The 56,295-nt window shown below is 61.6% G+C and carries 54 protein-coding genes and 1 pseudogene (1 of these 55 cut by a window edge); 35 read left to right on the forward strand and 20 right to left on the reverse strand.

Annotation, left to right across the window (positions count from 1 at the left end; genetic code table 11):
- The first annotated feature begins 477 nt into the window (after positions 1-477).
- Complete coding sequence (gene rarD, locus F759_RS0117920) at positions 478-1,368, forward strand: EamA family transporter RarD (protein WP_027801097.1); 891 nt, start codon at positions 478-480, stop codon at positions 1,366-1,368.
- A 39-nt stretch (positions 1,369-1,407) separates the two neighbouring features.
- Here rarD and F759_RS0117925 read toward each other — a convergent pair whose 3' ends face one another.
- Complete coding sequence (locus F759_RS0117925) at positions 1,408-1,947, reverse strand: Mpo1 family 2-hydroxy fatty acid dioxygenase (protein ID WP_027801098.1); 540 nt, start codon at positions 1,945-1,947, stop codon at positions 1,408-1,410.
- A gap of 90 nt (positions 1,948-2,037) precedes the next feature.
- On the opposite strand from F759_RS0117925, the gene F759_RS0117930 reads away from it, so the two are divergent.
- Positions 2,038-2,751, forward strand: a complete 714-nt coding sequence (locus F759_RS0117930; RefSeq protein ID WP_027801099.1) for a Crp/Fnr family transcriptional regulator — start codon at positions 2,038-2,040, stop codon at positions 2,749-2,751.
- A gap of 177 nt (positions 2,752-2,928) precedes the next feature.
- Here the strand turns inward: F759_RS0117930 and F759_RS0117935 are convergent, their stop codons facing one another.
- The 4 genes from F759_RS0117935 to F759_RS0117950 all read right to left on the reverse strand — a co-directional run bounded on the left by F759_RS0117935 (position 2,929) and on the right by F759_RS0117950 (position 5,230).
- The gene (locus tag F759_RS0117935) at positions 2,929-3,312 is read right to left on the reverse strand and encodes a hypothetical protein (RefSeq protein ID WP_027801100.1); all 384 of its coding nucleotides are present in this window, start codon (positions 3,310-3,312) and stop codon (positions 2,929-2,931) included.
- 189 nt (positions 3,313-3,501) lie between these two features.
- Positions 3,502-3,762 (reverse strand): hypothetical protein, encoded by a 261-nt coding sequence (locus F759_RS0117940; RefSeq protein WP_027801101.1) that lies wholly within the window; start codon positions 3,760-3,762, stop codon positions 3,502-3,504.
- The gene (locus F759_RS0117945; protein WP_027801102.1) at positions 3,755-4,504 is read right to left on the reverse strand and encodes a DNA/RNA non-specific endonuclease; all 750 of its coding nucleotides are present in this window, start codon (positions 4,502-4,504) and stop codon (positions 3,755-3,757) included. Before F759_RS0117945 ends, F759_RS0117940 begins: the two co-directional genes overlap by 8 nt.
- Positions 4,505-4,870: 366 nt before the next feature.
- Entirely contained in the window at positions 4,871-5,230 is a 360-nt protein-coding gene (locus F759_RS0117950; protein WP_027801103.1) for a DUF3564 domain-containing protein, read from the reverse strand.
- Positions 5,231-5,436: 206 nt separating this feature from the next.
- Here F759_RS0117950 and F759_RS0117955 point away from each other — a divergent pair, with 206 nt between their 5' ends.
- The gene (locus F759_RS0117955) at positions 5,437-6,111 is read left to right on the forward strand and encodes a DUF4410 domain-containing protein (protein WP_027801104.1); all 675 of its coding nucleotides are present in this window, start codon (positions 5,437-5,439) and stop codon (positions 6,109-6,111) included.
- 3 nt (positions 6,112-6,114) lie between these two features.
- Here the strand turns inward: F759_RS0117955 and F759_RS0117960 are convergent, their stop codons facing one another.
- Both F759_RS0117960 and F759_RS0117965 read right to left on the reverse strand, forming a co-directional pair.
- Entirely contained in the window at positions 6,115-7,824 is a 1,710-nt protein-coding gene (locus F759_RS0117960; RefSeq protein ID WP_027801105.1) for an acid phosphatase, read from the reverse strand.
- 155 nt (positions 7,825-7,979) lie between these two features.
- On the reverse strand, positions 7,980-8,276 hold the full coding sequence (locus F759_RS0117965) for a hypothetical protein (RefSeq protein ID WP_027801106.1): 297 nt from the start codon (positions 8,274-8,276) through the stop codon (positions 7,980-7,982).
- Positions 8,277-8,415: 139 nt separating this feature from the next.
- Here F759_RS0117965 and F759_RS0117970 point away from each other — a divergent pair, with 139 nt between their 5' ends.
- Positions 8,416-9,426: an IclR family transcriptional regulator gene (locus F759_RS0117970; RefSeq protein WP_027801107.1), complete on the forward strand. Its 1,011-nt coding sequence runs from the start codon at positions 8,416-8,418 to the stop codon at positions 9,424-9,426.
- Positions 9,427-9,440: 14 nt separating this feature from the next.
- Here F759_RS0117970 and F759_RS0117975 read toward each other — a convergent pair whose 3' ends face one another.
- Entirely contained in the window at positions 9,441-10,514 is a 1,074-nt protein-coding gene (locus F759_RS0117975; protein ID WP_027801108.1) for a porin, read from the reverse strand.
- Positions 10,515-10,954: 440 nt separating this feature from the next.
- On the opposite strand from F759_RS0117975, the gene F759_RS0117980 reads away from it, so the two are divergent.
- From F759_RS0117980 to F759_RS0118050, 15 genes are all read left to right on the forward strand, one after another.
- On the forward strand, positions 10,955-11,269 hold the full coding sequence (locus F759_RS0117980; protein ID WP_020068683.1) for a non-heme iron oxygenase ferredoxin subunit: 315 nt from the start codon (positions 10,955-10,957) through the stop codon (positions 11,267-11,269).
- 1 nt (position 11,270) lies between these two features.
- A complete protein-coding gene (locus tag F759_RS0117985; protein WP_020068684.1) occupies positions 11,271-11,582 on the forward strand; it encodes a recombinase-like helix-turn-helix domain-containing protein in 312 nt (103 codons plus the stop codon).
- A 49-nt stretch (positions 11,583-11,631) separates the two neighbouring features.
- A complete protein-coding gene (locus F759_RS0117990) occupies positions 11,632-12,735 on the forward strand; it encodes an aromatic ring-hydroxylating dioxygenase subunit alpha (RefSeq protein WP_027801109.1) in 1,104 nt (367 codons plus the stop codon).
- Complete coding sequence (locus tag F759_RS0117995) at positions 12,728-13,495, forward strand: SDR family oxidoreductase (protein WP_027801110.1); 768 nt, start codon at positions 12,728-12,730, stop codon at positions 13,493-13,495. The genes F759_RS0117990 and F759_RS0117995 overlap by 8 nt, the downstream gene beginning before the upstream one ends.
- A 26-nt stretch (positions 13,496-13,521) precedes the next feature.
- Entirely contained in the window at positions 13,522-14,049 is a 528-nt protein-coding gene (locus tag F759_RS0118000) for a cupin domain-containing protein (protein WP_027801111.1), read from the forward strand.
- A 33-nt stretch (positions 14,050-14,082) separates the two neighbouring features.
- On the forward strand, positions 14,083-14,976 hold the full coding sequence (locus F759_RS0118005; RefSeq protein WP_027801112.1) for an alpha/beta fold hydrolase: 894 nt from the start codon (positions 14,083-14,085) through the stop codon (positions 14,974-14,976).
- Complete coding sequence (locus F759_RS0118010) at positions 14,977-15,861, forward strand: IclR family transcriptional regulator (protein WP_027801113.1); 885 nt, start codon at positions 14,977-14,979, stop codon at positions 15,859-15,861.
- Complete coding sequence (locus F759_RS0118015; protein WP_027801114.1) at positions 15,858-16,667, forward strand: SDR family oxidoreductase; 810 nt, start codon at positions 15,858-15,860, stop codon at positions 16,665-16,667. The genes F759_RS0118010 and F759_RS0118015 overlap by 4 nt, the downstream gene beginning before the upstream one ends.
- On the forward strand, positions 16,660-18,318 hold the full coding sequence (locus F759_RS0118020; protein WP_027801115.1) for a thiamine pyrophosphate-binding protein: 1,659 nt from the start codon (positions 16,660-16,662) through the stop codon (positions 18,316-18,318). Before F759_RS0118015 ends, F759_RS0118020 begins: the two co-directional genes overlap by 8 nt.
- Complete coding sequence (locus F759_RS0118025) at positions 18,311-19,141, forward strand: aspartate dehydrogenase (protein ID WP_027801116.1); 831 nt, start codon at positions 18,311-18,313, stop codon at positions 19,139-19,141. Before F759_RS0118020 ends, F759_RS0118025 begins: the two co-directional genes overlap by 8 nt.
- Before the next feature lie 50 nt (positions 19,142-19,191).
- Positions 19,192-20,682 carry an aldehyde dehydrogenase gene (locus F759_RS0118030; RefSeq protein WP_027801117.1) on the forward strand — a complete coding sequence of 497 codons (1,491 nt, stop codon included), beginning with the start codon at positions 19,192-19,194 and terminating at the stop codon, positions 20,680-20,682.
- Between the two features lie 39 nt (positions 20,683-20,721).
- The gene (locus F759_RS0118035; protein WP_027801118.1) at positions 20,722-21,687 is read left to right on the forward strand and encodes a VOC family protein; all 966 of its coding nucleotides are present in this window, start codon (positions 20,722-20,724) and stop codon (positions 21,685-21,687) included.
- Positions 21,680-22,945, forward strand: a complete 1,266-nt coding sequence (locus F759_RS0118040) for an NAD(P)/FAD-dependent oxidoreductase (RefSeq protein WP_027801119.1) — start codon at positions 21,680-21,682, stop codon at positions 22,943-22,945. Before F759_RS0118035 ends, F759_RS0118040 begins: the two co-directional genes overlap by 8 nt.
- A 25-nt stretch (positions 22,946-22,970) precedes the next feature.
- On the forward strand, positions 22,971-24,374 hold the full coding sequence (locus F759_RS0118045) for an MFS transporter (protein ID WP_027801120.1): 1,404 nt from the start codon (positions 22,971-22,973) through the stop codon (positions 24,372-24,374).
- Between the two features lie 354 nt (positions 24,375-24,728).
- On the forward strand, positions 24,729-24,977 hold the full coding sequence (locus F759_RS0118050; RefSeq protein WP_244438856.1) for an RHS repeat domain-containing protein: 249 nt from the start codon (positions 24,729-24,731) through the stop codon (positions 24,975-24,977).
- 1,327 nt (positions 24,978-26,304) lie between these two features.
- Here the strand turns inward: F759_RS0118050 and F759_RS0118060 are convergent.
- The 4 genes from F759_RS0118060 to F759_RS0118080 all read right to left on the reverse strand — a co-directional run bounded on the left by F759_RS0118060 (position 26,305) and on the right by F759_RS0118080 (position 28,817).
- The gene (locus F759_RS0118060) at positions 26,305-26,766 is read right to left on the reverse strand and encodes a GNAT family N-acetyltransferase (protein WP_027801123.1); all 462 of its coding nucleotides are present in this window, start codon (positions 26,764-26,766) and stop codon (positions 26,305-26,307) included.
- 321 nt (positions 26,767-27,087) lie between these two features.
- On the reverse strand, positions 27,088-27,369 hold the full coding sequence (locus F759_RS0118070; protein WP_027801124.1) for a hypothetical protein: 282 nt from the start codon (positions 27,367-27,369) through the stop codon (positions 27,088-27,090).
- A 7-nt stretch (positions 27,370-27,376) separates the two neighbouring features.
- Entirely contained in the window at positions 27,377-28,480 is a 1,104-nt protein-coding gene (locus F759_RS0118075) for an NAD(P)/FAD-dependent oxidoreductase (protein ID WP_027801125.1), read from the reverse strand.
- A gap of 133 nt (positions 28,481-28,613) precedes the next feature.
- Positions 28,614-28,817 (reverse strand): DUF3562 domain-containing protein, encoded by a 204-nt coding sequence (locus F759_RS0118080; protein ID WP_027801126.1) that lies wholly within the window; start codon positions 28,815-28,817, stop codon positions 28,614-28,616.
- A gap of 322 nt (positions 28,818-29,139) precedes the next feature.
- Here F759_RS0118080 and F759_RS0118085 point away from each other — a divergent pair, with 322 nt between their 5' ends.
- The 4 genes from F759_RS0118085 (at position 29,140) to F759_RS44125 (ending at position 33,335) form a co-directional block, all read left to right on the forward strand.
- The gene (locus F759_RS0118085) at positions 29,140-29,748 is read left to right on the forward strand and encodes a cytochrome b (RefSeq protein ID WP_027801127.1); all 609 of its coding nucleotides are present in this window, start codon (positions 29,140-29,142) and stop codon (positions 29,746-29,748) included.
- A gap of 59 nt (positions 29,749-29,807) precedes the next feature.
- Positions 29,808-31,259 carry a glycosyltransferase family 2 protein gene (locus tag F759_RS0118090; RefSeq protein WP_027801128.1) on the forward strand — a complete coding sequence of 484 codons (1,452 nt, stop codon included), beginning with the start codon at positions 29,808-29,810 and terminating at the stop codon, positions 31,257-31,259.
- A gap of 120 nt (positions 31,260-31,379) precedes the next feature.
- Positions 31,380-32,588 carry an aromatic ring-hydroxylating oxygenase subunit alpha gene (locus F759_RS0118095; protein WP_027801129.1) on the forward strand — a complete coding sequence of 403 codons (1,209 nt, stop codon included), beginning with the start codon at positions 31,380-31,382 and terminating at the stop codon, positions 32,586-32,588.
- Positions 32,589-32,918: 330 nt separating this feature from the next.
- Positions 32,919-33,335 (forward strand): rubredoxin, encoded by a 417-nt coding sequence (locus F759_RS44125; RefSeq protein WP_084534283.1) that lies wholly within the window; start codon positions 32,919-32,921, stop codon positions 33,333-33,335.
- On the opposite strand, the gene F759_RS0118110 is transcribed toward F759_RS44125, so the two are convergent.
- A complete protein-coding gene (locus F759_RS0118110) occupies positions 33,332-34,180 on the reverse strand; it encodes an oxidoreductase (protein ID WP_027801132.1) in 849 nt (282 codons plus the stop codon). The two genes, F759_RS44125 and F759_RS0118110, sit on opposite strands and share 4 nt — an antisense overlap.
- Before the next feature lie 142 nt (positions 34,181-34,322).
- Positions 34,323-35,243, reverse strand: coding sequence for a LysR family transcriptional regulator (locus tag F759_RS0118115; protein ID WP_027801133.1), 921 nt, complete (start codon positions 35,241-35,243; stop codon positions 34,323-34,325).
- A 160-nt stretch (positions 35,244-35,403) separates the two neighbouring features.
- Between F759_RS0118115 and F759_RS0118120 the strand changes: the two genes are divergently transcribed.
- Entirely contained in the window at positions 35,404-36,171 is a 768-nt protein-coding gene (locus F759_RS0118120) for a transporter substrate-binding domain-containing protein (protein WP_027801134.1), read from the forward strand.
- Between the two features lie 40 nt (positions 36,172-36,211).
- Positions 36,212-37,327, forward strand: coding sequence for a succinylglutamate desuccinylase/aspartoacylase family protein (locus F759_RS0118125; protein WP_027801135.1), 1,116 nt, complete (start codon positions 36,212-36,214; stop codon positions 37,325-37,327).
- A gap of 105 nt (positions 37,328-37,432) precedes the next feature.
- Here F759_RS0118125 and F759_RS0118130 read toward each other — a convergent pair whose 3' ends face one another.
- Both F759_RS0118130 and F759_RS0118135 read right to left on the reverse strand, forming a co-directional pair.
- On the reverse strand, positions 37,433-39,592 hold the full coding sequence (locus F759_RS0118130; protein WP_027801136.1) for a phosphocholine-specific phospholipase C: 2,160 nt from the start codon (positions 39,590-39,592) through the stop codon (positions 37,433-37,435).
- A 58-nt stretch (positions 39,593-39,650) separates the two neighbouring features.
- On the reverse strand, positions 39,651-39,986 hold the full coding sequence (locus F759_RS0118135) for a hypothetical protein (RefSeq protein WP_027801137.1): 336 nt from the start codon (positions 39,984-39,986) through the stop codon (positions 39,651-39,653).
- Positions 39,987-40,198: 212 nt separating this feature from the next.
- Here F759_RS0118135 and F759_RS0118140 point away from each other — a divergent pair, with 212 nt between their 5' ends.
- From F759_RS0118140 to F759_RS0118160, 5 genes are all read left to right on the forward strand, one after another.
- On the forward strand, positions 40,199-42,166 hold the full coding sequence (locus tag F759_RS0118140) for an amylo-alpha-1,6-glucosidase (protein ID WP_027801138.1): 1,968 nt from the start codon (positions 40,199-40,201) through the stop codon (positions 42,164-42,166).
- 51 nt (positions 42,167-42,217) lie between these two features.
- Positions 42,218-45,013 carry an MGH1-like glycoside hydrolase domain-containing protein gene (locus tag F759_RS0118145; RefSeq protein WP_027801139.1) on the forward strand — a complete coding sequence of 932 codons (2,796 nt, stop codon included), beginning with the start codon at positions 42,218-42,220 and terminating at the stop codon, positions 45,011-45,013.
- 88 nt (positions 45,014-45,101) lie between these two features.
- Positions 45,102-46,721: a glucose-6-phosphate dehydrogenase gene (zwf, locus tag F759_RS0118150; RefSeq protein WP_027801140.1), complete on the forward strand. Its 1,620-nt coding sequence runs from the start codon at positions 45,102-45,104 to the stop codon at positions 46,719-46,721.
- 4 nt (positions 46,722-46,725) lie between these two features.
- Positions 46,726-47,610 carry an ROK family protein gene (locus tag F759_RS0118155; RefSeq protein ID WP_027801141.1) on the forward strand — a complete coding sequence of 295 codons (885 nt, stop codon included), beginning with the start codon at positions 46,726-46,728 and terminating at the stop codon, positions 47,608-47,610.
- A 42-nt stretch (positions 47,611-47,652) separates the two neighbouring features.
- Positions 47,653-48,222, forward strand: a complete 570-nt coding sequence (locus tag F759_RS0118160; protein ID WP_027801142.1) for a YbhB/YbcL family Raf kinase inhibitor-like protein — start codon at positions 47,653-47,655, stop codon at positions 48,220-48,222.
- 36 nt (positions 48,223-48,258) lie between these two features.
- Here the strand turns inward: F759_RS0118160 and F759_RS0118165 are convergent, their stop codons facing one another.
- The gene (locus F759_RS0118165; RefSeq protein ID WP_027801143.1) at positions 48,259-49,251 is read right to left on the reverse strand and encodes an aldo/keto reductase; all 993 of its coding nucleotides are present in this window, start codon (positions 49,249-49,251) and stop codon (positions 48,259-48,261) included.
- A 208-nt stretch (positions 49,252-49,459) separates the two neighbouring features.
- Here F759_RS0118165 and F759_RS37930 point away from each other — a divergent pair.
- Positions 49,460-50,184 (forward strand): annotated as a pseudogene (locus F759_RS37930) (nitroreductase).
- A 65-nt stretch (positions 50,185-50,249) separates the two neighbouring features.
- Positions 50,250-50,561 carry a high-potential iron-sulfur protein gene (locus tag F759_RS0118175; protein WP_027801144.1) on the forward strand — a complete coding sequence of 104 codons (312 nt, stop codon included), beginning with the start codon at positions 50,250-50,252 and terminating at the stop codon, positions 50,559-50,561.
- A gap of 22 nt (positions 50,562-50,583) precedes the next feature.
- On the opposite strand, the gene F759_RS0118180 is transcribed toward F759_RS0118175, so the two are convergent.
- Positions 50,584-50,934 carry a DOPA 4,5-dioxygenase family protein gene (locus F759_RS0118180; protein WP_027801145.1) on the reverse strand — a complete coding sequence of 117 codons (351 nt, stop codon included), beginning with the start codon at positions 50,932-50,934 and terminating at the stop codon, positions 50,584-50,586.
- Between the two features lie 1,113 nt (positions 50,935-52,047).
- Between F759_RS0118180 and F759_RS0118195 the strand changes: the two genes are divergently transcribed.
- Positions 52,048-52,317, forward strand: coding sequence for a DUF1488 family protein (locus F759_RS0118195; RefSeq protein WP_013342254.1), 270 nt, complete (start codon positions 52,048-52,050; stop codon positions 52,315-52,317).
- A gap of 864 nt (positions 52,318-53,181) precedes the next feature.
- Positions 53,182-53,655, forward strand: a complete 474-nt coding sequence (locus tag F759_RS0118200) for a hypothetical protein (RefSeq protein WP_027801147.1) — start codon at positions 53,182-53,184, stop codon at positions 53,653-53,655.
- Positions 53,656-54,039: 384 nt separating this feature from the next.
- Here the strand turns inward: F759_RS0118200 and F759_RS0118205 are convergent, their stop codons facing one another.
- Complete coding sequence (locus F759_RS0118205) at positions 54,040-54,441, reverse strand: hypothetical protein (protein ID WP_322787094.1); 402 nt, start codon at positions 54,439-54,441, stop codon at positions 54,040-54,042.
- Between the two features lie 309 nt (positions 54,442-54,750).
- Between F759_RS0118205 and F759_RS0118210 the strand changes: the two genes are divergently transcribed.
- On the forward strand, positions 54,751-54,999 hold the full coding sequence (locus F759_RS0118210; protein WP_027801149.1) for a hypothetical protein: 249 nt from the start codon (positions 54,751-54,753) through the stop codon (positions 54,997-54,999).
- Between the two features lie 229 nt (positions 55,000-55,228).
- On the opposite strand, the gene F759_RS0118215 is transcribed toward F759_RS0118210, so the two are convergent.
- Positions 55,229-56,295 carry the 3' portion of a hypothetical protein gene (locus tag F759_RS0118215; protein WP_244438857.1) on the reverse strand. Its footprint extends 886 nt past the window's final position, so the window shows 1,067 of its 1,953 coding nt (coding positions 887-1,953); its start codon lies beyond the right edge, outside the window — the gene reads right to left on this strand; it ends in the stop codon at positions 55,229-55,231.

The raw sequence follows: 56,295 nt of genomic DNA on the forward strand, positions 1-56,295 counted from the left end.
GTGGCCGGAGGCCGGCACGCTGATCAAGTGATCGATGCGTGCCGCGAAGGAAGCGGGTCCGTTGATGCGGGCTCGGCTAGTTGATATTGCAAAGGCTTGTCGCAAAGGCTATTTGCAAACGCTGCGGCAATACTCCGAAGCAAGATTCGCGCTTGAGCGACGGAGATGCCTCGCCAAACGCGCGCTGGCTTGCCTCGCGCGCGTGAAGTTATGTTCTAGTTCATCGACGCGCGATCTGCACGGATTAATTGTTGCCGTGCGAACAACGGCGGATGCATGGCGTGCGGATGCTGCGCCGATATCCGGCTAGAATGCCCGGCTTGCATCGCCGGATACAACTACTAAAAAGCGGCGCGCGGATACGCGCTGCGGCTCAGGACCTTCACTTCCAATGACAATTAGAATCGCGGTGCGCCACCATGTCGTGCCGCATGCGCCCACGCCGCACGACGAAGCTCTCGCGCAGCGGGGCGCACGATGAACCCCTATTCGCCGAAACGCGGCATTGCCTTATCCGTTAGCGCCTGCGCGATGTTTGCGCTGCTATCGGCCTACGCGACGCTGCTCGCGCCGCTCAGCGGCCTGGACATTTTCGCGTGGCGTATCGTCTGGACGGTGCCGGGCGCACTGTTACTCGTTGCGTCGCGCAAACGCATGCCGATTCTGCGGCAGCTTCTTTACCGGATGGTGACGCAGCCCTCACTCGGCGTCGCGATGCTCGCTGCCGCCGCGTTGCTCGGCGCGCAATTGTGGGTGTTCCTATGGGCGCCGCTGCATGGACGCATGCTTGAGGTATCGCTTGGCTATTTCCTGCTGCCGCTGGTAATGGTGCTGGTTGGGCGCTTCTACTACCATGAGCGCCTCGACGGTTTGCAGTGGGCAGCGGTGACAAGCGCGGCCCTCGGTGTGGGCCATGAACTCTGGGTGACGGGCGCTTTCTCGTGGCCGACGCTGCTCGTCGCGCTCGGCTACCCGCCGTACTTCGTGTTGCGGCGCAAAATCAAACACGATTCGCTCGCGTTGTTCACGGTCGAAATGATCCTGCTGTTGCCTGTCGCAGTGGCGATGATCGTTAGCGGCGGCTCGCTGGCACTCATCTCCGGACGCCTCGACATGTGGCTCCTGCTGCTGCCGGGGCTTGGCGCGTTAAGCACGCTTGCGCTGGCTTCGTACCTGAGCGCAAGCCGCTTGTTGCCCGTCGCGTTGTTCGGCATCCTCGGCTATGTTGAGCCGGTATTACTCGTGCTCGTGTCGGTCACGTTGCTCGGCGAAACGTTAAGCGCCGCGCAATTGGGCACCTATATCCCGATCTGGATCGCGGTCGTGTTGACGGCGTTGCACAGCATGCGGCTCGTGCGCTTCGGGTAGCACTGGGACCGAATCGGCGACGACGGCTCACTACGGGCTCTACTTGTGTGCCGCCGCGCGCTCTTCGTGAATGCGCGTCGGCCCCACCTCGCGCTCTATCGCTTCACGCAGCGCGGGCCGCCAGCCGATGCCGAACAACGCTTCGGCCAACACGAACAGCGGTCCGATCAGAAGGCCGATCACATCGTCGACGAAAGCTGGCTTGCGATGCTCGTAGGCCACGTGGCCAACAAACTGAAACACCCAGCCCACCACGAAGAGCCCCGCGCCGGTTGCGAGCCAGATCAACGTGGACTGCGCCGCAATCCACTGGCCGAACGCGATGCACAGCGCGGACACCGCTGCCATCATCAAACCGAGCGGCACGTCGAGCACCAGGTAATACAGCGTGGCCGCGACGAACAGCAGCGATGCCGGCGATAGCGTCAACGGCAACGCGGCGAGCGCAAAAACCGGACGGCTCAGCAGCACCGCCAACGCCAGCACGATCATCGGAATGCCAATGAAATGCGTGGCGATATTGCGCCGGTCGCGATGGTAAGCCGCATATTGCGTAAGCTGTTGCGTCAGCGTTCTCATGGATGCCGCTCCTCGGTCAAAGCCAGCATAATCGCGGCGATCGAAATTTGAAACCATCGGGTAGCCGACAATCGGCACAGGCGCGATTCAATGACCGCAAGTCTTCCCCGTACTCAGCTTGCCACGCTGCTCGCACATAGCGCATGGTTTCGCTCGGCCCCCGCTGCCTTGCAGGCGCAATTGATCGACGCCGGCCGAATCGAGCGCCTCGCCGCTGGCGAGCGTCTCTTCACGCGCGGCGATTCGAATGACGGCATCTATTGCGTGCTTGGCGGTCTCGTGCGAATCGGCGCAGCGAGTGCGGGGGGCAAGGAAGCGCTGCTTGCTGTCGTCGAACCGGTGAACTGGTTTGGCGAAATCGCGCTGTTCGACAATCGTCCACGAACGCACGACGCATATGCCGAGCGCGATACCGAACTGTTTCATGTGCCGCGCGCTGCACTTGCCGCGATGCTCGAACGCACGCCGGCGCATTGGCACACATTCGGCTTGCTGCTCGCGCAAAAACTGCGTCTCGCCTTCGATGCAATAGAAGAAGCCGCGTTGCTGCCGGCCGCGCAGCGCGTCGCGCGTCGGCTGTTGCTGATGGCGGGCGGATATGGCGAAGCGGGTACCATGCGGCGCGTGATTAACGTGCCGCAGGAAGATCTCGCGATGATGCTCGCGCTGTCGCGGCAGACCATCAACCAGGTGCTCAAGCAGTTTGAAACGCAGGGCGCGCTGAAACTTGGCTACGCGGAAATCCAGATAGTTGACGAGCACAGACTTCGCGAGCTTGCGCAGTTGAACTCAGGTGCGCATTGACGGCTCGCACGCGATTTCGGGCGAGATTCCACTGTTACTACAACGCGGCGTGAAAACGCGCATAAAAAAGGCGAGTCATACGACTCGCCCTCCCTGAACGGCATCGCCCGGCTTCGATTCTCTATTCGACTCTATTTAATGCATGGGTGGCCGGTGCGCGCCGGAACCGTACACGTGTTATTGCGTTTTGGCCGTGTCGGTTTTTGCGCCTGCTGCGTTCATCGGCGCATTGCTGGTCTCTTGCGCGCCGTCTGTTTTCGTTTTCGCTGCGCTGGAATTCGCCGGGGTCTTTTTCACCGCTTTGTGCTTCTTTGCGGTGTGCTTCGAAGACGTCTTCACGTGCGACTTTGCAGTCGTGCTGGAAGGCGCTTTCGCTTTAGCGGTGGCCGTGCTGTCATCCGACGCGCCGGTTTGCACGGCGGTGCTTGCTTTCAGGTTCGCCTGGCCGGCGGGCTGCGTCTGCGCGGGCTGTGCGGTTTCGGACGGTGCCGGTGCGGCCGTTTGAGCGAACGCGGTCGACACGAGCAGAGCGGAAGCGAGAGCGGCGAAAAGCGTCTTCATGGTGGGACTCCTTGTTGAACCGGTGGATTTCTGTTTCGCGGCTGGATTTGTTCAGCGCTGCCGGTTTAACGCAGTTCGGAAGACAGCAGTTGACGATGCTCTGGTGACAAAACGTAACGGCAGAGCCATATCGGGCTGGAGACTACTCTTGCGGTCTTCCCACTCTCGACGCTATGAGCCCTTCAAACGTTAGTTGAATGGATTGTCCACGACACCCGGTTTTGCATCCGGTTCGTCTTTCACTTTAGCGGGCAGACCCGGATGCGCATGCAAAGCGGCGACGATTGCATCCACAGCTTCCTTCAATGCGAGCGCGGCCTTCAGTCCTCGCTGGTCTTGCGTCAGTTCGAGCGTGCCGTTCAGCACGATACGCGTCGTGCCGTTGCTCACGGTCAATGCATCGCCCTGAATGTTGAGCACGTCGTCGTCGTTCGAATAGGGTTTAAACACCTTTGAGTCCTCCCGGTCGCTGATCTTTGAGGTTCTCCGGAATGCCCGGAAAGCGAATGCCCGATGCTGCTTCGAGTTCGTGAATCGTTCTGATTTCATAGCGATTCGTGGACACATTGTCGACCACGACCGCAAACGCAAGTTGCCGCGAAGGCACGTAGACGACCTTGAACAACTGCGTTGGCACGAACACGCGCGTGGGTCCGATAGTCTGCAGTTGCTGGCCGCTGAACATCGGACCGGTGACGACGTACGTGTCGTCATATGCCATTGCGATTTTACGCACCGACGTTTCGATGCGTGCCCACAATCGCTGATTGTTCTCGCGATTTTGCGGCACGACGTTCGCGAGTGAAAACGATTGCTCCATTGCTTGCGCGTTCCAGCGATTGCCCGCGGGGCTCATATGTCCGCGATCGAAGCCGCTGCGTTTGTAATCGGCGAGCGTCGCGCCTTCGCCGTCGGGCAAGCGCGTGTCTTCGAAGAACTTGTTGGTGCGCACCATGTCTTTGGCGGCTTCGATATGGTCGCGCGTCAGATGTTCGGCGGACCACAACGGACCGTGCGTAATGCCCGAATGCATGACGGCGAAATCGCTATAGCACAGCATGCGCGTCTTCGGCGCCATCTTCTGATTGGTCAGAAGCGGCCATTGCGCATTCGGAGTGAACTGGGTGCAGGAAGGCGCCGCAGTTGCGTGAGCGGCAACCGCAACGAGCAGACAGGTGAGCCACTTCTTCATGGGTTAATCGGTGAAAATAGAGGGGCGCAAAGTATAGCGTTGAGCGCGGCTATTGAGCGATGTAAAACGCGTGGGAGAGCGTAGCGAATCACAGCAATGTGACGCTTGCGAGCGCAAGCGGGCACATGGTGCGATGTCGCGGCGGCAAATGCGAGAGCAAAAAAATGGGCCGCCTTGCAGCGGCCCGAATGCGTGGATTTCCGAATCTACGCGCGCAAACTTAAGGCGAGCTTAAATGCATGTGTCGCGGAAGTTGGCCCGTTAGAGGCTAAGGCGGACATTGCAACCCTGCGGGCAAAACGATCCCACGCGGGCGCCTTGCAACGCGCGCGTGGGAATTTCGACCGAGCAGGAAAGATGCTGGAATTAATTGCCGAAGACGCTGTTTTCGGCGTGCACGTTTTGACGATCGACAGCTTGCAAACGCCAGAAGCCGCTCGTCGGCGCGCGGTTGCGCACGGCGGTCCAAGCGGCGTCGCCTTGCGCCGCGCTCACACGCTGCTTACGGTCGACATGCAATCCACGCAGCGTGCACAACGGCGCGTCCGCACTAGGCGCGCACAGTGTCGTCACGCCGTCTTCGTCGCGTAACTCGCCCCACGGGGGGAGATCGATCCCTTGATGCGCTTCCCTCGACCACCGGCGTTGTTCGGTGTCGAGCCATAGCACAGCGTAGTCGTGACTGACGGTGGGATCGGAACCGTTGATGAGGATGGTTAGGCGCATATCAGTTCCGTGCAAAGTACTCAGAATTGCCTTAATAGTCTATGTCGCGGCGCCGGTTATTCAAGGCAAAAGCTAAGAGTCGTGCACGAAAAAAACGGACGCGAAAAATGCGCGGCTGTACCATGATTGCGTCGCTGGCTGGCCTTCGCTTTCCACCGCGCGATGTTGCTCATTCGTTGTCCGTGCACCGTTTATGGAGACGTGCCATGCAGCATCGATTTCTGCGTTTTCTCGCGTTGACCGCGTATATCGGCGTGGCGCCTGTGACTGGTTTCGCGGCAGATAGTGCGCCGTTTGCCGCGCCGGCACCGGTCGTCTACGTATCGGACTTCGAACTGGACGTCGCGAACGTCGCGCCGGACAGCGGACCCGGTCAACGCGTGCGCCGTCTGCGTGGTTTGCTGCCGAGCGGGCCCGGGCCGTTGGGACACGACACGAATCCGCAGGAGCATGCAAAGAACATCGTCGACGAAATGGCAGAGGCGCTCACCGCGGATCTGCGCAAAGGCGGCGTCGACGCGCGGCGCACCGCGTCTGGCCAGACTTTGCCAGCCACGGGCTGGCAAGTGCGCGGCGTGTTTTTGAGTGTCGACGACGGCAACCGTCTGCGGCGCGCGATGGTCGGTCTCGGCGCCGGTCAGAACGACATCCAGGTCGCGGTCTCGTGCGACAGTCTCGCGTCGGCGAATTTGCCGCCGCTCTATGAAGCCGTGGAAGAGGCCGACAGCAAGCACGCGCCCGGCGCTGCCATCAAGCTCAATCCCTACGTGATCGCAGCGAAGTTCGTGATGGCAAGCGGCGACGAGAAGAAGACGATCAGGAAAACGGCTCAACAGATTTCCGATGCCGTAATCGCCCGGCTTCACGCCGCCGCGCAGTGATCGTCAGGCGAGGTCCAGCGGCGCCGTCAGATCGCCAAGCGGCGCTAGACCGTTGCTTGCGAATGCGCGATCGCGCGCCACGACGCCGTCGAGCGGCGCGAGTCCATGCACGCGCGTGATCAGGCGAAGAATCGAGTTCGTGTCGTACACGGTGTGATCGACATAGCCTTTTTTGGCGAGCGGTGAAATCACCAGCGCCGGAATCCGCGAGCCTGGACCCCAGCGGTCGCCTTTAGGCGGTGCGACCGGATCCCACCAGCCGCCGTTTTCGTCGACGGTGACGATCACAATCGTATTCGCCCATTGCGGACCGCGCTGAATATGCTCGATCACGCGTGAGATGTGCCGGTCGCCCGATTCGACGTCCGCGTAGCCGGCGTGCATGTTCAGGTCGCCCTGCGGCTTGTAGAACGTGACGGCGGGCAAACGTCCGGCGTCGATGTCGGCGATCAGGCGGTTGGTCGACGCGTCGTTGCCGAGGCCCGCATCGCGCAGATACTTGCGTCGCGCGGCCGTGCCGGGTGCGTAGTTGGCGAAATAGTTGAACGGCTGATGGTGATACTGGAAGTCGGGCACGGCGCCGGTGTCCTGATGCTCCAACGCGTATTGCCAGGCGCCGCTGTACCACGCCCAATCGACTCCCTTGTCCGTCAGACGGTCGCCGATCGTCGCGTAGTTTTGCGGCGGCAGCACGCGCGGATTCGACGCGTCGGCAAAAGCCGGGTTGCCGCCTTGCGCCGGGCGCACGTTGCTCGGCTGATAGGGCGGCGACATGGTGTTCACGGCATAACCGTCGGCGGTGAACGCGCCGTCGTTGACGAATTTCGGCGGACCGTCGAGTGCGGATGCCGGCGAGTCCGGCGCGAGCTTCAGCCGCTCGCCGGTCAGGTCGTCGCCTTCGACTACCGACACCATCTTCTTAGCCGGGCTGTTGTGCACGTCCGGATAGAACGGCGCCTGTGCCGAGATCAGGAAGATATGGTTCAGCCACGAGCCGCCAAACGCAGCCATGAAAAAGTTGTCGCACAGCGTGTACTGCTGCGCGAGACTCCAGAGCTTCAGCGTATCGGCGGAATTGCGGTAATGCCCCATGACGAGGCCGCCAGAATCGCCCCACGCCGCAAACTGGTTGTTGCGGCCCGCGTTGATCTGCATCTGGTTCTGATAGAAACGATGCACGAGATCGCGCGTGATGACCCCAGTGGGCAACGGCGCGCCTTGCGCATCGGTCAGATGGAAAGGCCCGTTGCGCAGATTGCCGATGTCCTTCTGGCCGATCATGTAGCGCTTGCCGTCCACTTCCTGTGCCTGCGGCACGAGGCCGCCCCAGATCGCCGGCAGGCGCGGCATCGGCGTCTTGCCGTCGCGGTCGAGTTGCAGATAGCGCTCGGCGCTCACTGCATCGAGCGGATGCTGAATGCCTGGGAAATTGCCATAAAGATTGGCGAAACTGCGGTTCTCCGCGTAGATCACCACGATCCGCTTGACCTGATCGCGCAGCGCGGCGTCGAGCCGTAAGTCGGCGGCGCTGCGCGGTGCCGCGTCGCTCGCCGTCTGTTCGGTCTTGCAGCCGGCCAGCGCGAGCCCGATGCCGACGGCCGCAAGGCCGGTAAGCACGCGGCGGCGCTCGGGGTTGTGAGGATCGTCTGCGGCGTTGGAGGCGTTGTCTGTGCTGTCGGAGTTCGGCGGCAGCGAGGAGTCGTGGTCTGTCATCGGTCGGTTCCGGAGTGTGCGTGACGAGCGGTCAAGTGCGGCTCGGGGCGGCGCGCGGGACGCCGGCGGAGGCTACGATTCGGCTGAAAGTACGGCAGGAAGTACTGCTGGCAGCACAACTGAAACACGGCTGAACGGATGCGGCAGTTTTGCAGCTAAGGCAATCGGCGCTTCACGCGCCAACTGTTGTGCGTTGCATCGACGGCGAGCAGCAGCCAATGCCTTGTGTCGACAGGGTGGCGCTTCTGTGTCGCGTAGCCGTCCACCGTCAGTTCGAGCTCGTCGTGCGCTCGCAGATGACACGTCGCGTTGGCGCCCGAGCCGTCCGCGAATTCGACAACCGCGAGCACCGCGGCGGCGGCTCGTTCCGCCTCCGGCAAATGCGCTATATGCACCGCACAACCCGGATAGAGATGCGAATCGGCAACCTGAATCTGCACGGAACTGGGCATGAGCGTGGCCTCCGGACGCTTGAGCGGAACGAAGGCGTGGCAGCGAAGCCTCGCCCAGCGGACCGCATCAAAGCATAGCACCGCAAAGACGCTATCATGCTGATCTGACCTCGATGAACAGCAGAAAACGGCAGCCAAGATGGCAAAAGAAGAGCAGACAGGAGCGGGACGCAAGCAGGCAAAGCCACGTGCTATCGCAGCGTCGGCTTTGCGCGACGGCGACGTGTCGGCGGCGCAGAAAGGCGGCGCTGGTTCGAGCGATGCGATCGGAGCTACCGTTAGCAGCGCCGGCGCCGTTGGCGCCGACGAAGACAGTGCCGGCGCCTCGACCTATCTCGTGCCGGGTCTGGAGCGCGGGCTGCGCATCCTCTCCGAATTCAGCGCGCGCGAGCCGGTGCTCGGCGCGCCGGAATTGTCGAAGCGCATCGGCATTCCGCGCACCACTACCTTCCGTTTATTGCAGACGCTCGAAGCGCTCGGCTTTCTTGAGCGCGTCAATGGCGACCGTTACTTCCGCCTGAGCGTCGCCGTGCTGCGGCTTGGTTTCGAATATCTGAATTCGCTCGAATTGACCGACGTCGGCACGCCGATTCTCGAACGCCTGCGCGATGCCACGGGCCTCAGTTCGCATCTGCTGATTCGCGACCAGCGCGACGTGGTATTCGTCGGCAAAGCGCAAACTCATGAGCCGATGTTCAGCTCGGTGAAGGTGCACGTCGGCACGCGCTTGCCGGCGCATGCAACTGTGCATGGCCAGGTGCTGATGGGCGATCTTACTTTCGACGAGTTGCGTCAGTTGTATCCCGAGCCGCAACTGGAGCGTTTCACCGAACGCACGCCCGCCACCGTCGAAGAACTGTACGGAAGAGTGCGCGAAAGTGCGGCGCTCGGCTATGCATTGAGCGAGGCATCGTTCGAGCGGGGGATTTCCGTGGTAAGCGCGCCGGTGCGCGACCAGAGCGGCAAGATCGCCGCCGCGTTGACCGTTACGATTCCGCGCTCGGACCTGGGTGAGACGGAGGAGCGCGAGCCGCTCATCGCCGCCGTTTGTCAGGCAGCGCTCGATTTGTCCGAGCGGCTCGGCCATCGTCCCCGCGCGGACGAACCGACCGTGTTGCAGGCTCGCCGCAAACCGGTCGCGGCGAGCTAGTCCCGATCTTCGGATCAGAAAGAGTGGTGGATGCCGGTCAGGATGATCGTCTGGTTCCGGCCACTCGATACGCCTGCCGTGAAGAACGCGGCGTCGGTATTGGACCCCGCGCGCTCGTAAAGAGCGTTCACGTACAACTGCGTCGATTTCGACAACGCATAAATATCGCCGATTTCGAACTGCGTCCAGCGGTGGCCGGCGAGCGTCGTAGTCGCGGCGCCGCCAGCCACGGTGTTGAACGGCGTGAACTGATAGTTCGCGCCGACGTCGTAGCTCTGATAGGTGTCGGAATGTCCGGCCGATTCCAGTTTTACGCGCGTGTACAAGCCATGCACGAGCAGCTTGCCGAACTGGTATGACGCGCCTGCGCCCATGTTCTGAACCTTGTCAGCACTGTAGCTGGCCGCCGCTACCCCCTGAAAGTTCGTAATGCCCGTAGTCACGATCGACGGTGTGCGATTGTGCTCGTTCGCATACGTTGCGCCGGCCTTGAACGGACCGTTCGTATAGCTAAGCGCGAAGCTCAGCGTCTTGCCGGTCGAGAAATTCGTCGTGTTGCCAAGGCCCATCATCGCGCCGGCTGAAAAGCCGTTGAAACTCGCGGATCGGAACTTCACCGAGTTGTCAAACGGCACGACACCGGTGTCCGCGAGTTCGTCGATATTGCCAGGGTGGAATGCGTACCAACTGGCGGCGAGATAAGCCGTGCTCAGCGGCCCGAGCACGTCGAAGCTGAACGGCGTCTGATGGCCGAAGGTCAACGTGCCGATCTTGTCCGAGCTCAGGCCGACAAACGCCTGCCGATTGAACAGCGTCCCCGACTTGGCGAACGCCCCGGTGTTCGTATAGAAGCCGTTCTCCAACTGAAAGATTGTTTTCAGACCGCCACCGAGATCTTCCACGCCCCTCAGGCCCCAACGGTCCGGCTGCATGTTGCCCTGTTCCTGGATCCACTTCGAATGGCCACCCGCATTGCTGATGTATGCGATACCGGCATCCAGGCTGCCGTATAGCGTCACGCTGCTCTGTGCCCATGCGCCTGTCGTTGCGCAGACTGCCGTCAAGCCGGCTGCAATGATGTGCTTCACCGTTGGTTCTCCTGATCACACGACGGATCGCTCGCGCGGATTCCGGCGTCCCTGATCCTTTGCTTGGGTTGTGATGCAGCTTTGGGTTCACGCGCCAAAACTGCTACGCTTTATGTTCCACCTGTGGGCGTTTGTATCGCCTATGGAAAGTATAGTGACTTCGAAAGTGATCAAAATAAATTTTCGGTGTCCGTAGAAACCCGCAGAAGGGCTTCGCCTACTGATCGCACAAAGCGCGGAAAGCCTCGCCCCACAGCCTCCGGCGTGCAACCCGAGCGGTCGTTGCCCTTGTCGCAGTGATGTGTTGTGAACGCCACACCTAGTGTTTTCCCCTAACGCTTCAGTTTTTTATTTTTCCCCGCCAAAGTCGATCCTATAATTGTCCATACACGAACTAACGTTCCTTATATGGAACGTATGGCTTCAGGAGAAGGCGAGAAATGACTGAACAATGGCGCTGCGCCGGCCATGCCGGCGACCTGTCCGAAGATGCGCCGCTCGAGTTCAAGCTCGACGGCACGGAGATCGGCATCTACAAGGTGGGCGATGCGCTGTACGCGCTGGAAAACGTCTGCCCTCATGCGTACGCGTTGCTGACGCAGGGTTTTGTCGACGGCGACACCGTCGAATGCCCGTTGCACGAAGCCGTGTTCCATATCCCGACGGGCAAGTGCCTGAAAGAGCCTGGTGGCCGCGACCTGAAGATGTACTCGGTGCGCCTCGCCGGCGAAGAAATCCAGATCAAGGTGGAATGACATGCGAGAGGTAGCCGTGAACTTCAATCCCTTCCTGAAGCCGTGGCTTGCGCCGCAGCCGAACAACGTCGCCGGCAAGGGCGTGATCGAGAAGCCGGGCGAGACAGAGAACTTCATCTGGCAAACGCGCAAGGCGGAGCCGACGCAGTACGAAAACGACTTCGGCGATGCGCTCGAAAAAGTCTTCGAAGCCGGCGCGGTGGAGTTGCAAGAGGTCGTCGACGGTTTGAACGGCATTGGCTTTCGCACGCCGGAAGGCAACGCATGGAGCGCCGATCGCCTCGCCGCCGAATTCCGCCTGCTCGCCGAATAAGCGCGCTTTTCCGAACACGTTTCCTCGCATCCGCATCCGGAGTCTCTTTATGACGTCCCCTGCTACAACTCAACACGCGGCCGATCCGATCCAGTCGTATCTGAACCGCGGTCTGCGCAACTACTGGTATCCCGTCGCGCCCAGCTGGCAAGTCGGCGATGCGCCGGTCGGCATTACACGCCTTGGCGATCAGATCGTGCTGTGGCGCGACAAGGCAGGCAAAGTGAACGCGCTCGAAGACCGCTGCCCGCATCGCGGCGCGCGTCTGTCGCTCGGCTGGAATCTCGGCGGCAGCGTCGCGTGCTGGTATCACGGCATTGAAATCAACGGCGGCGGCACGGTCACCAAGGTCCCGGCCGTCCCGGCATGTCCGCTGGAAGGCCAGAAGTGCGTGAAGTCGTACCCGGTTGAAGAGCACGCGGGCGCGATTTTTCTATGGTTCGGCGACGACGCGCATAAAGAGCCTGCGCCGCTCAAGCTGCCGGAAGAACTGGTCGGCGACGAATACGCGAGCTTCCTCTGCATGTCGAACTGGAAGTGCAATTACCAGTACGCGATCGACAACGTGATGGACCCGATGCACGGCGCGTATCTGCATGCAACGTCGCATTCGATGGCCGAAGGCGACAAGCAGGCCGACATGCGCGTGCGCAAAACCGAAACGGGCTTGATGTTCGAAAAGGTCGGCCAGCGCGACGTGAACTTCGACTGGGTCGAACTCGGCGAAACGGGTTGCCTGTGGATGCGCCTCGCGATTCCGTACAAGAAGAAGTTCGGCCCGGGAGGCAACTTCGGGATCATCGGCTTCGCCGTTCCCGTCGACGAAAACAACTGCCAGGTTTACTTCTGGCGTACCCGCAAGGTGCAAGGCTGGCAGCGCGACGCATGGCGCTTCATGTATCGCAATCGCCTCGAAGGCCTGCACTGGGCCGTGCTGGAGCAAGACCGCTATGTGCTCGAAAGCATGGCGCCGAATGCGCGCGAACACGAGTTCCTCTATCAGCACGATGTGGGTATGACGCGTGTGCGTCGCATGTTGCGTCAACGGGCGCAGCAGGACTTCGCTGCGCTCGAGGCGCATCGCGCCGAAGCCGCGCAATCGGCTCAGGCCGGCACCGCGCAAACCGAAGCAGCAGGTCATAGCCATGCATAACGACGCGCCCGCAGCGCTCAACGACCGGCGCGTCCTGGTGACGGGCGGCGCGCGCGGTCTCGGCGCGGCGTTTGTGCGCGCACTCGTTCAAGCCGGCGCTCGGGTCGTATTCGGCGACGTGTTGCACGACGAAGGACGCGCGCTCGCTGCGTCGCTCGCCGGGCAGGGTCATGCGGCGTTCTACCTGCCGCTCGATCTCGCCGATCCCGAGAGCGTCAAGCAGTTTGCGGAACAAGGCGCGACGCAACTCGGTGGTCTGGACGCGCTGATCAACAACGCGGCCATCACGAACTCCGGCGGCAAGTTTGCCGACGAGCTAACCGTCGATACCTGGGATGCCGTAATGAATGTGAACGTGCGCGGCACCTGGTTGATGAGCACCGCCGCGCTGCCTTATCTGCGCGACTCGGGCTGCGGCAGCATCGTGAACATCGCGTCCGATACGGCGATGTGGGGCGCGCCGAAGCTCCTCGCATATGTGGCAAGCAAGGGTGCAGTGATTTCGATGACGCGCTCACTCGCGCGCGAATTCGGCGCGCATCACGTGACGGTTAACGCAGTTGCGCCGGGCCTTACAGAAGTGGAGGCGACCGCGTACGTGCCCGCCGAGCGTCACGAGTATTACCTGCAAGGCCGCGCTTTGACGCGCGCGCAAGTGCCCGACGACGTCACCGGGCCGGTGCTGTTCCTGTTGTCCGATGCCGCGCGCTTCGTGACCGGCCAGTTGCTGCCGGTGAACGGCGGCTTCGTGATGAATTGATCTTGTCCAATCGAAAGGAGAAAGAGATGGCGGACGCCGATATCGAACGCAAATCGTGGGACCAACCCGCGGACGCGAGCTTCGCGCAGTGGCTGGACAGCCGCGTCGCGCGCCTGGAAACGCGCCGCTACGACTGGGACGCGCTGAAGTTCCAGGCCGACTACGACCCGAAGTATCGCCGCGCGCAAATGCGTTATGTCGGCACGGGCGGCACGGGCGTCGCGAAAGACATGAACACGGTGCCCGCAGGCGGCTTCACGTTTTCGACGATGGTGATTCCAGCCGGCAACATCGGCCCCAGCCATATTCATATGGATGTCGAAGAAATCTTCTTCGTGCTGCGCGGCAAGATGAAAGTGATCTGCGAGAAAGACGGCGAAACGTGGGAAGCGGTGCTCGGCGAGCGCGATCTGATCTCGGTGCCGCCAGGCGTGTATCGCACGGAAATCAACATTGGCGAAGAAGACGCGCTGATGTGCGTGATGCTCGGCTCGCCGAAGCCGATTACGCCGACGTATCCGCCGGATTCGCCGCTCGCGAAGCTCAAGCGTTAAGCCGTCTCTGTACAAACACCCGCGAAGGAAATCATGTCCGCAGTCCCGTCCGCCGCCGTCGATGCAAACGCCACGCTGGAAGCACGTCTTGCGCGCTTTCCAGCGCAGCAAATCGCGCTGGCATCGCAACGGGTGCTGGGCTTTCGCGAAGCGGGCAGCGCCCGCGAAAACGGCGCGTTGCCGCTCGTCTTGCTACACGGTATCGGTTCGGGCGCGGCTTCGTGGGTGCAGCAGTTCGAGGCACTGGGCGTGAACCGCCGCGTGCTCGCGTGGGACGCGCCCGGTTATGGCATGTCCACGCCGGTAGTACCGCAGTCGCCCGTTGCCGCCGATTACACAAGCGTGCTAACCGAATGGCTCGGCGCACTCGGCATCGAACGTTGCGTGCTCGTCGGCCATTCGCTTGGCGCGATCATCGCCGGTGGGTTTGCTGCGATGCATCCGCAGAGCGTGGCGGACCTGTTGTTGTTGTCGCCGGCCGGCGGTTACGGCGCGGCTTCCGCCGACGTCCGCGAGACGAAGCGCGATCAACGCCTTGCAATGTTGAACGAACTCGGCCCGCAAGGCCTCGCCGACAAACGCAGCGCCAACATGCTGTCCGCGCACGCAGGCGACGAAGCGCGCGCATGGGTGCGCTGGAACATGGCGCGCGTGATACCGCACGGCTACGCGCAGGCCACGCATCTGCTCGCCAACGCCGATCTCGCCGCCGACCTCGCCCGCTTCAAAGGCCGCATCAACATCGCGGTGGGCGCCGACGACACCATTACGACTCCCGCAGCTTGTGAGCGACTCGCGCTCGCCGCGGGCACCCAATTGCAAGTCGTGCCACACGCGGGGCACGCCGGCTATATCGAAGCACCCACCGCGTACACCGCGATCATCGACACGTTCTGCCGCGCAAGCGCCGGACAACGGAGCCAATGAATGACGCCCGACACCCTCAACGAGCGCGACGCGGACGACGACCGCGGCGACAGCAATAGCGACCCTGGCTACCGCGTGCCAGGACTGGAACGCGGCTTGAAGATTCTCACCGAGTTTTCGCCACGTGAGCCGGTTCTCGGCGCACCGGAGTTGTCGCGCCGCCTGAAGATTCCGCGCACGACGGTCTTCCGTCTTTTGCAAACGCTTGAATCGCTCGGCTTTCTCGAACGCGCTGACAAGGACCGCAACTATCGACTCGGCGTCGCGGTGCTGCGCCTCGGTTTCGAATATCTGAGCTCGCTCGAGTTGACCGATCTCGGCTTGCCGATCATCGAAGCGTTGCGCGACGAGACGGGCCTCACCACGCACATCGTGATTCGCGATGGACGCGATGTCGTGTTCGTCGCCAAGGCTCAGAGTCACGCGCCGATTTTCAGCTCGGTCAAGGTCAACGTCGGGACTCGCTTGCCCGCATATGCGACGACGCACGGCCAGGTGCTGATGGGCGACATGACGCTCGACGACCTGAAGAAGCTCTATCCCGAGCCGGAACTCGAGCGTTTCACGAAACAGACGCCAGCCACCGTCGACGATTTATACGAGCGGATTCGCGACGACGCACTGCGCGGTTTCGCGATCAGCGAGTCGTCGTTCGAGCGCGGTATTTCGGTTGTTAGCGCGCCCGTGCGCAACGACACCGGGCGCATCGTCGCGGTAATCACGACGACCATTCCGCGTCAGGAGATCGACGCGTCGCTGCTGGACAGCGGCCTCGTCGAGAAAGTGCGCCGCGCGGCCGACGAACTCTCGCAGCGGCTCAATTACCGGCCGGGCAATGGTTCGAATGCGGGCAGCAAATACATGAAGGCATTGGGACTCAAATGATTCGAATCGATCTGAACGGACAGGTGGCGGTGGTGACGGGCGGTTCGTCCGGCATCGGCCTCGCGACCGCCGAACTGTTTCTGCGAGCCGGCGCGTCGGTTGCTATTTGCGGCCGCGATACGGAGCGTCTTGCGCAAGGCGAGGCCGCGTTGAACGCGCAGTTTCCCGGCGCTCAACTGCTCGCGCGCCGCTGCGATGTGCTCGACGCGGAAGACGTCAACGCGTTCGCGCAAGCGGTGCAAGCGCGTTTCGGCCGCACTGACATGCTGATCAACAACGCGGGTCAGGGCCGTGTGTCGAGCTTCGCCGATACCAGCGACGAAGCGTGGCGCGAAGAACTGGACCTCAAATACTTCAGCGTGATTCGCCCGACTCGTGCGTTTCTGCCGATGCTGCGCGATACAGCGGGCGCCGGTAATAACGCCGCGGTGGTCTGCGTAAATTCGCTGCTCGCGCTGCAACCTGAGCCCCATATGGTGGCGACCTCGTCTGCACGCGCGGGCGTGCAGAACCTGATCAAGTCGCTCGCGGTGGAACTCGCGCCGCAGCGTGTTCGCGTCAATTCGATTCTGATCGGCATCGTCGAATCGGGGCAGTGGCGCCGCCGTTTTGCGAAAGAAGCGCAGCCGGGCCAGAGCTGGGAAGACTGGACCGCGGAACTGGCGCGCAAGAAAACCATTCCGCTGGGCCGCTTCGGCAAACCCGAAGAAGCCGCTCAAGCGCTCTTTTATCTGGCTACGACGCTGTCGTCCTATACGACGGGCAGTCACATCGATGTTTCTGGAGGCGTTGCACGACATGTCTAACACAACCACCGTTGGCGAGCTAATCGCCGCCTTTCTCGAGCAATGCGGCGTGAAAACCGCATTCGGCGTGATCTCGATCCACAACATGCCGATCCTCGACGCGATCCATAACCGCGGCAAGATCCGCTATGTCGGTGCGCGCGGCGAAGCTGGCGCCGTGAACATGGCCGACGGTCTTGCGCGCGTCTCCGGTGGTCTCGGCGTGGCCTTCACCAGCACGGGCACCGCGGCGGGCAACGCAGCAGGTGCGATGGTCGAAGCGCTGACCGCAGGCACCGCGCTACTGCACGTGACCGGTCAGATCGAAACCGAATACCTCGACAAGGATCTCGCGTACATTCACGAAGCGCCGGACCAGTTGTCGATGCTCCAGTCGATTTCGAAGGCCGCGTATCGCGTGCGTTCCGTCGAAACCGCACTGCCGACGATCCGCGAAGCCGTGCGCGTCGCACAAACCGCACCGAGCGGTCCGGTGAGCGTCGAGATTCCGATCGACATTCAAGCTGCCGAAATCGAATGGCCCGCCGATCTCGCCGCGCCGCATATCACAACGCTCACGCATTGCAGCCAGCGCGTCGCACAATTGGCGGAGCAACTCGCGAAGGCAAAGCGCCCGCTGTTGTGGCTCGGCGGCGGCGCGCGTCATGCGACGCAAGCAGTGGAGCGCCTGGTCGCGCTCGGCTTCGGCGTCGTGACGAGCGTGCAGGGCCGCGGCGTATTGCCGGAAGATCATCCCGCGACCTTGGGCGCGTTCAATGTGCACCCGGCCGTGGAAAGTTTCTACAAGACCTGCGACGCATTGGTCGTTGTCGGATCGCGTCTGCGTGGCAATGAGACGCTGAAGTACAAGCTCGCGTTGCCGCAGCCGCTCTATCGCATCGACGCAGACGCGCTCGCCGACAACCGCGGCTATCGCAACGAGATGTTCGTGCACGGCGATGCATCGGCGGTGCTCGAAGCACTCGCGACGCTGCTAGAAGGTCGCGTGAAGGTCGATCCTTCGTTCGCGCAAGATCTGGCCGCCGCACGCGAAAGCGCCGTCGCCGATGTGGGCAAGGGCCTCGGTCCCTACAAGCGTCTCGTCGACGCCCTGCAAGCGGCAGTGGGCCGCGACTACAACTGGGTGCGCGACGTCACGATCTCGAACAGCACGTGGGGCAATCGCATGCTGAAAATCTTCTCGCCGCGCGCGGGCGTGCATGCACTCGGCGGCGGCATCGGGCAGGGCATGCAGATGGGGATTGGCGCGGCGCTCGCGGGCAGCGCGGCGAAAACCGTGTGCCTCGTCGGCGACGGCGGTTTGATGGTCAACGTCGGCGAACTCGCAACGGCTGTGCAGGAAAACGCCAACGTGATGATCTTGCTGATGAACGACCAATGCTATGGCGTGATCCGCAACATTCAGGACGCGCAATACGGCGGCCGCCGCTGCTATGTCGATCTGCATCAGCCGGATTTTGCGCAGTTCTGCGAAAGCCTGAAGCTCACGCACTACCGCATCAAATCGCTCGATCAAGCCGACGCGATCATTCGCGAAGGCATGGCGAAGGCGGGCCCGGTGCTGGTCGAAGTGGACATGCTGTCGGTCGGCTCGTTCGCCACTGCGTTCGCCGGGCCGCCGGTCAAGGAAGAGGAGCCGGAACATGCTTGACGCGGGCTACGCGGGGCATCACGCGCCCGTCGATGTCGCGATGATCGGCTTCGGCGCGATCGGCCAGGCGGTGTACCGCTCGGTCGCCGCCGATCCGGCGGTGCGCGTGTCGCACGTGATCGTGCCGGAGCGTCATATGGCTTCGGTGCGTGAAGTGGTCGGCTCGACGGTGGACGTGGTGGCTTCGGTGTCCGCATTGAGCAGCCGGCCGCATTTCGCTTTGGAATGCGCGGGACACAGCGCGCTTGTCGACCACGTGGTGCCGCTATTGAAGGCCGGCACGGATTGCGCGGTGGCGTCCATCGGTGCGTTGTCCGATGTGATGTTGCTCGACGCGTTGTCCGCCGCAGCCGATGAAGGCGACGCGACGTTGACGTTGCTCTCGGGCGCGATCGGCGGCGTGGATGCATTGGCCGCAGCGAAACTCGGCGGTCTCGACGAAGTGCTGTACACGGGCCGCAAGCCGCCAACGGGTTGGCTCGGCACGCCCGCGGAGCAGATCTGCGATCTGAATGCGCTGAAAGAAGAGAAGGTGATCTTCGAGGGCAGCGCGCGCGAAGCGGCGCGGCTTTATCCGAAGAACGCCAACGTTGCCGCGACCATTGCTTTAGCTGGGCTCGGACTCGACCACACGACCGTTCGACTGATCGCCGATCCCAATGTCACGCGCAATGTGCATCGCATTCTCGCGCGTGGCGCGTTCGGCGAGATGTCGCTCGAAATGTGCGGCAAGCCGCTGCCCGACAACCCCAAGACGTCCGCATTGACCGCGTACAGCGCGATTCGTGCGCTACGCAATCGCGCGGCCCGCTGCGTGATTTAGTGATTTGGGGCGATTCACGCCAATAGCTGAAGCAAACCGGAATGACCGACATGACTCACTTCGATACCAGCCTCGTTCCCACCGGCGATATTTTTATCGGCGGCGAATGGCGGCAAGGGCGTGGCAACCCGTACAAAAGCCTGTATCCGGCGGATCAGTCGGTCAACATGGAAATCTCGACGGCTAGTGCCGACGATGCCCGCGAAGCCGTGGAAGCCGCCGACATCGCGTGGCGGCGCGCAGATTGGTCAGGTTTAAAGCCGCATCAACGCGCGTTGATTTTGTATCGCATCGCCGATCTGATCATGGCGCGTCACGAAGCGCTCGCGCAATTGCAGCGTCGCGACAATGGCAAGCCGATTGGCGAAACGCGCGTGCTGGTGGCGAGCGCCGCGAACACGTTCCGCTATTTTGCGGCCTGTCTTGAAACGCTCGACGAAGAGGTCACGCCCTCGCGTGGCGACTATCTGACGATGAGCGTGTATGAGCCGATCGGCGTGATCGCTGCGATCACACCGTGGAATTCGCCGATTGCGTCTGATGCGCAGAAGCTCGCGCCGGCACTCGCGGGCGGTAACGCGGTGGTGTTGAAGCCTGCTGAAGTGACGCCCCTGGTGTCGCTGGCGTTGGCTCGCATCTGCGAGGAAGCCGGCGTGCCGAAGGGCGTGATCAGCGTGTTGCCGGGCAAGGGCTCGGTGATTGGCGACGTGCTCGTGCGCCATCCGCTCGTGAAGAAAGTGTCGTTCACTGGCGGCACCGAAGTGGGCCGCGGAATTGCGCGTATCGCCGCGGACAAGCTGATGCCTGTGTCGCTCGAACTCGGCGGCAAATCGCCGACTATCGTTTTCGACGACGCCGATCTCGATCATGCGGTCAACGGCGTGCTGTACGGCATCTTCAGTTCGTCGGGCGAGGCATGCATTGCGGGCTCGCGGCTTTTCGTGCAGCGCTCAGTCTACGACGCGTTCATGAAGCGTCTCGTCGAAGGCGCACGCAAGCTGCGCGTCGGCGATCCTTCGCGTGTGGAAACGCAGATGGGTCCGCTGATTACGCAAGCGCATCGCGAAACGGTCGAGCGTTATGTCGCGCTCGGCCTCGAAGAAGGCGGACGTCTGCTGTGTGGCGGCGAACGCCCGGTTGGCGACGGCCGTGAACAAGGCACCTATTTTCAGCCGACGATTCTCGACGGGCTCAGCAACAACGCTCGCATCTGCCAGGAAGAAATCTTCGGGCCGGTCCTGGTGGCGATGCCGTTCGACGACGAGGCATCGCTGCTGAAAGAAGCGAACAACAGCGTGTTCGGACTCGCCGCCGGCATCTGGACCCGCGACTACAAGCGCGCTTACCGGATCGCCCGCGCGCTCGAAGCCGGCACCATCTGGATCAACACCTACAAGCTGTTCTCGATCTCGACGCCGTTCAGCGGCTGGAAAGAGAGCGGCATGGGACGCGAGAAAGGCCGGCTCGGCATCCGCGAATACATGCAACAGAAGAGCCTCTACTGGGGCTTGAACGACGCGCCGCTGGCGTGGGCGAGTTAATACGCAAAACATACGCAAGATATACGCAAGAGGCAGGTTATGACGATTCTCGGCATTGAACAGATTATCTACGGCGTGACGGATCTCGCTACCTGTCGCCGCTTCTTCGCGGACTGGGGCTTGAAGGAAGTCGCGCACGACCAAACACACGCGCGCTTCGAGACGCTGAACGGCTGCACGATTCTCGCCGTGGATGCAAGCGACCCGTCGCTGCCGCCCGCGTTCGAAGAAGGCCCAACGCTGCGTGAAGTGACGTGGGGCGTCGCGACGAAAGCGGAGCTCGACGAATTGCGCGGACGCTTCGCCGGTCAACCGGGCCATTTTGAAACCGATGAGGCCGTCGGCTGCATCGACCCGAACGGCATGGCGATTCGCGTGGAAGTGACCCGCAAGCGCGCGATCGAGATCCACGGCTCGCCGTCGAACGTGTGGGGCCAAACGTTGCGGGTCGATCAGCCTTCGCCGATCTATGAACGTGCGGAGCCGGTTGAAGTAGGCCACGTCGTGTTCTTCACGAATAAGCTCGCCGAACAGGAAAAGTTCTATCAGGAACTGCTCGGCTTCGAAATGTCGGACCGTTATCCGGGCCGCGGCGCGTTCATGCGCTGTGCGCCGCACGGCGGTCATCACGACATTTTTCTGCTGGCGTTGCCTAACGGTAAGCGTGGTTTGAATCACGTCGCATTCACCGTGCGCGACATCCACGAAGTGTTCGGCGGCGGCATGCATATCAGCCGCTGTGGCTGGGATACGCAGCTTGGGCCGGGGCGTCATCCGGTCTCGTCGGCGTACTTCTGGTACTTCCAGAACCCTGCGGGCGGACTAATCGAGTACTACGCCGACGAAGATCAACTCACGCCCGAATGGCAGCCGCGCGATTTCGAACCGGGCCCGACCGTGTTCGCCGAATGGGCGATCGACGGCGGTATCGACGGCAATACGCGTCGTCAGAAAAACGCGAAGGCGCCGGAAGGCAAGTTCATGACGGAGCGCAAAAATGACTGACGCTGCTACCGCCAAGGCGCAAGCCGCGCATGCCGAGCTCGAAGCGCCGCGCACGATTGTCGTGATCGGCGGCGGCCAGGCGGCCGGCTGGGTCGTGAAGACGTTGCGCAAGGAAGGCTTCGACGGACGCCTCGTGATGATCGCCGACGAAGTGCATTTGCCGTACGAGCGCCCGCCGCTTTCAAAGGCCGTGCTTGCGGGCGAGGCGAATATCGACACAGTGCGTCTCGTCAAGCCCGACGATTTCGACGCGCTGAACATCGAAGCGTGGCAGCCGGACTGCGCAACATCGATCGATCGCGAGCAGCGCATTGTGCGCACGCAATCAGGCCGCGAAGTGCAATACGACCGCCTTGTGATCGCGACGGGCGGCGCGGCGCGACGCCTGCCGGAATCGCTGGTGAATACATCGCACATCGCCTATCTGCGCACACTCGACGAAGCCGTTGCGCTTGGTGAACGGTTGCGTGCAAGCAAGCGCGTGCTGGTGGTAGGCGGCGGCTGGATCGGTCTGGAAGTCGCCGCGACGGCGCGCAAGCTCGGTGTCGATGCAACCGTGGTGGAAGGCGCGCCGCGTCTATGCGCGCGCTCGTTGCCGCCGCTGGTGTCGGACTTTCTTCTGCAACTGCATCGCGCGAATGGGGTGGATGTGCGCTTGAGCGCTGCGCTCACGAAGCTCGAAGATCATCCGAACGACGTGAACCGCATCCGCGCGACTTTCGCCGACGGCTCGACGCTCGACGCCGATTTTGCAGTTGCCGGCATCGGCCTGACGCCGCACACGGCCTTGGCCGAAGCAGCGGGCGTGAAAGTGCAGGACGGCATCGTGGTCGATCATTTCGGCGCGACCGACGACCCGCGCATTTTCGCGTGCGGCGACGTGGCCAATCATCCGAGCGCGTGGCTCAAGCGACGGGTGCGGCTCGAATCGTGGGCCAATGCGCAGAACCAGGCGATTGCCGCGGCCAAAGCGCTGCTGGGCACTTTCGAACCGTACGCGGATATTCCGTGGTTCTGGTCCGATCAGTACGACGTGAATCTGCAGATTCTCGGCGACATTCCCGCCGATGCACAGCTTGCTGTACGCGGCGATTTGCCGGGTAAGCGCGCGACGCTTTTCCACCTGGAAGACGGCACGATTCGCGGCGTGATCGCCATCAACACTCCACGCGAGCTGAAGCTTTCGCGCAAGTGGATGAACCAAGGCCGGACCATCGACCTTGCCACACTGACCGACGCCTCAACGGCGCTTGCCTAACCACATCTACGGACGGCACAACGGCATGAGAACCATCGACAACACAATTGCGGAGCGCAGCGGCGCGGGCGTCTCCGGGCCGGTGACCAGAGGCTCGATCATCGCGCGACTCGAGCGGCTGCCCAAAAATGCAATGCAGGTGCGCGCGCGTATTCTGATCGGTCTCGCAACGTTCTTCGACGGCTTCGACGTGATCGCGATCGCGGCCACGTTGCCGGTGCTGATCGCGAAGTGGCATCTGACGCCGTGGGAAATCGGCTTTTTGATCGGCTCGGGCTCGGTCGGCCAACTGATCGGTGCGTTCGTGTTTCCGTGGTACGCCGAACGTCAAGGGCGCGTGCGCGCGATTGCGCTGAGCTCGGGGATTATCGGCATTACGAGTATCGCGTGCGGTTTTGCACCGACCTTTGCGGCGTTTGTCGTTCTGCGCGTGATTCAGGGTCTCGGACTCGGCGGCGAGTTGCCGGTTGCGGCGACTTACATCAACGAAATTAGCCGTGCGCATGGACGCGGGCGTTTCGTGCTGTTGTATGAGATCGTTTTTCCGGTCGGGCTGCTTGCTTCGAATGCGTTGGGCGCCTGGATCGTGCCGCGTTTTGGCTGGCAGGCGATGTATTTTATCGGCGGCATGCCGTTGATTCTGTTCTTCGTGCTGCGCAAGCTCGTGCCGGAATCGCCGCGTTGGCTCGCCGAACGCGAACGCATGGCCGATGCCGATGCCGCTGTGCATGCGTTCGAACGTGCCGCGAAAGGTCCGCTGCCGCCGGTCACGCATTCGGCCGAATTCGAGGCAATGGCAAATCGCCATCCGAAGCGCCGCATGGGCGATCTGTTCGGTCCGGCGTACCTGAAGCGCACGTTGGCCGTCGCGATGCTGTGGATCACGTGCGGCTTCATTCAGTATGGTCTCTCGACGTGGCTGCCGACAATCTATCGCACGATTTATCATGCGCCGCTGCAACTTGCTTTGAATCTCGCGGTGGCCGCTTCTGTGCTGGGCGTGGTGGGATCGTTGACGTGCGCGTTGCTCGTCGACAAGGTGGGGCGCAAGCCGATCATTAACCTGTCGTTCGTTGCCTGCGCCGTTTCACTGCTGCTGGCAGGTGTGTTCCACGATTCGTCGGTGTATGTGGTGGCGACGTTCTGCGCGTTGTCGCTCGGCTTTCTCGCCTGCGGCTTTATCACGGCTTATGTGTATACGCCGGAGTTGTACCCGACCAGCATCCGCGCGATGGGCTGCGGTGTCGGCGGCGCGTGGCTCAAGGTGGCGGCGATTTTCGCACCAGCTATTGTGTCGAAGACGATGATCGGAGGGAATTTGCAGGTGGCGTTTTATATCCTTGCGACTGTGCCGTTTCTGGCGGCGGTGGCGGTGCATTTTCTCGGTATTGAAACCAAGGGTAAGGTGCTCGAGCAGTTGGAAGCTTGAAGATGAGTTTCGGTGGGCGGTGATGTAGGACCGCAATGGCCGGGACGAAAGGCGCACCGGGTGGTGCGCCTTTTGTTTGGGGCGGCGTAGAAAAGCGAATCGATATCGCGACTCAAAATGCGTCGGAAAGGCCCCACAGGCGGCAGGCGAAGTACTACTTAAATAGAGGCCGGTCTGATAGATATCCGTCTTACGCTTAGGTATCGTTTAGCCCTTTGGTAACGCTACTTAATACAAGTAATAAGGATATCGATGATAAGTCTTCCAGGGGACGGACCCGCTCGTTTTTATGTCGCTGCCCGGCATGGTCGGGGGCGGGTGCGGCGAATTGTGAGCGCGGGTGCAGTGGTATGTATGGCGATTCTGCCGATGACGGCGCATGCCGACGACATTACGTACGGCTATGACGCGATAGGCCGTCTCACGTCGGTTTCGGTCGCGGGCGCAACTGCCTATTACGACTACGACGCAGTGGGCAACATATCGGCGATCCGCAGACAGATGGCGGTGTCCTCAACGTCTTCCGGTGCACTGAATTCTTCTGCGTTGGCAAATACAGAAGTGACTTCTTCATCCGTTGCTTTGGCGCAAACCTCGCGCTAGTCAGGCAATTCGCCTTCTTCCTCAGGAAATCCATGCAAGTCACCGATGCCATTGCAGGGCGTCGGGCGCTAATGCGTGCTTTCGTCCTGTTCTTCTTTGTTCTTTTGTCGGGCTTGGTGTCACCGCATGCCCATGCCGCAATAGATTGCGACCCAAAGTACGCCAATTCCGGCGCTTATCCCGCTGATCCGCAATGCCCGTTGAACGCCGCGTCCGCCGATTTTGGCGGTATGGGTGGTTACGCGTGCGGAGATACTTCAGTAATTGCCGCTTACTGTAGCGGCCCGACTACCGGTACAACGTCCGAGCCGTCCTCGCCGGACGGAACTGCGGCGGCCGACGGCGACGGTACTGACGACGCTGACGATCAATCCGGCGGAGCCGACGGTTCAGGCGGATCCGCAGACCGGACAACTCCCCAAGGATACTGCGTTGGAATACTACAAGATCTATCTTTTGGAAACCGGGCAATGCGGGTGACAGCTCAGGATTTGTAAGGTGATGAAGTTATGCCCGGTTGCATTCTTTGTGGATTTGGTGCGGACTTTGAGGTGGACAGCTTCTTGGTGTCCTCGCCGTGGTCGGGCGTAGCCGAAACATTTCGGCGAGGAGCAACCGGGAACGCATATCGCCCAACTCGGGAGTACTCGTCGCTACAGATCGCCGTGTCTCCCATTGACGAAGATCTTCTCGAGCCCCAAGTCGATGCGACGCTTGCTTTCTTGCGAACCTATGACGCCGAGGTGAGGCGTCTGGTCACGTTTCCAGGGGTGGACGCGGTAGAGTTTCGCATCGGCCTCTTCTGGTTGCCCGATACGGCTATTTACCCGATTTCTCTCACGCCATCGTTTCTAAAGGCAGTTGGCGACGTCGGCGCGAGCGTTGACATATATGTTTATGCAAGCGACGGTGAAAGCGAGGTTTAGCGTTGCCAGTGTCAAAGGCAAAGCTGCGAGCTCACGGACGACCCGCAGTGAGCGACAACGCGGCGAACCGGTTGAGCCGTAGGGCGAGGCATGGAGTAGTGGCATGACATAAAGGGCCGCGCGAGCGGCCCTTTTCGATTTAAAGCGGTGTAGTGATGAGTCGCTGGTTCTCGGCGGTGTTGCGCGCACGCTCTTAATTTTCGAAACCAGCGCCCCGAACCCACCCTCCGCAAAGTCTCTTCCTGCAAAAGTGCGCGGTCATTGCATATGAAAGCGCAGACGTGCTGGTTGCTGACTGGGGCACGATTTTTGGATGGTCGCGGCGCATCCGCTGACGGGGCGCGTATCTTTTGATCGGGTGTCTGCCACGATTCCGTCGCCCAACGTCCCTCACCCCCGCCTCACACCTGCTTCCGATAAACCACAAACCCCGACTTATCCGCCACCGCGTCATACAACCGCATCGCTGTGTGATTCGTTTCGTGCGTTTGCCAATACACACGTTGCGACCCGTCTTCTTTCGCGCGCGCATACACCGCTTCGATCAACGCGCGGCCCACGCCCTTGCCGCGCTCCGCTTCCAGCGTGTACAAGTCTTGCAAATAACAGATCGGCCCCGCCAGCGTCGTATGACGATGATAAAGAAAATGTACGAGACCGACCAACTCGCCATCACGTTCGGCGACCATCGCATGCATCGGTTCATAGCAATCGAAAAAACGGCCCCACGTGAGATGCGTAATGTCACGCGGCAATGCGGTTTCGCCAGAGCGGCCATAGAACGCGTTGTACGCGTCCCATAGCGGCAACCAGGCATCGAAATCCTGGCGTGTGACAGGGCGGATCTGAATGGTGTCGGACATGCGCGGCTCCTTGTTATGTCGATAAGCGAGCCATCGCATAGCGCCCCGTATTGTCGTCGTATCCGTGGACACATCGAAGCAGGCGCCGGCTCGCAAACCGCCAGCATAAGAAAATCAGGCCGCTATTGTTAGCTCCACCGTACGACGCGAATTTGGAACCACGCACCGTAGCGAACACGAACAGGCGTTAATACGACCGCTGCTTGATCCCCCAACGCTCATCCTGCCAGGTAACGATCCACACATTTCGATGCTGCGTAATGATCGACCCGTCTGCGCGATTGCGCGAATACACGACACGCAGATGCACTTTGCGCGGACTCACCAGCACGACATGCTTCTCCTGATAGGCGGTGTGGTGCCAACCGCTATCGCGCGTGAGGTGTCGAAGAAATGCGCGGGCAGCTGGCCCGGCCGTTCCCAGATCACCAGTTGCTCGCCTGAAAGAATCACATGCGGAAAGTGCAGATGCGCATCCATGCCATTCAGGTCGCGTGCGTTGAAGCATGCGGTGAAACCGTCGATGCAGGCCAAAGCGGCGCGCGTCATCTCCGGTTCGTCGATGTCGTCATGCGGGATGAAAAGCGCATTGGCGTCCGTCATCGCGCTCTCACACCGTCTCGGCTCTGAGCCAATGCACGAGCACGGCGTCATCGTCGGTTTCGAGCGCATGCGCGACTCGCAGCCCCACGGCCGCGCCGAACTGGTAGCCGTGCCCGGAACAGGCGGACACGACGAGCGTCTTGCCGATGCGCTTCGAAAACAATCGCTGATCCGTTGTGCACGTGTGCGCGCAGGCTTTGACGTCGGTGACCGTATATTCGTCGATGCGGCTAAACGGCGGCGCAAAGAGTTGTCGCAAACGGTCGCCTTCGCCCGGCGCCGCAACGGCGCCGGTTTCGACATCCGGCACGCGTGTTTTCAGTGCGCCCGCGCCGAACTTCAGACCCGTACCGTCGAGTGGCGGCATTACATAGCCATCGCATGAACCGCCAATATCGACGATGGCCGGCGCATTCGACCACGCATTCTCCAGATCCGCGGGCGGCGTCACATAAGCAGCGACGCCGCGGTAAATCGCGAGCTTGTCGGCGAGCGGGGGAAAGAGCCGCAGCGTCCACGCACCGGCCGTCACGACGAGCCGGTCGGCGCGTACGATGGTGCCGTCCTCGATATGCACGTGCGCCGTCTCCGGATCGATCGAAACCGCCTTGGTGTACATGCGGATGTCGACGCCGCGCATTCTCAGCCACGCCTTCAGGTCGTGTGCGATCCGCTCGCTGAAGAGCGCGCCTCCTTCACGATCGAGATACGCGCAGCGAAACGTGGCGGCGTCGAGAAACGGATAACGTTCGGCGGCTTCCCGCGGAGCGAGCCGTTCATATTCGAAGCCCGCATGGTCAAGGCCGATACGAAACTGCTCGGCGCCATCGCCCGCGAATTGTGAAATGCCGAGCGCGCCGCAATTCGCATAGTGAGACACGCCGAGATCGTCCCACAGCATGTCCCAACTATCGAACGCTTCGGCGATGGCCTGCGCATAGCCGTCGGCACTGCCATACGCGCCGCGAATCATGCGATGCCGGTCGCCTGACGCCGCAAACGGACCCGGGATCGAGCCCTGTTCGATCAGCGTGACGTCATGCCCCAGCTTGGTGAGCGACCATGCCGTAGTCAGTCCGGCGATTCCCGCGCCAACGATTGCCACCCGCATACCCATTCCCCGGTCGGTTGAACGGGGTTCAGTCTAGCGCGGGAAAATAATCGGTGCGTCGTGTGTATCGGCGCTCAATCAGCCGACGAATGGCATGTCATCGAGCAGCGGCTGTCTGCGCCCGCCGCAATGTTCAGTGCTTGCGATGCGCTGCGTCGCGCAGCTTATTGCGCACTTTCTTCGCGGCAAAGAGCGGCACATAGTCGAACACGCGCGCGTCGTGGCGATAGTCGGCCAAGGTGTCGGCATACATCTTGGAAACGGTCTCGGGCGGCGTATCGGTTTCCTCTGCAATGCTTCTCACCACTTCGTCGACATTGGGTTCGGGTTGCGACATCGGATCTCTCCACGTAAGCAGCGGTTGGCGCGCGAGTGCAGCCAGACACAGGGTTTTTATTAGAGGATGCGATCCCCGCCGATGCCAATTGAATCCGTCTATCGCGTGTTGTGCGCCACAGAGATTTTTTTCTTGCAGAGCCAATTTCGCCGGCTTAGCACCGACGCGCTGAATATAGCGGCTTGAAATAAATAGAAATACGGCATTCAGCGAGTTGTGGAATAAAACGGCACACTCAACGGTTTTTGTCCCTTGATGGCGCACTGCTGGGCACTGCCCATTACAAACTCTTTGCAACGACCCCTCGCAGACTGCACCGCTTATGAACATGCACGCCGAACCTTTGACCGACCAGACCGACGAGACCGGCACGCCGGTGCCCTCGCGCTACACGCGCACGGCCATCATGCTGCACTGGCTCATCGCTTTACTGATGATCGGCAACGTCGTGCTCGGTTTGAGTGCCGACTCTTTGCCGGACGACTGGGTGCGCACAGTGATCGACACGCATAAATCCATCGGCATTACGGTGCTCGGTCTTGCGCTGATGCGCATCTTGTGGCGTGTGTCGCACAAGCCGCCGCCGCTGCCGCGCGAGTTTCCGTCGTGGGAGAAAGTTGCCGCGCGTGTAGGCCACTTTCTGCTGTATGTGCTGATGATCGGGCTGCCGCTTTCCGGCTGGCTGCACGACTCCGCATGGAAGGACGCGGCCACGCATCCGATGCGTCTGTTCGATCTGTTTGCGTGGCCGCGCATCGGCTATGTGATGAACCTCGACCCCGCATTGAAGGAAACGCTGCACGACCGCTTCGGCGCGCTGCACACGTGGCTCGGCTACGCGCTGTATGCGTTGCTTGCCATGCATATCGGCGGCGCGCTGAAGCACCAGTGGATCGATCGCAAGTCGGTTCTTACGCGCATGGTGCCGTGAACACCGCTACCGCTTCGCTCAGTTTCTAAACCGCAGCAACGACTGGCCCGCTAGTGACTTTGAAACAGAATCTGGAACAGGCGTTCGCGCTTGCATCGCCTCGTCTCGTACCGCGCGGTACGACGCTTTCGAGCACGTTGATCCATGCAGGCGTCGTCGCCGTATGGCTGCTGCTGTTCGCGCGTGCATTCTTTCTGCAAGGCGTGGTTGCGTGGTCCACGGGTATCGCCTACGTGATCTACGACACGGTGCTGCTTGCGTTCGTCACCTGGAAAACGTTGCCGCTCATGCGCCGTACCCCGCCGCTCGAGCCCGAATACGATCAGCGCAGCTTGCCGGACATGGGCGTGATCGTCGCGTCGCATAACGAAGCGGCCGTGCTGCCGGTGACGATCGCGGCGCTGCTGCGGCAGGTCCACGGTCCGGCGCAAATCGTGATTGCCGACGACGGCTCCACCGATCACACGCACGCGCTGCTCACCGAACGCTTCGGCCTCGTCGCGCCCGCCGAGGGCACGTTGAGCGCGCCGAGTTCGCTTTATCCCAATCTCTTCTGGCTGCGCATGCCACACGGCGGCAAGGCGCGCGCGCTGAACGCCGCGATCACGGTGATGACAACGGACACCGTAATGACCGTCGACGCCGATACCCTTCTCGACGACGACGCCACTTACGCAATGCGCGCCGCCTTCGCAAGCGACCCCAAGCTCGTGGCCGCAGCGGGCATTCTCGTGCCCGTTTGCGGCAAGTCGGCATCGGGCCGCGTGCTGCAATGGTTCCAGACCTACGAGTACATGCGCAATTTCATCGCACGCTTCGCGTGGATGCGCGCAGACAGTCTGCTGCTCGTCTCGGGCGCGTTCGCTTCGTTCAGGCGCGAGGCGCTGCTGGACGTCGGCGGCTTCGATCCGCAGTGTCTCGTCGAAGACTATGAGTTGATACACCGGCTGCGCCGCCATTCCGTCGATCACGGCCTCGGCTGGGACGTGCGCGTAGTCGGTGACGCGCATGCGCACACCGACGCGCCAGACAATGTCGGCAGCTTCCTGCGCCAACGCCGCCGCTGGTTCGCTGGCTTTTTGCAAACGCAGTACTGGAATCGCGACATGACGGGCAATCCGCGCTATGGCGCGCTCGGCATGCTGATGCTGCCGGTGAAGGCGCTCGACACCATGCAGCCTATCTACGGCCTGACCGCGTTCGGATTGCTGCTCGCGTTCGTGTTCGGCGGGCACGGCGCAATCGTCGTGTCGATCTTCGGTGTGATCGGCCTGAAGACGGCGATCGACCTCGCGTTTTACCTCTGGAGCATCCATCTTTACCGACGCTGGACCGGCAAGCGCAGCGGCTCCAGCATGGGCATGGCGATGCTGGCGGCCATCGCGGAGCCGTTCACTTTCCAGCTGCTTCGGCATCTTGGCGCGGCGCTCGGCTGGCTGCACTTTTTACGCGGCGGCCGTTCGTGGGGCGTGCAACGCCGCACGGGGCTCGTGGCCCGCGACGAGGCTTAGCGGCGCGATGTTATGACCCCGCCGGACCCATGCCGTCCCCGGTTCGAGTAGACTGACGACGATAACGGCCGCGCGATGCGGCCGCCTACTCTATCCGCACGTGCACGGAGGCTCCACACTATGCATGCTGTTCCCCCGCTCGAACAAAACACCGTCGAGGCGTCCTTAACGCATACGGCATCGCCCCTGGCCGCTCCTATCCAAGGCCAGGCCGCCAATGACGCGCCGGTCCGGGACTTGCGCCGCGTCGGCATTCATCCCGACTACTGGTATCCGCTCGCGTGGTCGCATGAAGTGAAGCGTGGCAAGACGCATGGGGTGACGTTCGCGGGCGATCCGATCGTGCTCGCGCGCACCGAGTCGGGCAAGGTGTTTGCGCTCGAAGACCGCTGCGCGCATCGCCAGGTGCCGTTGCACCAAGGGGTGGTCGATGGCGAGTCGATTCGTTGCGGCTACCACGGTTGGACCTACGATTGCTCGGGCAAATGCATCGATGTGCCGTACCTCGGGCGCGAGCGTTTGCCGAACGGCGTGCGCTCGTATCCGTGCCGCGAGGTGGAAGGGCTGATCTTCGTGTTTCCCGGCGATCCGGCAATGGCCGAGGTTCGACCGCTACCCACGCTCGGCTCCGTGTCCGACAAAAAGTACAAGACGCGGCGCTTCGGGCGTCCGGTGAATTGCCACTACTCGTTCATGCACGAGAACCTGATGGACATGAACCATCAGTTTCTGCATCGCCGGCAAATGGGGCAGATGCGCGCACGTTCGCTCGGGCGGCGTCGCGGCGAAGGTTGGGTCGAGGTCGACTACACGTTTGCACGCATGGCCGGACAGCAGCCGATCGGCGAAGCGATCGTGTTCGGCCAGAGCCGCAAGACGGGCGGCGACAACGACAAGGACGTGATGACGATCCGCACCGAGTATCCGTATCAGACGCTGCAAATTCGCACGTCGGAGCAGACGCTCGTGATGGATCTGTGGATCGTTTATGTGCCGCTGGATCGCGAGCAGCGCACCAACCGCACTTTCGGGCTCTTGTCGATTCGCAAGCCGGGCATTCCCGGCGCGCTGAATCTCGCGTGGCCGCTGCTGGTGTGGTTCACCGAGCGCATCTTCAAGGAAGACCGCGAGATTGTAGAAGCCGAGCAGCGCGCGCACGATTCGCAGGGCGCCGACTGGAACCATGAGGTGTTTCCGGTCATCAACGAACTGCGCGCGCTGCTGCGCGAAAGCGGTGCGCCGGATCAGGTGGTCGGTGCCGGAACGGGCGACACGAAAATCGTCCGCTTCTGGGACTCACGCAGCGGCAGCCCGCTGGCGAAAACCTGAGCGACGGGCGACGGGCGACGAGCGGCGGGCGGTTTTTCCGCCTCGCCGCGAATTAATTCATCTCCATCCCGTAGATAATCCGGCGCGGTCCACCGGCGATAATGGCGTCTGAGTGTCAACTGACACGCGCGGGTTGGCGCAAATCGGCATGCGCCGCACCGCGACCCGTGTACTATTTCGCTTTTTTGACTTTTGAAGACCGCTCCGTGACCACGCAACAACTCCCCGCCGCATCGCGCAAATCCCTCACTTTGCTTCAATTTCTCGGCCTCATTGGCGGCGCCGCGCTGATCGTTCACATTGTGCTGAATCTGCTGGTGTAGTCGTGCCATGTACAAGAAGGGCGTAGCGGTAGAAATCCAGTTTTCCCCGGAACGGCTCAACGACCGCGCAGGCGATCCCTACTGGATCGACTTGACGCAAGATGAAGCGCAGCTTCTGCTGGCAAGCCTCCAGGCGCGCCTCGCGGCCAGGAGCGCGAGCACGGACGCGCCGCTCGTCATCAGCCTGGACGAGACACCGGCCGCGCAGCAGCACAGCGCGCCGGATTCACCCGCCGCGAACGCCGCTTCGGCCGACGACTTCAAGCAATGGGTCTGCGTGATCTGCGGCTGGATCTACGACGAAGCCGCCGGTTTGCCCGAGGAGGGCATCGCACCGGGCACGCGCTGGGCCGACATTCCCACCGACTGGCGTTGCCCGCTGTGCGACGTGGGCAAGGAAGATTTCGCGCTGGTGGAGTTCTAGGCGTCGGGATAATCGGCGCGCAGCGTGGTTGCTTCCCACGCATCGAAATCGCCGCGCATGAAGTCGAGTTTCTTGCGCGCCAGTTCCAGCGCGGTTTTGCCGAGCAGCAAACGCAGCGGCGGGCGCTCGGCTAGCGCTGCGTCGATAATCGCTTGCGCCGCGCGCACAGGGTCGCCCGCCTGCTTGCCGCTGCGCGCCTCTGTCTGCTTGCGCCGCTCGCCGGCGGTGGCCGCGTAGTCGTCGATAACGGTGGCCGATTGCTTGATCGACGGCCCCGCCCAGTTGGTGCGGAACGGACCGGGTTCTACGATCAGCACGTCGATGCCGAGCGGCTTGATCTCGGTCGCGAGAGATTCGGAGAGGCCCTCCACCGCGTATTTCGTGGCATGGTAATAACCGGTCGCTGCAAAACTCGCGAGGCCGCCAATCGACGATACGTTGACGATCAGACCGCTGCGCTGTTCGCGCATGATCGGCAACACCGCCTTCGTGATGTCGACGAGACCGAACACATTGGTCTCGAACATCGCCCGCACTTCTTCATCTTCGCCTTCTTCGATCGCGGCCAGGTAGCCATAACCTGCGTTGTTCACGAGCGTGTCGATGCGGCCAAAGCGCTGCACGGCCTGAGCGACGACGTCTGTGATTTGCGCGCGGTTCGTGACATCGAGCGGCAGAACGAGCGCCCGCTCGCCGTGCGGCTCGGCAATGTCTTTCACTTTGGATACATCACGTGCGGTCACAACGGCGCGCCAGCCGCGCTCAAGCACCAGTTTGGCGAGTTCGCGGCCAAAGCCCGTCGAACAACCGGTGATCAGCCAGACGGGATTGTCTCGATTCATCATGTGGGAAAGCTCCTGTTGATGGTCTGCGACATTGCCTCGCGCCTTTCCTTTCTTTTGACTAACGCCTCGAATGTTGTTTGCGCCGGGCAGGGGCCTTCAATTGTAGTCGCAGCGCGGCGGCCTCGCTTTGCAGCGCATCGTTTCAACGGGCTCTTACTGTGCGCGTGTACGAAGCGATCATTGTGGCGAGTTCTTGCGCGGCGGGCGTGAGCGGAATGGCCGCGCGTTGCAACAGGCAGACGGTCTGCTCGATCGCGCGCTCCCGAACGTCAATGACGGTGAGCGCGTTCGCAAACGGCCCTTGCTTCGCGACAATCGACGACTCCAGCGACAGGCAATCCGTTGCGCCGACGAGGTGCAAGGTCTCGTACAAACCCTCCACGGTCGCGACGATGTTCGGCGGCGGCAAGCCGTGACTTTCGAACAGATGATTCAGGCGATTGACTTGCGGATCGTCGGTAAGATTCGGCGAGCGCGTCGCGATCCACGCGCACCCAGCGAGTTCCGCGAGTGTTCGCGCGCCGGCTTTCGGATGACCTTTGCGACAGACGATAACCGGCTCAGACGGATAAAGCGGCACGACCGAAAGATCGGCGGTATCGGTATGTCTGGACACCAGTGCCACCGCGAAATCCAGCGTGCCTTCACGAATCCACGAAATCATCATGCGCGAGGTGCCGGTGCGGAGATGCAGCGCGACCCGCGTAAAGCGCGCGCGGAACTCCATCAACACAGGCGCCAATGCATCGACCAGCGGCTCGGTGGTCATGCCGAACGTGACCTCGCCCGCGTAATCGCCGCGCAGTTGCTGCACTTCCTGCTCGGCGCGTTCGCATTCGCCGATGATCGCGCCGGCCCGCTGCAACAAGCGCTGGCCGAGCGCGGTCAGCGCAATGCCGCGATTCGTGCGGATGAAGAGCGTGGCGCCCAGCATCGATTCGAGATTCTGCAATTGCTGCGTGATGCCGCTCTGCGCGACGCCCAAGGCGCGCGAAGCTGCGCGCAGGCTGCCATGTTCGGCTACTGCCTTGAAGGCTCGCAGTTGGGAGATCGTCAACGCCATGAGAGCGTCCGTGTAGTGGTCCGCAGCGCGGCCCGCCCGGCGCGCCGCGCCGGTGATCGGCAAAGGTGATCATGATAGTCGGAACGGGACTTCTATGGGGCGCGGCAGCGGCATACGATGGCCTTGCCATGATCCGTCCACATCGAGAACTCCCGCTCGCATGAAACTTCCGCTGATGATCCTATGCGCCGCGCTGACTTTCAGCAGCAGCGCGTTTGCCGCTGAAACCAGCACACTGCGCCTCGGCATCGACCCGAGCTATCCGCCGATGGACTCCAAAGCGCCAGACGGCAGCCTCAAAGGATTCGACGTCGATCTCGGCAACGAAATTTGCCGCCGTATTCACGCGCGTTGCCAATGGGTCGAGCTCGAATTTTCGGGGATGATCCCGGCGCTTCAGGCGCGCAAGATCGACGCGATTCTTTCCTCGATGGCGATCACGCAAAAGCGCGAGCAGCAAATCCTGTTCTCGTCGAAGCTTTTTCAATTCAAATCGCGGCTGATCGCGCGGCAAGGCTCGCCGCTCGCCGCAGGCCTGCAAGCGCTCTCCGGCAAACAGATCGGCGTGCAATCGGGCACGCAGTTCGAAGGCTATGCGCTCAAGAATTGGGCGCCGCTCGGCGCGCATGTCGTCGCGTACAAGAGCCAGGACGAAGTATTCGCCGACTTGCGGAACGGACGCCTCGACGGCGCGCTGCTCGGTTCGGTGGAAGCGGATTTCGGCTTCTTGCGCACTTCGGCCGGCAAGGGTTTTGCGTTTGTCGGCGAACCGCTTTCGATGGGCGATCGCGGCACGGGCATTGGCTTGCGCAAGGACGAGACGGCGGTACAGGCGTCGATCAACGCCGCGATTGCTTCGATGTTGAAAGACGGCACGTACGCGCAGATCGCAAAGAAGTACTTCGACTTCGACCCGTACGGCAACTGATGCTCGCGCGTCTTGCTCTTTAACCGAAAGCTTCAATCTCATGAACAGGCAATCGCATCCGCTTCTTTCGCCGGCTATCGGCACGCACCGCGAACTGGTGTCGTTTCACTTCGGCACGTCTGGCAGCGGGGAAAAAATCTATATCCAGTCGTCGCTGCATGCCGACGAAACGCCGGCAATGTTGACGACGGTTCTGTTGAAGCGACGTCTCGTCGAACTCGAGCAGCAGGGCGCACTGAATGCCGAGATCGTGCTCGTGCCGGTAGCGAACCCGGTCGGACTCGGGCAACACATACTCGGCCAGTTTCTCGGGCGCTTCGATCTCGCGAGCGGCAAGAACTTTAACCGGCATTTCCTGCAGTTTCCCAAGCTCATTGCGCGGGCTCACGAAGCGCTAGGTTCCGACGCGGGGGAAAACGTGCGCATCGTTCGGCGGTTGGTTGCTGAAGCACTGACCGCGCAAAAGCCCTTGACCGAGTTCGAGTCCTTGCAATTGGCAATGCTCAAGCTCTCGTTCGATGCGGATGTCGTGATCGACCTGCATTGCTCGCTTGAAGCCGCAATGCATCTGTACACGAGCGAGGCGGCGTGGCCGCAATTCGAACCGTTCGCGCGCTATCTTGGCGCGCAGGCTTCGCTGCTCGCGACGAACTCCGGCGGCGAGGCGTTTGACGAAACGCACAGCCTGTTGTGGTGGCAATTGCAGCAACACATGCCTGCCGGCAAACCGGTGCCGAACGGCGCCATTGCCGTGACGGTGGAATGCCGCGGTCAGCGCGATGTTTCGTACGAAGCGGCACAGCAGGATGCCGATGCGATCGTCGATTATCTCGTGTGGCGAAAAGCGATTCGACTGGAGGCGAAACCGCTGCCGCCGCTATTGACGCCTGCTACGCCGCTTGCGGGCAGTGAGCAGTTCTATGCGCCGGTGAGCGGCATTCTGATTCATCGCGCGAACATTGGCGACACGATTCGTGAGGGGCAGCCGCTGTTCGATATCGTCGATCCATTGACCGACGAAACGACTACGCTCACGAGTCACACCGAAGGCGTGCTTTATATGCGTCGCGCAATCCGCTTCGTGACGGCGGGCGCGCCGTTGGGACGTGTGACGGGAGCGCGGCCGTTCAGAACGGGAGTGTTGTTAGGGGCGTGATTGTCGCCCGCATGCGACGGGGCTCTAGCAAGACGCGCCCGCAAACACGCCGACACAATGTGCCGACAGCGCGCGCGTCCAGCCGAAGCCTGAACGCCGTCCGCGTTAGTTCGCCATCAGCACCGGCGCAACCGCAGCCGGATCGCTGATACTCGGCCGGCCATTCTCGACGTGGCCCGCAACGCGGCGCAAGAAGCTTGCGTCGTCGTTACTGGTCACCGTCAAGTCGTACCAGTGATGGCTCGACGCCAGCACCCACGCCTCTTCGATATGCGCGCCGGCTGGCACTAGCACCGGACGCGCGCGCGCACCATACGCGTTATCCGTCACCGTCAAACGCGCGGCGTTGCCGCCGTTGTTGCTGAACTTGAGGAACACGTTGCCATTGGCGACATCGTATTGCACCTTCACTTCTGGCTGCGCGGGTTTGTCATTGTGATGACCGCCGGCATGCGATGCCTGTATCGCCGCTTGCGCGGTTACCGCTACGTTGCCCGCGAATTTGCGTACGAAACCGTTGGGCCCGAAGACTTCGAACGCATAGGCGCCGTTAGTCGCCGTCAGATCAAACGACTCGCTGAGCGACTTGCCCGCCTCGACGGTGTAGCGCCACGGACCGTCCGTGCGGTTAGTCGAGTACACATAGAAGTGCGCGCCCTGATCGCCGGTGTTGCCGATCGAAAGTTCGAAAGTGTTGTTCTTCGCGTGCGCCTGACCGTTCACGTGCAATTCGTACGGCAGTGCTCGCGCGAAGCGGATGCCGCCTTCCTGCGGATCGATGGCACCCGGTGTTGCGGGCACGGTCGGCTTCGGCTGCGTCGCGCACTGGTTGTCGGCGATGCTCTTGTAGTTGCTCGTGTCCGGCAGGGGCGGCACGCGTAAATCCGGCGTGCGGAAATCGAACGCCGTCGTCAGGTCGCCGCACACCGCGCGACGCCATGCAGTGATGTTCGGCTCGTACACGCCAAAGCGCGTTTCGATGAAGCGAATCACCGACGTGTGATCGAACACCTGCGAGCACACGAAACCGCCCTTGCTCCACGGTGAAACGATCGTCATCGGCACGCGCGGGCCGAGGCCGTACGGCAAGCCGTCGGCGGTATAGCTGCCGCCGCGCGCCGGGTTGACCACGTTGTGAATTTCGCCCTCGGTGCTGACCGTCGACTTGCCCTGCGCGGGCGTGGTCGCCGGTTGCGGCGGCACCATGTGATCGAAGAAGCCGTCGTTCTCGTCGTACATGATGAAGAGCACGGTCTTGCTCCACACCTCCGGGTTCGATGTCAACGCGTCGAGAATCTGCGACGTATATTCGGCGCCGTATGCGGGCGTGTATTGCGGATGCTCCGAGTACGCGGCCGGCGGGCACAACCAGGACACTTGCGGCAGCTTGTTCGCCAGCACATCTGCCTTCAGATCGTCGATGGTGCGCACCGTTTGTGCGCGCTCATACAACGGCGAGCCCGGCTGCGCGTTGATGAAGTTGGTGAAGTTCTGCAGGATGTTGGTGCCGTAGTTGCCGTTCAGCGGATCGGCGCCGGTCAGTCCTTGCTGATAGACCTGCCACGAAATGCCCGCGGCTTGCAGGCGCTCGGGGTACGTGGTCCATGAAAGCAGCTGATAGTTCGGCGGGCCGTCGCCATCTACCCAATCGTTGTTGTCGAGCAGCGGGCCGCCGAACTTGCCGGTCGGGTCCACGGTGCCGGTCATCAGATACGAGCGGTTCGGGTGGGTCGGTCCCGGCAGCGAGCAGAAGTAGGCATCGCACACGGTGAACGCATCGGCGAGCGCATAGTGGAATGGAATGTCGCCGCGCAGGTGATAGCCCATCGTCATGTCGGTCTTGGTGGCAGGCCACTGGTCGTAGCGACCGCCGTCAATCGCGGCATGCGTCTTGTACCAGCTGTGATCGAGGTCGCCCACGCATTGCGCGCTCGTCGTCGACGTATCCAGATGGAACGGCAGCACAGGTTTCGTCGGGTCCGCCTTCGACGGTTGATACCAGACTGGCTTGGCGCCCGGCAGCGGAATCGGGAAGCGGTCGTTGTAACCACGCACGCCGCGCAAGTGGCCGAAGTAGTGGTCGAACGAGCGGTTCTCCTGCATGAACACGACAATATGCTCGACGTCGTGAATGCTGCCCGTGCGCGAGAATGCCGGGACGGCCAATGCATTGCGAATCGACTCGGGCAGCGCGGTCAGTGCTGCGGCAGCGCCGGCGGATGAAGCCACGGTCTGCAGGAAACGGCGACGGCTATTTGATGTCATCGAATATCACCTTCTGCGGGGGGAAAGAATAGCGCGCCTCGCGCGCCGGTGGAATCGGTCAGTTGCTGCTTGCGCTGTCGCCTGGTGCGTAATGCATGACGGGCGCGACTTGCTGGCTGTCGGCGGCGAGGCTGGCTTGCATGTTCTGCGTGATCGCATCGGACGCGAGGGCGGGCTCTGCCGCGAGCGTTGACGATTTATTCAGCGTTGCGGCAGCGGGCAAGGTTGCTGAAGATGCGGCGGCAGTCACCGCGCTATTAGCCGCGCTGTTCGCCGTAACGCCCGACGACGAAGACGCATCGGTGGACGCGGAATCATCCGCGCCACAGCCGCTTAGCGCCAAGGTTGCGAGCGCAACGAACAGCGCGCTGGCGAGGCGTTTGTCTCTTCTCATGTCAGCATCCAGTTTTGTGAAAGCGGATGCAGTCTCTAACCCTTTCAAGAAATAATTGTGAAACGTTTGCGAGTGGGAAAAATGACTCGCGGTTGTGAGTTCTTCGAAAGGAATCGGAAAGTGATAAGTAGGAAAATGGACACGTTAGCGCCATTTGCTTGACGCTCAAGCACACCGAAACATGACAACCGCCTTGCACGAGTGCTCACGCAATGACACGCATTGAACGACCTTTCGACATGACGCGTCTCGAAGACGAATGGCTCGAAGCGGATGGCTTCGGCGGCTTCGCATCGGGAACGGTGGGCACGCTGCGCACGCGCCGTTACCACGCGTTGCTGTTGACGGCCACGCGCGCGCCGGGTGGCCGCGCCGTGCTTGTGAACGGTGTCGAGGCATGGCTCGAAGCGGACGGCGAGCGTTATCCACTGACCATGCAGCGCTATTTGCCTGACGTGCTCTATCCTGACGCGGTGGCGAACGTGCTCGACTTCACCACAGAACCCTGGCCGACATGGCGTTTTCAATTCAATACGGAAACGCTTGTGATAGCCGAAGTGTTCGTCAGCAAGGCGACGCGCGAAACGGTATTACGCTGGCGGTGGCAACGCACGCAGGCGGCATCGCAAGCAAGCGCGCTTACGTTGAAGGTGAGACCGCTGCTGTCGGGCCGCGACTATCACGCGCTGCATCACGAGAACGCCGCGTTCGACTTCAGCGCTCAAACGACTAACGATGCCGGCTGCGTAAGCTGGCAACCGTATGGCGACCTGCCGCGTATTCATGCCGCGACGAACGGCATCTACACGCACGCGCCCGACTGGTATCGCAACTTCTGCTACGTTCGCGAGCGCGAACGCGGGCTGGATTTCAGCGAAGATCTGGCAACGCCCGGCGTCTTCAGTTTCAATCTCGCGGATGCAGACGCGGTGATGATCCTCAGTGCACTGGACATGACGGCCGCGGGCGCTTCAACAACGAGCCATGCCAACGAACTCGCCGACATCGAACAACAACGCCGCAGCGCAACCGGTTCGCGTCTGCAACGTGCCGCCGATGCGTACGTAGTGCAGCGTAACGAAGGCCGCACGATACTCGCGGGCTTTCCGTGGTTCACCGACTGGGGCCGCGATACGTTTATCGCAATGCGCGGCTTGCTGATCGCATCCGGCCGTCTCGATGCGGCCGAAGCGATCCTGCTCGAATGGTCCGGAACCTTGTCCGAGGGAATGCTGCCGAACCGCTTTCCCGATTACGGCGACGCGCCGGAATACAACTCCGTCGATGCATCGCTATGGTTTATCGTCGCCGTGCACGACTATCTTGCGACGAACCACGCAAGCGCGGCGACCATAAAGCGCCTTCAGCAAGCGGTCGACGCGATTCTCGCGGGTTATACGCAAGGCACGCGTTTCAACATCAAGGCATCCGCCGACGATGGTCTGCTATGTGCAGGCGTCCCGGGCATGCAGCTTACGTGGATGGACGCAAAGGTCGGCGCTTGGGTCGTCACGCCGCGTATCGGTAAGCCGGTGGAAGTTCAAGCGCTGTGGATCAACGCTTTGCGCATTGCAACAACGTGGAATCCGCAATGGCAGCAACCCGCCGCGCGAGCGTTGCAAGCATTTCATGAACGCTTCATCGACCCTTCCACGCAAACGCTTTTCGACAACATCGACGTCGATCATTTGGCCGGCACAGTGGATCGCTCGATTCGACCGAACCAGATTTTCGCGGTCGGCGGTCTGCCGTTTGCATTGCTCGAAGGCGCGGCGGCGCGCGCGGTCGTCGATCAAGTGGAAGACCAACTGCTCACGCCGCTCGGCTTGCGCACGCTTGCGCCGTCGGACCCGGCATATCGCGGCCACTACAGCGGCGCGCCGTACGAACGCGATGGCGCCTATCATCAGGGAACCGCGTGGCCGTGGCTGCTCGGCCCGTTCGTCGAAGCCTGGCTACGCGTGCGCGGCCATTCACCCGACGCGCGCCGACAGGCGCGAACACGATTTCTCGATCCGCTGTACGCGCATCTCGATCATGCCGGGCTCGATCACGTGTCCGAAATCGCGGACGGCGACGCGCCGCATGCGCCTGCCGGTACGCCGTTTCAGGCGTGGTCGCTGGGGGAACTGCTGCGCATCGAGCACCTGCTTGCCGGGATCGATCGCGCCATCGCCTAAACCGCGCTACGATGTGTGTCCCACCGCCAAGCCCGACGCAAGGATGCTGTCATGCCACCGCTGCGCGCTGCCAATCTGTTCGCTACCACTGAAGGCTCACGCCTGCACTCAGCCGACTGCGCCCACTGGCAGCGCTGGGGACCGTACCTCAGCGAGCGCCAATGGGGCACCGTTCGTGAGGATTACAGCGCGGACGGCACGGCGTGGGATTCTTTTCCGCACGACCATGCGCGCAGCCGCGCATACCGTTGGGGCGAGGACGGCATTGCCGGTTTCGGCGACGACACGCTGAGCTGGTGCGTGTCGCTGGCGCTGTGGAACCGCAAGGACCCGATCCTGAAAGAGCGGCTCTTTGGTCTCACGAATGCGCAGGGTAATCACGGCGAGGACGTGAAGGAGCTGTACTTCTACGTCGACGGCACGCCCACGCATTCGTACATGCGGATGCTCTACAAGTATCCGCATGCCGCTTATCCGTATCAGGATCTGATCGAAGAAAACGCGCGGCGTGGCGGCGACATGCCGGAGTACGAAATTCTCGATACCGGCGTGTTCGACGACTTGTGCTATTTCGACGTGCAAGTCGAATACGCGAAGCACGCACCGAACGACATCGTGATGCGCGTGACAATCGAGAATCGCGCAGACCAGTCCGCGTCGCTCGATGTGCTTCCGCAAATCTGGGCGCGCAATTCGTGGTCGTGGAAAGAGAACCCGGATAAGCCGTCGCTCGTTGCGAGCGCCGACCATAACGGCAACGCGCAGTTGATCGGGCATCAGCATGGACACGAGCCGATTGTCGTCACGGCCTGGACGAACGACGCGCCGCAACTCACATGGCTGTTCTGCGAGAACGACACCAATGTGAAGCGCCTCTTCAACATGGAGGCGGAAGGCCCATTCAAGGACGGCTTCAACGATTACCTCGTGCATGGCGATCAGCAGGCGGTGCGTCGCGAGCGCGGCACGAAAGCCGGAGCGCATGCGCCGATTGAACTGGCTCCGCGCGGCCGCGCGGTGGTGTACATGCGATGGCGTCCGGAAGCGAGCCCCGACGAAGTGCCGCTGGACGCCGATGCACTGTTTGCGAAGCGAATCGCCGAGGCCGACGAATTCTACGGCGCGCTGCAACACGACATGAACGATCCGGACGCGCGTCTGGTGCAGCGTCAGGCGCTCGCGGGCATGCTGTGGTCGAAGCAGTATTACCAGTACGACGTGCATCGCTGGCTGGAAGGCGATCCTTTGCAGCCGAAGCCCGCAGCCGCGCGCAAGCGTGGGCGCAACGCGGACTGGATGCATCTGTGCAATGCGGACATCGTATCGATGCCCGACAAGTGGGAGTATCCGTGGTACGCGTCGTGGGATCTCGCGTTTCACGCAGCCGCGTTCGCGCTGATCGATCCTGCGTTCGCGAAGCGTCAATTGCTGCTGCTGGTGAAAGACCGTTATCAGCATCCGAATGGGCAACTGCCGGCTTACGAATGGGCGCTCGGCGACGCGAATCCGCCCGTTCATGCATGGGCCGCGTGGCGCGTGTACGAGATCGACCGCGCGCTCACCGGCAAGGCGGACCGCGATTTCCTTGAGTTGATCTTTCATAAGCTGCTGCTCAATTTTTCATGGTGGGTGAACCGCAAGGACGCCGACGGTCACAATATTTTTCAGGGCGGTTTTCTCGGCCTCGACAATGTGGGGATCTTCGATCGTTCGTCGCCGCTGCCAACCGGCGGCCACATCGATCAGGCCGACGGCACCGCGTGGATGGCCGCCTATGCGCTCGACCTGATGCGTATCGCGCTCGAACTTGCCTATGCGAACCATGTGTTCGTCGATATTGGCGTCAAGTTTTTCGAGCACTTTCTGTACATTGCGCAAGCCGTGAGTTGCGACGACGGCTGCGATACCGGACTCTGGGACGGCGAAGACGAGTTCTTCTACGACAAGCTGCGTCTGCCTGACGGCAGCAGCGTTCCCATGCGCGTGCGCTCGATTGTCGGGCTCATTCCGCTCTTCGCCGTGCATGTGCTCGAAGAGCGTTTGCATGGCGAATTGCCCGGACTGCGCGATCGGCTTGTCTGGTTCCTCAGGCATCGTCCGGACCTCGCGAAGCTGGTCTCGCGCTGGGACGAGCCCGGCAAGGGCAATGCGCTGCTACTCTCGGTGTTGCGCGGGCATCGCATGAAGGCGCTGTTGCGGCGTGCGCTCGACGAAAGCGAGTTTCTTTCCGATCATGGCGTGCGCGCGCTGTCCCGATACCATCGCGATCATCCGTTCGTCTTCAATCACAACGGCAACAGCTTCACCGTCAAATATCTGCCGGCCGAATCGGATACCCGCGTATTCGGCGGTAATTCGAACTGGCGCGGTCCCGTGTGGATGCCGGTCAACTATCTGCTGATCGAATCGCTATACGAATTTCACCGCTATTACGGCGACGAATTCCGCGTCGAGTATCCGACCGGTTCGGGCCAGAAGTTCTCGCTGTGCGAAATCGCCGACGAACTCGCGCGCCGCGCGACCACGCTGTTCCTCAAGAACAAGGACGGCGAGCGTCCGGTAATGGGCGCCTATCCTTTGCTGCAAGCGGACCCGCGTTCGAGCGATCTGGTTCTGTTCCATGAGTATTTCCACGGCGACAACGGACGCGGCGTGGGCGCTTCGCATCAAACGGGCTGGAGCGGGCTTGTGGCGTTGCTGTTGCAGCCGCGTGTGATGGCCGCTTCGGGCAGCGTGCCGCTCGCGGGCGAGCCGGGGCGTGCGCCGGTTCCGACTGCGCCATCTGCGCCGGCACGCGAGGTCGAGCCTGAAACGGCGTCTGCGTTGGCGAGTACTGCCGTCAAATAGCGCGCTATCGTTTTTGAACTGTGTGGGTGCGGGCGTGGTCTTTCAAGTATTGCCACGTCCGTTTCATTGGCTTCTCAAAGTGAATCCCATGTCGACTACACCGAATCCTCAAGCCGCTAATCCTTCGAACGCAGACGCTAGCGGCCACGTTGCTGTCGAGCGCAGTTGCAAAGTCAGTGCGAGTCCGCACGGCGAGCCGCCGTCGCCTGCCGGCAAACGGCCCGCGCCGCCTTGCACGCTGGTGATCTTCGGCGCGGGTGGCGACCTCACGAAGCGCCTGCTGATGCCCGCGCTTTACAACCTCGCGGTGGACGGCTTGCTCGACGGCGGCATGCAGATCGTCGGCGTGAATCATGGCGCGCGCGAGACGGCGGAGTGGCGGGGAGACCTGCACCAGTCGCTGCAAAAATTTGCTGCCGACAAGGCCAGCACCTTTCACGCCGGCAAGCTGGATGACAACGCGTGGAACTGGGTCGCGCAACGCCTCGAATACCTGGCCGGCGACTTCGAGACGCCCGACACCTTCGCGAGACTCAAGCAAAAGCTCGCCGAGGCGCCCGGTAGCAACGTGATTTTCTATCTGGCGGTCGGCTCGCGTTTCTTTAAACCGATCGTCGAACATTTGGGCCAAACGGGCTTGCTCGAGGAGGGCGATGGGTTTCGCCGCATCGTGATCGAAAAGCCGTTCGGCACCGATCTCGCATCGGCGCGCGATCTGAATGCGCATATCCTTTCCTATGCGAAGGAATCGCAGGTTTATCGCATCGATCATTTTCTCGGCAAGGACACCGTGCAAAGCATCCTTGCGGTGCGCTTCGCCAACGCGCTATTCGAACCCGTATGGCGTCGCGAATATATCGACAGTGTGCAGATCACCGCGGCCGAAACAATCGGCGTGGAAGGGCGCGGCAAGTTCTACGAGCAGACCGGCGCGTTTCGCGACATGGTGCCGAACCACCTGTTCCAGTTGCTCGGCATGGTCGCAATGGAGCCGCCCAATTCATTCGATGCCGAAGCCGTGCGCGATAAAAAGGCCGAAATCTTCGACGCCATCTTGCCGCTGAAGCCGGGGGACGTCGTGTTCGGTCAATACGAAAAGGGCCCGGCGGGCGTTGGTTATCGCGAGGAGCCGGATGTCGCGCAGAACAGTACGACCGAGACGTATGCGGCCGCGCGCGTGTTCGTCGAAAACTGGCGTTGGGCCGGCGTGCCTTTCTATCTGCGTACGGGCAAGCAGCTCGCCGTGCGCCGCACCGAAATTTCGGTGCAACTGAAGCCGGTGCCGTTCCGCTTGTTCCGCGACACGCCTGTCGATGCGCTTACACCGAACGTGCTGACTTTGCGTATCGATCCTGCGCACGGTACGAGCTTCGATTTCAACGTAAAAACGCCGGGCCCGGTGATGCAGATCGGCCCGGTACAGTCTTCGTTCGATTACGGCGATTTTTTTGCGGAACGCGCGAACGTAGGCTATGAAACACTGCTGTACGACTGCATGCTCGGCGACGAGACGTTGTTCCAGCGCGCCGACAGCATCGAAACGAGTTGGTGCGCGGTGGACGATGTGTTGCATCCGAAAGCCGGCGGCGCGGTTCCGTTGCACGGCTATGCGGCCGGCAGCGAAGGGCCCGCCGAAGCCGATGCACTATTGGCGCGCGACGGCCGCTCATGGCGGCCATTGAAAGCCAACGCAGTCCAGAAGAAGTAATGCCATGAAGCACAATCACACATATGGGGTAACCGTGGCGACATCCAAAGCAAAAGCAGCGAACGCGGCAAAGGTTGCGAACGCGCCGAATACGGCAAAAGCCGCACAAGCAGCAACGAGTGACGAACGGATTCTTGCAATCGACGTCGGCGGCACCGGCTTGAAAGCGGCCATTATCGACGCGGACGGTCAGATGCAGACTGAGCGCGTGCGCGTCGCGACACCGCATCCGTGCACACCGGACCAACTCGTGGATGCATTGGCGAAACTGGTCGAGCCGCTGATCGCGAAGGCCGCGCCAGCGTTGATGTCGATAGGGTTTCCAGGCGTGGTGCGTAACAACCGCATTCTGACGGCGCCACATTTCGGCGTGGAAGGTTGGCACGATTTTCCGCTTGCTGATCTGCTCGCGCAGAAGCTCGGCGGTTTGCCGGTTCGCATGATCAACGACGCGGAGATGCAGGGCTTCGCCGCGATCGAAGGCAAGGGAATTGAATTCGTCCTGACGCTTGGCACCGGCGCGGGAACGGCGCTCTTTCGCGACGGCGAGTTGATGCCTCATCTCGAACTTGCACATCATCCGGTGAGCAGGAAAGGCGTTGCCTACGACGAGTACATCGGCGACGCCGCGCGCGAAAAAGCCGGGAATAAACGTTGGAACCGGCGCGTTCACAAGGTAATCGGAATTCTCGAATCGCTCGTGAATTACGACAAGCTGTGGATCGGCGGCGGCAACGCGGCGCGCCTGAAATTCGAATTGCCGGCGAACGTCGCCACCGTTTCGAACGATGCGGGTATTGAGGGCGGCGCGCGGCTATGGCATCCGCGGTCGGTGCGCGAAACGCGGCAGCTTCCCGAAGCGAATGCACGTACGGGCAGGTTCAAATAGTTTCAACTGACGCCAATTGTGACTAGCCGGGAGCAAACGACGATGATTCGAAGGGCTTACGTTGGCGCTGCAAGGCGCCTGGTGTCTGTCGGCGTGGGCACGATGCTCTCCCTCGCCGCGGCTCATGCGTACGCGGCTGACGCGTTCACAGTGGCGTCGCCGGGTCTGGCCGACGGTGCCACACTGGAATCGACTCACGCGGCAAGCGCCAATAACTGCGGCGGCGGCAACGTATCGCCGGCGTTGCAATGGCGCCACCCGCCCGCAGGCACCAGAAGTTATGCGGTGACGATTTTCGATCCCGACGGCGCAAAGGGTTTGGGCATCGTGCATTGGGTGCTGTACGGCATTGCTCCCTCTATCACGTCGCTTGGCGCGGGCGGGGCTTCGCCGCCTGGAAGCGTCGCGGGAACGAATCGCACCGGCGGCCCGGGCTATTACGGACCGTGCCCACCGGTCGGCGACGTGCCGCATCACTACGTCGTGCAGGTCTATGCGCTCGATCTCGCGCCGGACGCTTTGCCAACCGGCTTGACGAGAGACGCGCTGCTCGCCGCAATGAAGGATCACGTGATTGCGGCAACCAGCACCGTGCTTCGATACGGGCGATGAGCGCCGCGCGTTGCGGCTGCCGATCACCTGCCACGCTTAGCGCGCCGCGTCGCCCCAGCGATATTCGATGCTGGCCTCGTCGAGTTGCTGTTTGATGTCGGTGTCCAGCACGAACTCGGACGCCGCCAACGTATCGGTCAACTGTTCGGCGCGGCTCGCGCCGATAATCGCCGACGTCACCAGCGGGTTCGCCAGAACCCACGCAAGCGATGCGCGCGTGAGTGACTCGCCGGTCGGCTCGACAATCGCTTTCAGCCGCTCGATCGTCTCGAACTCGCGCTGATGCCAGTACCGCTGCTGGTACATCGCGCCTGCGGTGCCGACAGCTTCGGTGAAGCGGCCGGAGGGCGTTGCATCGAGCTTGTGCTTGCCGGTCAGCAAGCCGCCCGCGAGCGGGTTGTACGGCATGACCGCGAGTTGCTCTTCCGCCGCGAGAGGCAGCAGTTCACGTTCGATCTGGCGGAACAACAGGTTGTAACGCGGCTGCACCGAGACGAAGCGCGCCACGCGCAGCACGTCCGCGCGACCGAGCGCACGCGCGAGCCGGTACGCCAGAAAGTTCGACACGCCGATGTAGCGCGCCTTGCCCGAACGCACGATTACGTCAAGCGCCTCGAGGGTTTCGTCGAGCGGGGTGTTCGCATCGTCGGAATGCAGTTGATAGAGGTCTACGTAGTCGGTGCCGAGACGCCGTAGCGAGGCGTCGATTGCATGGAGCAGATGCTTGCGCGACGCACCCTGATCCCACGCGGAAGGCCCCATTTTGCCGACCGCCTTCGTGGCCAGAATGAAGCGATCACGCTTGCCCTTCAGCCAGCGTCCGACGATTTCCTCCGTGCGTCCCGCATTGCCCTCGCCGCCGCCGAGCGGATAAACGTTGGCCGTATCGATGAAATTCACGCCCGCGTCCGCGGCTGTATCGAGAATGCGGCGCGAAGCGTCTTCTTCGGTTTGCAGGCCGAAGGTCATAGTGCCGAGACACAAACGGGAAACAGTGAGACCGGTGCGGCCGAATTTACGGTATTGCATGCTCAACTCCGGAATAGAACGGAACGGATTTCGATAGGGAATACGGCAAGAAGAGTCAAAAGAGGATAAACGCAAAACGATAGTTGCGTTCGCAGGCGCTCACGCATGCATTGCAAACGTAAGCTGCGTGCTTACCCGCGTAACAATGGCCGCTCGCGATAGAATCGTTGGAGCCCATTTGCTTGCCGCTTCAGCCGGAACTCCGACGATGACACGCCCAGCCCCAGAAGCCGCCACCCACGCTACAAACCACGCCGCAAACCAGGTCGATGCCGCACTCATCACGCGCCGCTCGATCCGCGCGTTTCTGCCGACGCCCGTGCCGCGCGCGGACATCGAGGCGATTCTCGAAGTGGCGATCCGCGCGCCCTCCGGCACGAACACGCAGCCCTGGAAAGTTTATGTGGTGACGGGCGACTCGCTCGCGCGTCTTTCGCAGGCCTTGCTCGCGGCTTACGATGATCCCGAGCGCGACACGCTCTATCGCGAGGAATATCCGTACTATCCGCGCGAATGGGTTTCGCCCTATATTGACCGCCGTCGCAAGATCGGCTGGGATCTATACGGCCTGCTCGGCATTGGAAAGGGCGACAAGGCGCGCATGCATGAGCAGCACGCGCAGAACTATCGTTTCTTCGGTGCGCCGGTGGGTCTCTTCTTCACCATCGACCGCGTGATGGAGCGCGGCAGCTGGCTCGATTACGGCATGTTTCTGCAAGCGATCATGACGGCTGCGCGCGGGCGTGGCCTCGACACCTGTCCGCAGGCCGCGTTTACGCGTTTCATCAAGTGATCGCGGCGCAACTCGATCTGCCGCCCGATGAGCAACTGGTCTGCGGCATGTCGCTCGGTTTCGCAGACGAAAGCGCGCTGATCAATGCGCTGCGCACCGAACGAGAACCGGTCGAACGATTCACGCGATTCTGCGATTGAACGCGTACCGATAAATGCGCTTATGGTTCATGCGCGTCCCCCTTTGCCACTATCGGAGTCGAATAATGAAAACGTCGCGCCGCCATTTTTTATTGCTGAGCATGAGCGCCGGCTCATCGCTAGTGCTTTCGCGCGCGGCGTTTGCCGCTGGAGCGAATACGCTCAGCGAGGCAGATCCGCAGGCGCAGGCGCTCGGCTATAAAGAGGACGTGTCGAAGGTCGACAAGGCGAAGTACCCGCAATACGCAGCGGGACAAAATTGCGCGACATGCTCGCTGTTTCAGGGCAAGGCCACCGATGCGTACGGCGGCTGCACGCTGTTCGGCGACAAACAGGTGGCCGCGCGCGGCTGGTGCAGTTCGTACACGAACATGTGAGCGGCGGGTAGCCGCGCATTCGTCAGATCAACGCAGCGAGCACGAGTTCGTGGGAGCGGCCGATCCAGACGGCGGCGTCGCGGTGATCGCGCAGCGCGTCGCCGGTATTCGGATGCACGAAGATGTCGAGCGCGCCGTGATTGAGCGTAAGCCAGCCGATGAGGCCGCCGAACTCCTCGTGAGCGAAAGCCACTTGATACGACCACATAGGGTGCGGTCCGACCGGGCGCTCGTGGAAACGGCCCATCTGGATCTTGCCATGCCAATGCGCTTCGATTTGCTCACGAAAGGCCCAGGCGCTGTCGCGGGTCGCGGAATCGAAATAGACATGCGCGTGCCAGATTTGAATGGCGGAGGTGTCGCGAAGAGTCATGCTGTGCCTGTGGTGTATCAGTCGTTATCCGCCATTCATTCTGCTTCAGTTTCCGCCGACGCGCGTGGCGCGCGCCTCATGTGAAACTTGCTCAGTCATCGTCGCCTTGCGCAGGTCGAAGAGAAAGGCTTCGTCTTGTGCGACGGCGGGGCGCATAGTTATTGCAGGGTGGTCGTCGGACATGTCGGGGCGATGCCGGGCGCGCGCCCCGTTAGTAAGAATTGGCGCGAATTGTCACGCTGCCATTGCTTTTTTACCATGCAAGCCTGTTTGAGTGCGCGCGCTTGTGCAGGCAATGCGCGTCGGTTACCGCTCGCGCGGCTCACGAAAGCCGAATGCGAAGCCGTGACCTTAGTCGCGACGCATCAAGCACCACCGATGTTTGCCGCTCGTCTGCCACGTCGCCTTTGCGTTTTGTGCCGACCGCGTGATCGTGAGCGCGGCGTGGTTGTCTGCAGTTTGTCTGCGATTGGCATGTGCCTTGCTTTTGCCTTACCCTCGGATTGCTCCGCGCGGAGGTTCGAGACCTCGCGCGCGAGACGCCGAAACGCCGGGAAACGGCGCCACCTGGCATACAACGAACAAATGCTGAACACGAAACCACATGTTCTGACGCGCGCAATAGATGGCGACGTGACCACGCTCGTCTTCTATCCCGACACAGGCTGTCTGCGTTTCGCCGATTCACGCGGTGTGGTGTGCCACGAACTGCGGCCGCCGCATTCTTGGTTTGCGATTGCGTCCGCGTCGCGCGAAGTGCGCGGCGGGACACACGCAATGTCTGAAGGTTTGAGTACGCTATTGCATGAATTCTGTGCGAAACGCTCGCGATGGCTAAGCGGCCCCGCGGCGGCACGCATGCTTGCATCCACGCGCGCGCATGCTTTGTCGCCGGCACTTTGCCACGAACGCCGGGCTGCGCGCACGCCGGCGTTTTCGTCGAGCGACGCGGACGTGCACACGCCCTTACGTTCGCTTACGATGAACGTAGCGGCAGCGCAGTAGCGGATTCATCAGCCGAAAGACCCATGCCGGTTTGCGTGTCTATTCAGTTTTGTTCGGTGCCGTCCGTTCAGTACGGCGGACAGCACAACCAACTTTGCGAGGTGGGCTATGGAGATTATCGAGCTTGAACCTAGCGTCTCGGCAGACGGGCGCGCGGTGATTTTCCAGCTTTCGGCGCGAGGACGGGACCTCGAATGCGCCGTCACGCGTGAAGCGCTGGAACAGCATTTCTGGCTGCAACGCGGCGCTGCGGAGGACCGCATGCTGAAGACGTTCGCGGATGGCCGCAAACGCATCACTGCTGTCGCCGAAAGAAAAATGCTGGCGCGTCCAGGAGAGAAAGTCCTGCTGACGATCAGCGATTTTGCCGCGCGCTGATGTTCGCGCTGATGAGGATTGATCGCCGGGCTCGCATCGTCTGCGTGACGTTGCGCGGTTTTTCGTCGGGCTGAGCTTTTTGCGAGCGGCGCCGGATTGCGCGTCGCTCGCCTGGTAGCTTTCGGTTTCCACGTCAGTCGTTGCCGCGGTTTCTCCGCATTTTGCCCCGCCCCGTTCATTCGCCTTGTCCCCGATTGTTACGCCGATTCGTCAAACTGGCGCTGCAAATCCCTTCCTTTTGCCCAATTGCCTGAGTGCTCGCTCGCATAAACTGTTTTTCATGGAGCGACAAATCACCGAGCCCATCGACGCGGTCTTCCCCCGCGTCGTTTGAACCGTACCGTTGATGGCAGTTTGCCGCGATGTTCGATGCGGCTGGGCAGTAGAGCATCAGGAAGTAGAAGCAGAACAATGGCGCAGTAGCAGGTGAAAAAGCAATAACCATTTCTTGTAGTGCGGGGTAGTAGTTGACGTAGCAACAACCGCGTTTGCAGTAACAGTTGAAGTCGCAACGAAGGTCTCGGCAGTACTAGTACAAGTCGATAGAAAACGTTTGCGCAGTAGCAACACAAGTAGCAACAGCGTTTCAGTTTCGATGGTCACAGGTCGGCTAGCATCCACGCGCAAGCACGACTCTTCCATCCTGTCCGGCCCTGTTCTCTCGCGGGAACAGGGTTTTTTTTCGTCGATGCGAAGAAGGCGCGATACTTTCGCTGTTTAAGCCGGACTTAATATTCGCTTGCCATCATGCCTACACAGACTCACATTAGAGGCTGTCGAGCCGCCGGCGCATCGGCGGCGTTCGTCGCAGAGAAATCTACGGATCGTGCGACGAAGCCGAGAGAGTTAAGGAGGTTGAACCTTATGTCCAGTAAATCGCGAGTCCGCAAACATAACCCGACGGCCATGTCGCCGCTGTTGCGCGCGCTGACCCACAGCCGTAGCGCTCACGCGCCTGTCACCGCTGCGATGCTTCTTCAGTGCTATACGGCGCTCGACGCGTTCCAGCACGGCCACGGCTCGCGCGACCTGCACATGACGTTGAGCCGGCATTTGCTCGTGTCGCAGGAACTCGCGCGCCTCGGTCTCGGCGAAGAGGTTCTCGACGATATTCAGAGCGGTCACGCGGCGATGGTGCAACTGGATAGCCGCGAGCAGCGAACCGGCGCATGGACGCTCGATGACGACGAATACGCGCGCCTCTGCGCAGCGCTCGCCGTTCTCGATGAGCAGTTGTCCGCCGCATCGCTGAGCGAGATCGCGAACGCGCAAGCGCGCATGATCGAGGGTTTGATGCGGTCCGCGCGGACGAGAGCAATCGCGGAAGCGGTGCTCTGAGCCGCGAAGCGGGCAAGTCGAAGAGGCTCCTCGGACGAAGAAACGCCCCACGTCGGGGCGTTTTTTTCATGTAGCGACCGTTAGTGTCCGTATCGAGGGTGCGCCCATTTGGAGCATTTATACGTGACGCAAAGTAAGGACGCTTCGAGCAAGGCGGCGTTTATCGCGGGCTGTCGATTGAATTTTTGAAAGCCGCTCTTTCTAACCGGCGTTCCCGGCGGACCGATCAGAATCATCGGCTCGCCGTAGAGCGGCAGAACCTTGTTGAAGCTTTTGAGTTGTTAGCCAGGCCACGGAACATGTTCATGCATCAGCCGCCGAGGAGCGCGGCTACCTGACAGTGCGCCTGCCGCCGACAACGGTTCGATTGATTGGCGCTGACGTCTATGCGGTCGAAAACACTACAGCTGCCGAGCCGGCGATCTCCGTGAAACTTCGTGTGAAGCGATAGGCTTGACCTCCTATTTCCATCGAATTTGCGCCCGAAGACGTTGATGCAAGCATGTCATTGGCGACTGAGGTCGAGATTGCGCCGATCTGCTTCAGTTCTTCGCTTGCGCCCTCGGGATCACCGAGGTAAACGGTGCAGACGTCGGTCGTGTGCCGCATCATCACCACGCTCATAGCGCCATCAAGTGACCGTTCAATGTATCCGGCGAGCGTCTGGAGCGATTCGGGTACCTGCTCTGGCCGGTTGCCTGCGGGGTTATCGTCATCCGTCACTTTTGCCTCCCTTGCCTGATTGGCCATGTGGCGTTCTTGCGCCGTCTTGCGTGCTGCCATCATGGCACATCGCCACCCGAAGGTTTGTCGCACTTGAGAATACATCGTGGCAAGCAGATTTGCGGCCGCAACGTTGCAGCGGTAGCGATCCTATGCGAGCGGTTCCGGTGTCTACGGTTGCACCGGATGCTTCGCCAGTGTGACTTCGTGGCCCGGTAATCGTGTGTTACCAATCTCTCACTGTCGTTGCACTTCTGTCCGGCATCGCCCCCTACACTTCGGACCACGTTTACTGTGCCGTGACTGGCGCGAGTATCGAAACGGCGCCGAGAGGCACCACATCCCAAAAATCCAGTCTCTGAGTATCTTCGAATGAAAGTTAGTCCGGTAAGAATAGCCCTGGTTGCAACGACGCTGATCTTCGCGACGGCAGGCACGGCGAACGCCGCGGGTTGTCTCAAGGGTGCGGTAGTGGGGGGCGTGGCGGGGCATTACGCGGGACACCATGCTGTCGTCGGCGCTGTCGGTGGCTGCGTGGTCGGCAGGCACCTTGCGAAGCAGCACGCGCAACAACAAGCCCAACAGCAGGCCGCACAACGTCAGGCAGCACAGGCGCAATAAGACGTTGTCGGCATCGTGTACCCGGTGAAAAGCAGGACATCGCTGGACCACCGGGTATCTGACATCTACGCCGCAAACACCGCCGATTCAAAGTTTGCACCGCACTGCGGCCATCGCTGGAAGGCTCGTTAGAGCGCAACGGAAGCCGTGGCGTTTCCAAAGTAAAACGACGCGGCATCTTCGGTTCAAGACTCCAGGCGCCTTGTCGCCGCCGACAGTTTGCGCTGCGCTAATCGTTGTATTGCGTCACGTCGTAATAGCTGATCCAGTTCTGATTGCCGCCCAGTTCAACCAGACGTGAACCACCTGAGGTCAGCGCAGGGAACGGACAATTCGTACACGTGCGAGCGCCCACCGAATTGGTCCCCGCGCTGACCGTCGTCTGATACTGCCCGAACGTGGTGTTGTTAGGCTTGCCGACCGCAAAGCCGTCCACTTCGCCGCTCGTGCCGGCCAACGTCAGACCGGACGCCTGAATCTGCACCGAATTCACCGTGTATGCGAGATTCTGTCCGTTGACGAGGCTCGACCAGCTCACGCTCATCGCATACTGAGCGCCCGCAAGCGATCCGGCGGGCGCGAGAAACTGCGTTTCGAAGTCCGACAGCAAGCTCGGCCACGACACTGTCGCGCCGGCCGCCGCTCCGAGCGGGCTGCCCGGATTCATCACCTGCGACTCACCGAGTTTCGCACCGTTGCTGTCGTAGAACGTCACCGTGTAGGTTGCGTAAAGCGGCACTGTGCTGACGTCGACAGCTTGCGCCGCGTATACGCCGCTCGATGCGGGCGGCGCGAAGCTCGCCGTCGACGACAGCGATTGCCATGACCAGCGGTACATAGACGTGCTGCTTGCACTCGTAGCCGGCGATACCGGCGCGGCGCTCAACGCGGTATCGGCAAGACCGAGCGTGCCGCTGCCGGCGGCGCTGCGCGGCAAAAGCCAGACAGGCGCGGAGAGCCCCGGCCCCGTGACGGACGCCGAATACATAGAGGGATTCAACGCAACCGGAATCGTGATGTCCAGACCGGACTCGTAGCGGTTCACGTCGTCAAGCCGCGTGTCGAGAAACGTGCGGCGCTGAAGCCGCGAATTGATCGACACCGCAAATTGCGACTGGTTGCCGACGAGGTCCCAGCCCAGCTGCGTGCCGTTCGCGAGCGCTACCGGCGCCGCCATCTGTTGCACGATGCTGTACAACGCGCCTGCCGCGCCGTCGGCGAGGGTGAACGGAATCTGCACGAGCGCTTGCTCCTTGCCACTGCGCGTGAAAAACGCGAGGGTTTTTGGCGACCCGA

The sequence above is a fragment of the Paraburkholderia dilworthii genome, assembly GCF_000472525.1.
Lineage (GTDB): Bacteria > Pseudomonadota > Gammaproteobacteria > Burkholderiales > Burkholderiaceae > Paraburkholderia > Paraburkholderia dilworthii.

What these genes read in the sequence shown, in the direction of transcription:
- rarD (WP_027801097.1), top strand. Translation starts at nt 478, where the DNA reads ATGAACCCCTATTCGCCGAAACGCGGCATTGCCTTATCCGTTAGCGCC.
- F759_RS0117925 (WP_027801098.1), bottom strand. Translation starts at nt 1,947, where the DNA reads ATGAGAACGCTGACGCAACAGCTTACGCAATATGCGGCTTACCATCGC.
- F759_RS0117930 (WP_027801099.1), top strand. Translation starts at nt 2,038, where the DNA reads ATGACCGCAAGTCTTCCCCGTACTCAGCTTGCCACGCTGCTCGCACAT.
- F759_RS0117935 (WP_027801100.1), bottom strand. Translation starts at nt 3,312, where the DNA reads ATGAAGACGCTTTTCGCCGCTCTCGCTTCCGCTCTGCTCGTGTCGACC.
- F759_RS0117945 (WP_027801102.1), bottom strand. Translation starts at nt 4,504, where the DNA reads ATGAAGAAGTGGCTCACCTGTCTGCTCGTTGCGGTTGCCGCTCACGCA.
- F759_RS0117950 (WP_027801103.1), bottom strand. Translation starts at nt 5,230, where the DNA reads ATGCGCCTAACCATCCTCATCAACGGTTCCGATCCCACCGTCAGTCAC.
- F759_RS0117955 (WP_027801104.1), top strand. Translation starts at nt 5,437, where the DNA reads ATGCAGCATCGATTTCTGCGTTTTCTCGCGTTGACCGCGTATATCGGC.
- F759_RS0117960 (WP_027801105.1), bottom strand. Translation starts at nt 7,824, where the DNA reads ATGACAGACCACGACTCCTCGCTGCCGCCGAACTCCGACAGCACAGAC.
- F759_RS0117965 (WP_027801106.1), bottom strand. Translation starts at nt 8,276, where the DNA reads ATGCCCAGTTCCGTGCAGATTCAGGTTGCCGATTCGCATCTCTATCCG.
- F759_RS0117970 (WP_027801107.1), top strand. Translation starts at nt 8,416, where the DNA reads ATGGCAAAAGAAGAGCAGACAGGAGCGGGACGCAAGCAGGCAAAGCCA.
- F759_RS0117980 (WP_020068683.1), top strand. Translation starts at nt 10,955, where the DNA reads ATGACTGAACAATGGCGCTGCGCCGGCCATGCCGGCGACCTGTCCGAA.
- F759_RS0117985 (WP_020068684.1), top strand. Translation starts at nt 11,271, where the DNA reads ATGCGAGAGGTAGCCGTGAACTTCAATCCCTTCCTGAAGCCGTGGCTT.
- F759_RS0117990 (WP_027801109.1), top strand. Translation starts at nt 11,632, where the DNA reads ATGACGTCCCCTGCTACAACTCAACACGCGGCCGATCCGATCCAGTCG.
- F759_RS0117995 (WP_027801110.1), top strand. Translation starts at nt 12,728, where the DNA reads ATGCATAACGACGCGCCCGCAGCGCTCAACGACCGGCGCGTCCTGGTG.
- F759_RS0118000 (WP_027801111.1), top strand. Translation starts at nt 13,522, where the DNA reads ATGGCGGACGCCGATATCGAACGCAAATCGTGGGACCAACCCGCGGAC.
- F759_RS0118005 (WP_027801112.1), top strand. Translation starts at nt 14,083, where the DNA reads ATGTCCGCAGTCCCGTCCGCCGCCGTCGATGCAAACGCCACGCTGGAA.
- F759_RS0118010 (WP_027801113.1), top strand. Translation starts at nt 14,977, where the DNA reads ATGACGCCCGACACCCTCAACGAGCGCGACGCGGACGACGACCGCGGC.
- F759_RS0118015 (WP_027801114.1), top strand. Translation starts at nt 15,858, where the DNA reads ATGATTCGAATCGATCTGAACGGACAGGTGGCGGTGGTGACGGGCGGT.
- F759_RS0118020 (WP_027801115.1), top strand. Translation starts at nt 16,660, where the DNA reads ATGTCTAACACAACCACCGTTGGCGAGCTAATCGCCGCCTTTCTCGAG.
- F759_RS0118025 (WP_027801116.1), top strand. Translation starts at nt 18,311, where the DNA reads ATGCTTGACGCGGGCTACGCGGGGCATCACGCGCCCGTCGATGTCGCG.
- F759_RS0118030 (WP_027801117.1), top strand. Translation starts at nt 19,192, where the DNA reads ATGACTCACTTCGATACCAGCCTCGTTCCCACCGGCGATATTTTTATC.
- F759_RS0118035 (WP_027801118.1), top strand. Translation starts at nt 20,722, where the DNA reads ATGACGATTCTCGGCATTGAACAGATTATCTACGGCGTGACGGATCTC.
- F759_RS0118040 (WP_027801119.1), top strand. Translation starts at nt 21,680, where the DNA reads ATGACTGACGCTGCTACCGCCAAGGCGCAAGCCGCGCATGCCGAGCTC.
- F759_RS0118045 (WP_027801120.1), top strand. Translation starts at nt 22,971, where the DNA reads ATGAGAACCATCGACAACACAATTGCGGAGCGCAGCGGCGCGGGCGTC.
- F759_RS0118050 (WP_244438856.1), top strand. Translation starts at nt 24,729, where the DNA reads ATGGCGATTCTGCCGATGACGGCGCATGCCGACGACATTACGTACGGC.
- F759_RS0118060 (WP_027801123.1), bottom strand. Translation starts at nt 26,766, where the DNA reads ATGTCCGACACCATTCAGATCCGCCCTGTCACACGCCAGGATTTCGAT.
- F759_RS0118070 (WP_027801124.1), bottom strand. Translation starts at nt 27,369, where the DNA reads ATGACGGACGCCAATGCGCTTTTCATCCCGCATGACGACATCGACGAA.
- F759_RS0118075 (WP_027801125.1), bottom strand. Translation starts at nt 28,480, where the DNA reads ATGCGGGTGGCAATCGTTGGCGCGGGAATCGCCGGACTGACTACGGCA.
- F759_RS0118080 (WP_027801126.1), bottom strand. Translation starts at nt 28,817, where the DNA reads ATGTCGCAACCCGAACCCAATGTCGACGAAGTGGTGAGAAGCATTGCA.
- F759_RS0118085 (WP_027801127.1), top strand. Translation starts at nt 29,140, where the DNA reads ATGAACATGCACGCCGAACCTTTGACCGACCAGACCGACGAGACCGGC.
- F759_RS0118095 (WP_027801129.1), top strand. Translation starts at nt 31,380, where the DNA reads ATGCATGCTGTTCCCCCGCTCGAACAAAACACCGTCGAGGCGTCCTTA.
- F759_RS44125 (WP_084534283.1), top strand. Translation starts at nt 32,919, where the DNA reads ATGTACAAGAAGGGCGTAGCGGTAGAAATCCAGTTTTCCCCGGAACGG.
- F759_RS0118110 (WP_027801132.1), bottom strand. Translation starts at nt 34,180, where the DNA reads ATGATGAATCGAGACAATCCCGTCTGGCTGATCACCGGTTGTTCGACG.
- F759_RS0118115 (WP_027801133.1), bottom strand. Translation starts at nt 35,243, where the DNA reads ATGGCGTTGACGATCTCCCAACTGCGAGCCTTCAAGGCAGTAGCCGAA.
- F759_RS0118120 (WP_027801134.1), top strand. Translation starts at nt 35,404, where the DNA reads ATGAAACTTCCGCTGATGATCCTATGCGCCGCGCTGACTTTCAGCAGC.
- F759_RS0118125 (WP_027801135.1), top strand. Translation starts at nt 36,212, where the DNA reads ATGAACAGGCAATCGCATCCGCTTCTTTCGCCGGCTATCGGCACGCAC.
- F759_RS0118130 (WP_027801136.1), bottom strand. Translation starts at nt 39,592, where the DNA reads ATGACATCAAATAGCCGTCGCCGTTTCCTGCAGACCGTGGCTTCATCC.
- F759_RS0118135 (WP_027801137.1), bottom strand. Translation starts at nt 39,986, where the DNA reads ATGAGAAGAGACAAACGCCTCGCCAGCGCGCTGTTCGTTGCGCTCGCA.
- F759_RS0118140 (WP_027801138.1), top strand. Translation starts at nt 40,199, where the DNA reads ATGACACGCATTGAACGACCTTTCGACATGACGCGTCTCGAAGACGAA.
- F759_RS0118145 (WP_027801139.1), top strand. Translation starts at nt 42,218, where the DNA reads ATGCCACCGCTGCGCGCTGCCAATCTGTTCGCTACCACTGAAGGCTCA.
- zwf (WP_027801140.1), top strand. Translation starts at nt 45,102, where the DNA reads ATGTCGACTACACCGAATCCTCAAGCCGCTAATCCTTCGAACGCAGAC.
- F759_RS0118155 (WP_027801141.1), top strand. Translation starts at nt 46,726, where the DNA reads ATGAAGCACAATCACACATATGGGGTAACCGTGGCGACATCCAAAGCA.
- F759_RS0118160 (WP_027801142.1), top strand. Translation starts at nt 47,653, where the DNA reads ATGATTCGAAGGGCTTACGTTGGCGCTGCAAGGCGCCTGGTGTCTGTC.
- F759_RS0118165 (WP_027801143.1), bottom strand. Translation starts at nt 49,251, where the DNA reads ATGCAATACCGTAAATTCGGCCGCACCGGTCTCACTGTTTCCCGTTTG.
- F759_RS0118175 (WP_027801144.1), top strand. Translation starts at nt 50,250, where the DNA reads ATGAAAACGTCGCGCCGCCATTTTTTATTGCTGAGCATGAGCGCCGGC.
- F759_RS0118180 (WP_027801145.1), bottom strand. Translation starts at nt 50,934, where the DNA reads ATGACTCTTCGCGACACCTCCGCCATTCAAATCTGGCACGCGCATGTC.
- F759_RS0118195 (WP_013342254.1), top strand. Translation starts at nt 52,048, where the DNA reads ATGGAGATTATCGAGCTTGAACCTAGCGTCTCGGCAGACGGGCGCGCG.
- F759_RS0118200 (WP_027801147.1), top strand. Translation starts at nt 53,182, where the DNA reads ATGTCCAGTAAATCGCGAGTCCGCAAACATAACCCGACGGCCATGTCG.
- F759_RS0118205 (WP_322787094.1), bottom strand. Translation starts at nt 54,441, where the DNA reads ATGATGGCAGCACGCAAGACGGCGCAAGAACGCCACATGGCCAATCAG.
- F759_RS0118210 (WP_027801149.1), top strand. Translation starts at nt 54,751, where the DNA reads ATGAAAGTTAGTCCGGTAAGAATAGCCCTGGTTGCAACGACGCTGATC.